The sequence below is a fragment of the Pseudomonas sp. LB3P81 genome, assembly GCF_054897965.1.
This window is the reverse complement of sequence record NZ_JBUBVG010000001.1, coordinates 1,030,717-1,088,387: the sequence shown is the minus strand read 5'-3', so window position 1 is coordinate 1,088,387 and position 57,671 is coordinate 1,030,717. Positions and strand designations below refer to the sequence as shown.

The 57,671-nt window shown below is 59.4% G+C and carries 47 protein-coding genes and 2 pseudogenes (2 of these 49 only partly in view); 24 read left to right on the top strand and 25 right to left on the bottom strand.

Annotated elements, in window-relative coordinates; genetic code table 11:
• Positions 1-324: the 3' portion of a tripartite tricarboxylate transporter TctB family protein gene (locus ACYZTL_RS04885; protein WP_461950829.1), read on the top strand. 171 nt of this gene lie to the left of the window's left edge; only the last 324 of its 495 coding nucleotides appear in the window; its start codon lies beyond the left edge, outside the window; it ends in the stop codon at positions 322-324.
• Between the two features lie 24 nt (positions 325-348).
• Positions 349-1,857 carry a tripartite tricarboxylate transporter permease gene (locus tag ACYZTL_RS04880; RefSeq protein WP_461950828.1) on the top strand — a complete coding sequence of 503 codons (1,509 nt, stop codon included), beginning with the start codon at positions 349-351 and terminating at the stop codon, positions 1,855-1,857.
• A gap of 58 nt (positions 1,858-1,915) precedes the next feature.
• Here ACYZTL_RS04880 and ACYZTL_RS04875 read toward each other — a convergent pair whose 3' ends face one another.
• Positions 1,916-2,275, bottom strand: a complete 360-nt coding sequence (locus ACYZTL_RS04875) for a type 1 fimbrial protein (RefSeq protein WP_461950827.1) — start codon at positions 2,273-2,275, stop codon at positions 1,916-1,918.
• A 431-nt stretch (positions 2,276-2,706) separates the two neighbouring features.
• On the opposite strand from ACYZTL_RS04875, the gene ACYZTL_RS04870 reads away from it, so the two are divergent.
• The gene (locus ACYZTL_RS04870) at positions 2,707-3,705 is read left to right on the top strand and encodes a bile acid:sodium symporter family protein (RefSeq protein ID WP_461950826.1); all 999 of its coding nucleotides are present in this window, start codon (positions 2,707-2,709) and stop codon (positions 3,703-3,705) included.
• Positions 3,706-3,712: 7 nt separating this feature from the next.
• Here ACYZTL_RS04870 and ACYZTL_RS04865 read toward each other — a convergent pair.
• Positions 3,713-3,838: pseudogene (locus tag ACYZTL_RS04865) on the bottom strand (hypothetical protein); the annotation flags it as partial.
• Between the two features lie 65 nt (positions 3,839-3,903).
• On the opposite strand from ACYZTL_RS04865, the gene ACYZTL_RS04860 reads away from it, so the two are divergent.
• Positions 3,904-4,464, top strand: coding sequence for a nucleotidyltransferase family protein (locus tag ACYZTL_RS04860; RefSeq protein WP_461950825.1), 561 nt, complete (start codon positions 3,904-3,906; stop codon positions 4,462-4,464).
• On the opposite strand, the gene ACYZTL_RS04855 is transcribed toward ACYZTL_RS04860, so the two are convergent.
• The 4 genes from ACYZTL_RS04855 to ACYZTL_RS04840 all read right to left on the bottom strand — a co-directional run bounded on the left by ACYZTL_RS04855 (position 4,382) and on the right by ACYZTL_RS04840 (position 6,693).
• On the bottom strand, positions 4,382-5,056 hold the full coding sequence (locus ACYZTL_RS04855; RefSeq protein ID WP_461950824.1) for a helix-turn-helix transcriptional regulator: 675 nt from the start codon (positions 5,054-5,056) through the stop codon (positions 4,382-4,384). The genes ACYZTL_RS04860 and ACYZTL_RS04855 overlap by 83 nt on opposite strands.
• A 19-nt stretch (positions 5,057-5,075) precedes the next feature.
• Entirely contained in the window at positions 5,076-5,705 is a 630-nt protein-coding gene (locus ACYZTL_RS04850; RefSeq protein WP_461950823.1) for a hypothetical protein, read from the bottom strand.
• A 223-nt stretch (positions 5,706-5,928) separates the two neighbouring features.
• Positions 5,929-6,369 (bottom strand): nuclear transport factor 2 family protein, encoded by a 441-nt coding sequence (locus ACYZTL_RS04845; RefSeq protein WP_461950822.1) that lies wholly within the window; start codon positions 6,367-6,369, stop codon positions 5,929-5,931.
• Between the two features lie 81 nt (positions 6,370-6,450).
• Positions 6,451-6,693 carry a hypothetical protein gene (locus ACYZTL_RS04840; RefSeq protein ID WP_461950821.1) on the bottom strand — a complete coding sequence of 81 codons (243 nt, stop codon included), beginning with the start codon at positions 6,691-6,693 and terminating at the stop codon, positions 6,451-6,453.
• On the opposite strand from ACYZTL_RS04840, the gene ACYZTL_RS04835 reads away from it, so the two are divergent.
• Complete coding sequence (locus tag ACYZTL_RS04835) at positions 6,670-7,299, top strand: DUF72 domain-containing protein (RefSeq protein WP_461950820.1); 630 nt, start codon at positions 6,670-6,672, stop codon at positions 7,297-7,299. The two genes, ACYZTL_RS04840 and ACYZTL_RS04835, sit on opposite strands and share 24 nt — an antisense overlap.
• Positions 7,300-7,527: 228 nt before the next feature.
• Here ACYZTL_RS04835 and ilvD read toward each other — a convergent pair whose 3' ends face one another.
• Complete coding sequence (gene ilvD / locus ACYZTL_RS04830) at positions 7,528-9,210, bottom strand: dihydroxy-acid dehydratase (protein WP_461950819.1); 1,683 nt, start codon at positions 9,208-9,210, stop codon at positions 7,528-7,530.
• Between the two features lie 386 nt (positions 9,211-9,596).
• Between ilvD and mqo the strand changes: the two genes are divergently transcribed.
• The 4 genes from mqo (at position 9,597) to dapF (ending at position 14,760) form a co-directional block, all read left to right on the top strand.
• Positions 9,597-11,243, top strand: a complete 1,647-nt coding sequence (gene mqo, locus ACYZTL_RS04825; RefSeq protein ID WP_461950818.1) for a malate dehydrogenase (quinone) — start codon at positions 9,597-9,599, stop codon at positions 11,241-11,243.
• Between the two features lie 250 nt (positions 11,244-11,493).
• A complete protein-coding gene (locus ACYZTL_RS04820) occupies positions 11,494-12,648 on the top strand; it encodes a hypothetical protein (RefSeq protein WP_461950817.1) in 1,155 nt (384 codons plus the stop codon).
• 39 nt (positions 12,649-12,687) lie between these two features.
• On the top strand, positions 12,688-13,806 hold the full coding sequence (locus ACYZTL_RS04815; protein ID WP_461950816.1) for a glycosyltransferase 61 family protein: 1,119 nt from the start codon (positions 12,688-12,690) through the stop codon (positions 13,804-13,806).
• 138 nt (positions 13,807-13,944) lie between these two features.
• Positions 13,945-14,760, top strand: coding sequence for a diaminopimelate epimerase (dapF, locus tag ACYZTL_RS04810; RefSeq protein WP_461950815.1), 816 nt, complete (start codon positions 13,945-13,947; stop codon positions 14,758-14,760).
• Positions 14,761-14,861: 101 nt separating this feature from the next.
• On the opposite strand, the gene ACYZTL_RS04805 is transcribed toward dapF, so the two are convergent.
• The 3 genes and pseudogenes from ACYZTL_RS04805 to ACYZTL_RS04795 all read right to left on the bottom strand — a co-directional run.
• Entirely contained in the window at positions 14,862-15,512 is a 651-nt protein-coding gene (locus ACYZTL_RS04805) for a hypothetical protein (protein WP_461950814.1), read from the bottom strand.
• 463 nt (positions 15,513-15,975) lie between these two features.
• Entirely contained in the window at positions 15,976-19,608 is a 3,633-nt protein-coding gene (locus ACYZTL_RS04800; protein ID WP_461950813.1) for a toxin VasX, read from the bottom strand.
• Between the two features lie 579 nt (positions 19,609-20,187).
• A pseudogene (locus ACYZTL_RS04795) lies at positions 20,188-20,409 on the bottom strand (type 1 glutamine amidotransferase domain-containing protein); the annotation flags it as partial.
• 162 nt (positions 20,410-20,571) lie between these two features.
• Between ACYZTL_RS04795 and ACYZTL_RS04790 the strand changes: the two are divergent.
• From ACYZTL_RS04790 to treS, 3 genes are all read left to right on the top strand, one after another.
• The gene (locus ACYZTL_RS04790) at positions 20,572-22,248 is read left to right on the top strand and encodes a methyl-accepting chemotaxis protein (RefSeq protein WP_461950812.1); all 1,677 of its coding nucleotides are present in this window, start codon (positions 20,572-20,574) and stop codon (positions 22,246-22,248) included.
• A 164-nt stretch (positions 22,249-22,412) separates the two neighbouring features.
• Complete coding sequence (locus tag ACYZTL_RS04785) at positions 22,413-23,540, top strand: GGDEF domain-containing protein (protein ID WP_461954259.1); 1,128 nt, start codon at positions 22,413-22,415, stop codon at positions 23,538-23,540.
• 128 nt (positions 23,541-23,668) lie between these two features.
• Positions 23,669-25,735, top strand: a complete 2,067-nt coding sequence (treS, locus tag ACYZTL_RS04780; RefSeq protein WP_461950811.1) for a maltose alpha-D-glucosyltransferase — start codon at positions 23,669-23,671, stop codon at positions 25,733-25,735.
• Between the two features lie 368 nt (positions 25,736-26,103).
• Here treS and katG read toward each other — a convergent pair whose 3' ends face one another.
• On the bottom strand, positions 26,104-28,359 hold the full coding sequence (gene katG, locus ACYZTL_RS04775) for a catalase/peroxidase HPI (protein ID WP_461950810.1): 2,256 nt from the start codon (positions 28,357-28,359) through the stop codon (positions 26,104-26,106).
• Positions 28,360-28,814: 455 nt separating this feature from the next.
• Here katG and mdeB point away from each other — a divergent pair, with 455 nt between their 5' ends.
• From mdeB to ACYZTL_RS04750, 5 genes are all read left to right on the top strand, one after another.
• Complete coding sequence (gene mdeB / locus ACYZTL_RS04770; protein ID WP_461950809.1) at positions 28,815-31,514, top strand: alpha-ketoglutarate dehydrogenase; 2,700 nt, start codon at positions 28,815-28,817, stop codon at positions 31,512-31,514.
• 102 nt (positions 31,515-31,616) lie between these two features.
• Positions 31,617-31,817, top strand: coding sequence for a YbdD/YjiX family protein (locus ACYZTL_RS04765; protein WP_461950808.1), 201 nt, complete (start codon positions 31,617-31,619; stop codon positions 31,815-31,817).
• 157 nt (positions 31,818-31,974) lie between these two features.
• Entirely contained in the window at positions 31,975-32,481 is a 507-nt protein-coding gene (locus tag ACYZTL_RS04760) for a GNAT family N-acetyltransferase (RefSeq protein WP_461950807.1), read from the top strand.
• A 183-nt stretch (positions 32,482-32,664) separates the two neighbouring features.
• The gene (locus tag ACYZTL_RS04755) at positions 32,665-33,885 is read left to right on the top strand and encodes a helix-turn-helix domain-containing protein (RefSeq protein WP_461950806.1); all 1,221 of its coding nucleotides are present in this window, start codon (positions 32,665-32,667) and stop codon (positions 33,883-33,885) included.
• Positions 33,886-33,920: 35 nt separating this feature from the next.
• On the top strand, positions 33,921-34,553 hold the full coding sequence (locus tag ACYZTL_RS04750) for a Vgb family protein (RefSeq protein ID WP_461950805.1): 633 nt from the start codon (positions 33,921-33,923) through the stop codon (positions 34,551-34,553).
• A 30-nt stretch (positions 34,554-34,583) separates the two neighbouring features.
• Here the strand turns inward: ACYZTL_RS04750 and ACYZTL_RS04745 are convergent, their stop codons facing one another.
• Positions 34,584-35,444: a CAP domain-containing protein gene (locus ACYZTL_RS04745; protein WP_461950804.1), complete on the bottom strand. Its 861-nt coding sequence runs from the start codon at positions 35,442-35,444 to the stop codon at positions 34,584-34,586.
• Between the two features lie 473 nt (positions 35,445-35,917).
• Positions 35,918-36,508: a helix-turn-helix domain-containing protein gene (locus ACYZTL_RS04740; protein ID WP_461954258.1), complete on the bottom strand. Its 591-nt coding sequence runs from the start codon at positions 36,506-36,508 to the stop codon at positions 35,918-35,920.
• A 488-nt stretch (positions 36,509-36,996) separates the two neighbouring features.
• Between ACYZTL_RS04740 and ACYZTL_RS04735 the strand changes: the two genes are divergently transcribed.
• Both ACYZTL_RS04735 and ACYZTL_RS04730 read left to right on the top strand, forming a co-directional pair.
• Positions 36,997-38,037, top strand: coding sequence for a GGDEF domain-containing protein (locus ACYZTL_RS04735; protein WP_461950803.1), 1,041 nt, complete (start codon positions 36,997-36,999; stop codon positions 38,035-38,037).
• Between the two features lie 188 nt (positions 38,038-38,225).
• Positions 38,226-38,555 (top strand): hypothetical protein, encoded by a 330-nt coding sequence (locus tag ACYZTL_RS04730; RefSeq protein WP_461950802.1) that lies wholly within the window; start codon positions 38,226-38,228, stop codon positions 38,553-38,555.
• A gap of 9 nt (positions 38,556-38,564) precedes the next feature.
• Here the strand turns inward: ACYZTL_RS04730 and ACYZTL_RS04725 are convergent, their stop codons facing one another.
• On the bottom strand, positions 38,565-39,353 hold the full coding sequence (locus ACYZTL_RS04725) for an alpha/beta hydrolase (protein WP_461950801.1): 789 nt from the start codon (positions 39,351-39,353) through the stop codon (positions 38,565-38,567).
• 922 nt (positions 39,354-40,275) lie between these two features.
• Between ACYZTL_RS04725 and ACYZTL_RS04720 the strand changes: the two genes are divergently transcribed.
• Complete coding sequence (locus tag ACYZTL_RS04720) at positions 40,276-41,220, top strand: aldo/keto reductase (RefSeq protein ID WP_461954257.1); 945 nt, start codon at positions 40,276-40,278, stop codon at positions 41,218-41,220.
• A gap of 11 nt (positions 41,221-41,231) precedes the next feature.
• Here ACYZTL_RS04720 and ACYZTL_RS04715 read toward each other — a convergent pair whose 3' ends face one another.
• From ACYZTL_RS04715 to ACYZTL_RS04680, 8 genes are all read right to left on the bottom strand, one after another.
• On the bottom strand, positions 41,232-42,035 hold the full coding sequence (locus tag ACYZTL_RS04715; RefSeq protein ID WP_461950800.1) for a 2OG-Fe(II) oxygenase: 804 nt from the start codon (positions 42,033-42,035) through the stop codon (positions 41,232-41,234).
• Between the two features lie 60 nt (positions 42,036-42,095).
• A complete protein-coding gene (locus ACYZTL_RS04710) occupies positions 42,096-42,923 on the bottom strand; it encodes a glycosyltransferase (RefSeq protein ID WP_461950799.1) in 828 nt (275 codons plus the stop codon).
• Positions 42,924-42,990: 67 nt separating this feature from the next.
• On the bottom strand, positions 42,991-43,878 hold the full coding sequence (gene yghX, locus ACYZTL_RS04705) for a YghX family hydrolase (protein WP_461950798.1): 888 nt from the start codon (positions 43,876-43,878) through the stop codon (positions 42,991-42,993).
• A gap of 156 nt (positions 43,879-44,034) precedes the next feature.
• Positions 44,035-44,436 carry a heme-binding protein gene (locus ACYZTL_RS04700; protein WP_461950797.1) on the bottom strand — a complete coding sequence of 134 codons (402 nt, stop codon included), beginning with the start codon at positions 44,434-44,436 and terminating at the stop codon, positions 44,035-44,037.
• Between the two features lie 20 nt (positions 44,437-44,456).
• Entirely contained in the window at positions 44,457-45,674 is a 1,218-nt protein-coding gene (gene glcF / locus ACYZTL_RS04695) for a glycolate oxidase subunit GlcF (protein WP_461950796.1), read from the bottom strand.
• Positions 45,675-45,677: 3 nt separating this feature from the next.
• A complete protein-coding gene (glcE, locus tag ACYZTL_RS04690; protein ID WP_461950795.1) occupies positions 45,678-46,742 on the bottom strand; it encodes a glycolate oxidase subunit GlcE in 1,065 nt (354 codons plus the stop codon).
• Complete coding sequence (gene glcD / locus ACYZTL_RS04685) at positions 46,742-48,241, bottom strand: glycolate oxidase subunit GlcD (protein ID WP_461950794.1); 1,500 nt, start codon at positions 48,239-48,241, stop codon at positions 46,742-46,744. The genes glcE and glcD overlap by 1 nt, the downstream gene beginning before the upstream one ends.
• Before the next feature lie 620 nt (positions 48,242-48,861).
• The gene (locus tag ACYZTL_RS04680; RefSeq protein WP_461950793.1) at positions 48,862-50,625 is read right to left on the bottom strand and encodes an L-lactate permease; all 1,764 of its coding nucleotides are present in this window, start codon (positions 50,623-50,625) and stop codon (positions 48,862-48,864) included.
• Between the two features lie 181 nt (positions 50,626-50,806).
• Between ACYZTL_RS04680 and ACYZTL_RS04675 the strand changes: the two genes are divergently transcribed.
• A complete protein-coding gene (locus ACYZTL_RS04675; protein ID WP_461950792.1) occupies positions 50,807-51,043 on the top strand; it encodes a hypothetical protein in 237 nt (78 codons plus the stop codon).
• A gap of 184 nt (positions 51,044-51,227) precedes the next feature.
• On the opposite strand, the gene ACYZTL_RS04670 is transcribed toward ACYZTL_RS04675, so the two are convergent.
• Positions 51,228-51,656: a nuclear transport factor 2 family protein gene (locus tag ACYZTL_RS04670; protein ID WP_461950791.1), complete on the bottom strand. Its 429-nt coding sequence runs from the start codon at positions 51,654-51,656 to the stop codon at positions 51,228-51,230.
• 893 nt (positions 51,657-52,549) lie between these two features.
• Between ACYZTL_RS04670 and ACYZTL_RS04665 the strand changes: the two genes are divergently transcribed.
• Complete coding sequence (locus ACYZTL_RS04665) at positions 52,550-53,650, top strand: polyamine ABC transporter substrate-binding protein (protein ID WP_461950790.1); 1,101 nt, start codon at positions 52,550-52,552, stop codon at positions 53,648-53,650.
• A 47-nt stretch (positions 53,651-53,697) separates the two neighbouring features.
• Here the strand turns inward: ACYZTL_RS04665 and ACYZTL_RS04660 are convergent, their stop codons facing one another.
• Entirely contained in the window at positions 53,698-54,627 is a 930-nt protein-coding gene (locus ACYZTL_RS04660; protein ID WP_461950789.1) for a LysR family transcriptional regulator, read from the bottom strand.
• 117 nt (positions 54,628-54,744) lie between these two features.
• On the opposite strand from ACYZTL_RS04660, the gene ACYZTL_RS04655 reads away from it, so the two are divergent.
• Together ACYZTL_RS04655 and ACYZTL_RS04650 are read left to right on the top strand one after the other, a co-directional pair.
• On the top strand, positions 54,745-55,494 hold the full coding sequence (locus ACYZTL_RS04655; RefSeq protein ID WP_461950788.1) for an SDR family oxidoreductase: 750 nt from the start codon (positions 54,745-54,747) through the stop codon (positions 55,492-55,494).
• A 32-nt stretch (positions 55,495-55,526) separates the two neighbouring features.
• On the top strand, positions 55,527-56,609 hold the full coding sequence (locus ACYZTL_RS04650) for an alkene reductase (protein WP_461950787.1): 1,083 nt from the start codon (positions 55,527-55,529) through the stop codon (positions 56,607-56,609).
• A 2-nt stretch (positions 56,610-56,611) separates the two neighbouring features.
• On the opposite strand, the gene ACYZTL_RS04645 is transcribed toward ACYZTL_RS04650, so the two are convergent.
• Positions 56,612-57,671, bottom strand: partial view of a cystathionine gamma-synthase gene (locus ACYZTL_RS04645; protein WP_461950786.1) — the 3' portion only. 119 nt of this gene lie beyond the right edge of the window; the window shows 1,060 of its 1,179 coding nt (coding positions 120-1,179); its start codon lies off the right edge, out of view — the gene reads right to left on this strand; the stop codon is at positions 56,612-56,614.

Sequence of the window (57,671 nt, the reverse complement as noted above, 5' to 3'; positions counted from 1 at the left end):
GGCGTAGTGCTGAGCTATCAAGCCGTCACCGGCGGCTTTCGTGAGCTGGCCGACCACGACGACGAGTCCGCCAAAGCATTGCCCGGCGGCAAGGCTGGTGTGGCCTGGGTGACGGCGGGGTTGATAGGCGTAGCCGCGCTCATCAATCTCATCGGGTTCGTCCTGGCGGCCGCGCTGTTGTTCGCCTGTTCGGCGCGGGGCTTTGGCAGTCGCCATCCACTGCGCGATCTCGCCATCGGCATTGCCCTGACGCTACCGATTTACTGGCTGTTCAATGCCGGGCTGGGGGTTTCCCTTCCGCCGCTTGTCAACGCCTGGATCTGATTCGGGCCGAAGGAGATCAACAGGGTGGACATTCTCGCAAGCCTGGCAATGGGTTTTTCCTCGGCCCTGACGCCGATCAATCTGATGTGGGGGTTCATTGGCTGCCTGCTCGGCACCGCCATCGGTGTCTTGCCGGGCATCGGGCCGGCGTTGACGGTGGCGCTGCTGTTGCCGGTCACCGCGAAGGTCGACCCTACCGGCGCGCTGATCATGTTCGCCGGTATCTATTACGGCGCTCAGTTTGGCGGCTCGACCACTTCCATTCTGCTCAATACCCCAGGGGAATCTTCCTCCATGGTGACGGCCCTGGAAGGCAACCTCATGGCGCGCAATGGCCGAGCGGGACCGGCGTTGGCCACGGCGGCCATCGGATCTTTTGTGGCCGGCACCATTGCCACGATTATGCTGACCTTGTTTGCGCCCATCGTGGCCAAACTGGCGCTCAATTTTGGTCCTGCGGAGTATTTCGCGATTCTGGTGCTGTCCTTCACAACAGTGTCTGCGGTGCTCGGTGCGTCGATGTTGCGCGGCTTTGCATCGCTGGGTATTGGCCTGACCATCGGTTTGATTGGCCTGGACTCGACCTCGGGTATTGCTCGCTACACCTTGGGCGTCCCGGAACTGGTCGATGGCATCGAAGTCGTGCTCGTGGCGGTCGGGTTATTTGCGGTGGGTGAGGCGTTGTACAGCCTGCTGTATCAGAAAGAAGAGACGACGGGCCGGCATCGCCTGACCTCCTTGTGGATGACGCGCGCCGACTGGAAACGCTCGGTTCCGGCGTGGCTCCGAGGAACGCTGATCGGATTTCCCTTCGGGTCGATTCCGGCCGGTGGCGCGGAAATTCCGACGTTTCTGTCTTATTCGACCGAGCGGAAACTCAGCAAATACCCGAAAGAATTCGCCGCCAGCAAAGGTGAAGGCGCCATCGAGGGTGTCGCCGGCCCTGAAGCGGCAAACAACGCGAGTGCGACCGGTTCCCTGGTGCCGTTGCTGACCCTCGGTATCCCGACGTCGGCCACGGCAGCCATCCTGTTGGCCGCGTTCCAGAATTACAACCTGCAACCGGGACCACTGCTGTTTGAAACCTCGGGGGAACTGGTCTGGACCCTGGTGGCGTCGCTGTACATCGGCAACGTCATCCTGCTGGTGTTGAACCTTCCGCTGGTGGGCCTCTGGGTGAAGTTGTTGCAAATCCCGCGGCCGTACTTGAACGCCGGGATCCTGGTGTTCGCCACCATCGGCGTGTACGGCATGCGCCACTCTTCCTTCGACCTGTTGCTGATGCTGGCGATCGGGTGGGGCGGGGTGTTGATGCGCCGGTTCGACTTCCCCGTCGCCCCGGTGATCGTGGGCATGCTGCTGGGGCCGATGGCGGAAAAACAACTGCGCAACGCGCTCTCGATCAGCCAGGGCGACTGGACGGTGTTTATCACGCAACCGATTTCCGCTGCGGTTCTCGCATTGACGCTGCTGGTGCTGATGGTGCCGCATCTGCTGCACGCCAGGGGCATCAAGCTGCATGAGGATGATTGAGCGGGGTGCGCTGGGCGTCTGCACCACTGCGGATAAATGACGAATAAGAGAGGGATCGTCAGGGCAGGGTCATCGTAATCAGGTAGTTCCCCGATCGCACGGGTGCACCAGAGCTGTCCACTATTTCGAATTGTTGGTCGTAATAGCGAGCCTCCCGCCCGCTGTCAGAGACCAGTTTGAGATTGGCCCTGGCGCTGATCGGGTCGATGCCATGCACATTTACCGTCGGTGTGCCGGCTGGCGTGGGGCAGGCATTCAACATTAATGTGGACGGTTTTCCCATTGCAGCGCTGCAGCCGCGTTCGACAATTGCGCCCTGAAACCGAATCGTGCCTTGTGCCATTGGTGGCGCCGCATGGCAGGCACTGTTCAACGTGAAGCAAAGGCTCATGGCGGCTGACAGATGCATAATCTTCATGCTTGCGCTCCTGTGGGGTGTAAGGATCAAGTCGTCCGCCGTCGGCGAAACTTGAGCTGTTGGGGGGGGGCCAGTCCACTTTAGAGGATAGATCGAGACCTGGTCTTGCGGATGTTCGCAGACCATTGTGGGAGCGAGCCTGCTCGCGAAAAATGTTCTGAGAACGCGTTCCTCCAGACAGCACGCGTTTCGTCCATCGCGAGCAGGCTCGCTCCCACAGGGGAATGCGTGCGCTTGAGATCATCAATAACCAAAGACAACCTCGTTCTTGTTCTTGATGCACCGAACGCAACGCAGTACGCCATCAAATGGATGCGTTCGCGTCAGTGTTATGTCCTTTAGCCGACATCTACTGGCTTATTAGCGTTAGTCGGCAATCGACAGGCACGATAGAGTCGACCCACGCCCCTCGCCACCACCGGATGACACCGATGACCCGCCCCCGTTTCTTGCCCGACAACTTCACTCTGACCCTGATCGGCGTGGTCGTGCTCGCCAGCCTGCTGCCCGTCAGCGGCCAGGTCGCAGTCGGTTTTGGCTGGCTGACCAACATCGCCATTGCCCTGCTTTTTTTCCTGCATGGCGCCAAACTGTCCCGTGAATCGATCATCGCCGGTGCCGGCCACTGGCGCCTGCATTTGCTGGTGTTCAGCCTGACTTTCATCCTGTTTCCGCTGATCGGCCTGGCGCTCAAACCCTTGCTCTCGCCGCTGATTGGCGACGATCTGTACATGGGCATGCTCTACCTCTGCGCACTGCCTGCAACGGTGCAGTCGGCGATTGCTTTCACGTCTTTGGCTCGCGGGAATATTCCGGCGGCGATTTGCAGCGCGGCAGCCTCCAGCCTGTTCGGGATTTTCCTCACGCCGTTGCTGGTGACGTTGCTGCTGAATGTGCACGGCGAGGGCGGTTCGACACTCGATGCGATTCTGAAGATCAGCGTGCAACTGTTGCTGCCGTTCATTGCCGGCCAGATCGCCCGGCGCTGGATCGGCGCCTGGTTGGCGCGCAACAAGAGCTGGCTGAAATTCGTCGACCAGGGCTCGATTCTATTGGTGGTGTACGGTGCGTTCAGCGAGGCGGTGATCGACGGCATCTGGCACCAGATTCCGCTTTGGGAGCTGGCCGGGTTGGTGGTGGTTTGCTGCATCGTGCTGGGGTTGGTCTTGTTCGCGTCCACCGTGCTGGGCAAGGCCTTCGGCTTCAATCAGGAAGACCGCATCACCATCCTGTTCTGTGGTTCGAAGAAAAGCCTGGCCACCGGCGTGCCGATGGCCCAGGTGTTGTTCGCCGGCAGCACCATTGGCGTGCTGATCCTGCCGTTGATGCTGTTCCACCAGATTCAACTGATGGTCTGTGCGGTGCTGGCGCAGCGCTATGCCAATCGCCCGGAAACGGTCGCCGAGCTGATGGCCCAAGTCGATCCGTGAAGACGGTTTATTGCCCGTCCACACGTCGAGGCAGCTTTAACGGATTGGTCTCACGCAATGCTTCAGGCAACAACGCATCCGGAAAGCACTGATAAGCCACCGGACGCAAGAAGCGTTCGGTGGCTGATACCCCAGTTTCGAGTGCAGCCGTTTGTTATTGTCTGCCCCCAGTGACTGGAGACCGCGCACGGAGCCCACATGACATTGACCGCCGAAACACTGATCGAAATCGCGATGACCAACCCGGCCAACGTCGAGATTGCCCGGCGCTTGCCTGCACTTGGGCTGAACCAGTGCATGCTGACAGCGGGCTGCCTGTTTCAGGCGGTCTGGAATCATCAGTCCGGCCGGTCTGCCGCGTGGGGCATCAAGGATTACGACGTTTTCTACTTTGACGAAGACGAATCGTGGGACGCCGAAAACGCCGTCATCCTGGCGGCGCGTTCGCTCTTTCACGACCTGGACGTGAGCATCGAAATCAAGAACCAGGCACGGGTTCACCGTTGGTACAAGCAGCGATTCGGCAAGGAGTATCCGAAGCTGACGTCGGCAAAGGACGGCATCGACCGGTACCTGATTGCGGGAACCTGCATCGGTCTGGAGGTGGCAACCGGCGAGGTGTATGCGCCTTACGGTTTGAGCGATGTCGAGGAAGGGCTGTTACGGATCAATCCGCTCAATCATCAGCCCGATTTATTTGTTCAGAAGGCCGAAAGTTATCGGGCTCGGTGGCCGTTTTTACGGTTGGTCGAAGTTTGAATCGGCAGACGTCACCGCCGCGCACCATGCATTCCGTGTGGTCGACTTCAGCGCCGCCCAGCGCGCCAATCAAGGCCAGGTCCAGTTCACAGACCACCGGATGAGCCGCCGCCAGTCGGTGAAAAACGCAATTGTGCGCGACGATTTCCTGGTCGCCGCTGGAGCGGAAGAACACCTCTGCCTGGTATCCCGCCTGATTCATGTGCTGCACGATCCTGGCTTCGTCGACCACCTGCGATTCACGATCCAGCGCCAGTTTTCGGCCCATGCTGCGCATCAGCATCGCCAGCGCTTCGGCACCGATGATATCGGCCACTTCATCGATCAGCACACTGGCCAGCATCTGGTACTGGCGAGGAAACTGCTCCTTGGCATGGTCGGTGAGCCGGAACAGTTGCTCTGGACGCCGACCCGTCGGCCGGGTTTCGCCCCGCAACACCAGGCCGTCACGCTCAAGCGCCGCCAGATGTTGGCGAATCGCGGTGCGCGTGACGGCCAGTTGTTCAGCCAACTCGTCAATGCTCATGCCGCTCGCGTGGTGCAACAGTGCATTGAGCAGGTCTTGCTGTGTTCGACCCAGTCCTTCCAGCATGGTGTGTCCTCGCCCGATGTCAGAACTTGTCTGGAAACTGCTTGACCAGTGCCGCCGTCAGCGCGTCGGCCAGTGCCAGGATATGGCTGAGCATCGTTTGCCAGGTGCGCGCTTCGCCCGCGTAATCGTGTGCGGCGAGTTCATCGATCTGGGCGACATGATGGCCCCCGTGAGCGGCGAGCATGGCAACCAACGTGTCTTCAGGCAAGTTGGGGTTGGCTTTGGCCAGGAAAGCGGCAATCGCCTTGGCATTGCTGGTCAGATCTGTGACGGCGGCGTGCTTGCCTTTTGCATCTTTGGCGACCGTGGCGTCGCTGTAGTGTTTCACCGCACCCCAGTGACCGGCCAGTAACTTGAGTAGCTGATCGGCTGCGGGTTGACCGTAAAGCGGGGCGATGCTGTTGGCGATTTTGGTCGCGTTGTCGACCACCTGATCTGCGGCGACTTTGGCTTGCTGTTTGTCCGCAGCCTGGTTGGCGATCGCGTAATTTCTGATCCAGAAAACATGTTCGACCCACAGGTCGCGCAAGGCCAGGCGTGTACTGAGCGCAGCGCTGTCAACAGGGGTAGCGGAGGCGGAGGGCGTTTGACTCCAGACGGGTTGAGCACAAAACGCCAAAAGCATTAAAGCCAGGATCTTGATATTCATCACGGCACCCTCTGAGAGTGGGATATTCGACAATATCAATTTAAGCATATAAATATGCTTTTATTAGGCGGCGGGCAAAGTCGCTGATCAACGGTCGTTTCTGGAACCCTGTAGGCGCTAGCTTGCTCGCGATGGACGTCAACGATCACGCGTGTTTTCTGAACAAACGCGGCGCTTACAAATCCTCGCGAGCAAGCTCGCCCCTACAACCTTTAAATGGAAATCAGAACTTGAACGCCTGACGCCCAACCAGCAGCCATTTGCCTTTCTGTTTTTGCCAGATCTGCAAGTTCTCGATTTCGGTTGGAATCACTTCAGTGCCTTTCAGCGCCTGTGCCGAGAAATGGTTGCGAACCAGGGCGACGTCACCGGACAGGGTGATGGTCTGGTTTTGCATCTCGAGGGTTTTGAGGGCGCTGCGGCCGGTTTCGATGTCGGCGATGTATTCCTGCTTGTTCTGGATTTTCCCGCTGGAATGCCCGTAGGTCAGGTTCTCGGCGGTCAGTGCGGTCAGTGCGGTCAGTTCGGGAATGTTCTTTTTCAGCATGGCTTGGGTCAGGTGGTCGACGGCCTGAGCCACATCTTTTTCAGCGGAGGACGGGGTGGCCGCGACGTAGCCGCTGAACAGGCACAGAAAACCAATCAGCACTTTCACTTTTTTCATGGGTGTTTCCTTGTTGTTGTTGTTGTTGTTGTTGTTGTTGTTGTTGTGGGTGATCGAGTGATGGAAATAAAACTTAATTCATCAGTCGTCGTACAACCTAGCGTGCGCTGAGGAAAAAACGAACTTGCGGGGCAGAGTTTTCTCGAAGTTAAGGAACCGGACCACGGGGCCGCCAAGATTGGCCGTATCCGCGAGGCCAGCGAGGATCGCCAGGCGTTTGAACAGCGCTTGCGCGAGTTCGACGGCGTAGGGCCCAAGACGGTCGAGATATTCATGCGCGATGCCGCCGGGGGTGCTCTGTTGAACGAGGTGAATCAGATCCACGTCGGCTGCGCCGGTTGGAACCTGCCTCGTGACCACTGGCCGTTGATTGCTGCCGACGGCACACACTTGCAGCGGTATGCGTCGCAACTGACGGCCGTTGAAATCAACAGCTCGTTTTATCGCCCGCATCGGCCACAAACCTATTTACGCTGGGCGCAGTCGGTGCCGGCTGCCTTTCGTTTTTCGGTAAAGATGCCCAAGCTCGTCACCCATGTTCAGCGCTTGCAGGGCTGTGAACGGTCGTTGCGCCAACGTTATGCCGGGCCGGTGGTGCTTGAACCCCGGCATGAAAGCTGGCTGGACGCCAACGCTTTGATGATCGAGCAGAAAATCGGCCGGGTCGCTGCCGATCCATCGCCCATTACCGGTGGCGACAGGCCGGGTGGTTGGCCGGGGATTCGTTACTGGCGCTGGCACGGTTCTCCGCGCATCTATCACAGTGATTACGAGCAAAGCCGACTGGAAGCGCTGACGCAGCAGGTGCGAAACGCGGAGCAGGCGGGCGCGGTCAGCTGGTGCATCTTTGAAATCACCGCCAGTGGTTTTGCGGTGGGTAATGCGCTGACTCTGCGAGCATTGCCGGGCCGCAATGAACGCATGTCGTAAAAGCACGAACCTATCGAAATAGCCTTCAATTACCCGTTGCTGCCGTTGATATCCTGTATCGGTTTCGCCTTTGAGGTAGGCGTAGAGTCAATTGATTTTTTGGTGGCTGTGAAGGCCTCTTCGCGAGCAAGCCCGCTCCCACATTCGACCGAGTTCTTCCAGACGAAACGCGATCTAATGTGGGAGCGGGCTTGCTCGCGAAGGCGATAGATCAAACACCACAGAAGGTTAAAGATATTTATCCGTAACAGCCCCCTCCGAAGCGCTGGACACAGTCTTCGCGTACTTGGCCAACACCCCGCGTTTGTACCTGGATTCAGGCCGAACCCAGCGAGTCTTGCGCTCGGCCAATAAAGCATCTGAAACGTCCACAGTGATCTGCCGGGTTTCGGCATCAATGGTGATTTTGTCACCGTCTTCGATCAACGCAATCGGCCCGCCATCAAAGGCTTCCGGCGTAATATGGCCCACCACGAATCCATGGGAGCCACCGGAAAAGCGGCCGTCGGTGATCAGCGCAACGTCCTTGCCCAAGCCTTTACCCATGACCGCCGACGTCGGCGAGAGCATTTCGCGCATGCCGGGGCCGCCCTTGGGGCCTTCGTAGCGGATCACGATCACGTCACCCGCTTTCACTTCACCGTTGAGAATGCCGGCCAGCGCACCTTCTTCACCGTGATAAACCCGTGCTGTGCCTTCGAAGCGCAGGCCTTCCTTGCCCGTGATCTTGGCCACCGCGCCGGTGGGCGAGAGGTTGCCGCGCAGCACCACCAGGTGTGAATCCTTTTTGATCGGCCGGTCGAAGGGCAGGATCACGTCCTGGCCTTCGGGGTAATCCGCCACGTTTTCGAGGTTTTCCGCGAGGGTCTTGCCGGTCACCGTCATTGCATCGCCATGCAGCATGCCGGCCGCGAGCATGCGCTTCATCAGTGGTTGAATGCCGCCGATGGCGACCAGTTCGCTCATCATGTATTGGCCGCTGGGGCGCAGGTCGGCCACCACCGGCGACACCTTGCCCAGTTCGACAAAATCATCCAGCGTCAGCTCGACATCCACCGCATGCGCCATCGCCAACAGATGCAGCACCGCATTGGTCGAGCCGGCGAGGGCGATCACCACGCGAATCGCATTTTCGAAGGCTTTGCGGGTCATGATGTCCCGCGGTTTGAGGTCCAGTTTCAGCAACTCCATGACCTGCTGGCCGGCACGGAAACTGTCCGAGGCCTTGTCGCTGCCGACGGCGTCCTGAGAGCTGGAACCGGGCAGGCTCATGCCCAGCGCTTCAATGGCCGAGGCCATGGTGTTGGCGGTGTACATCCCGCCGCAGGAACCGGGGCCGGGAATGGCCACTTCCTCGATCTGCTTGACCTGGATTTCGCTGATGTCACCGCGCGCATTCTGTCCCACGGCTTCGAACACGGAAATGATGTCGGTGTGGCCGGCGCCGGGCCGAATGGTCCCGCCATAGACGAAGATGGAAGGGCGGTTCAGCCGCGCCATGCCGATCAGGCAGCCCGGCATGTTCTTGTCGCAGCCGCCCACCGTCACCAGACCGTCAAAACCTTCACAACCAGCCACCACTTCGATGGAATCGGCAATCACCTCCCGCGACACCAATGAATACTTCATGCCCTCAGTGCCGTTGGCGATGCCGTCGGAAATGGTGATGGTGTTGAAAATGACGCCCTTGGCCCCGGCGGCATTCGCGCCTTTTTCGGCCTCGATTGCCAACTTGTCGATGTGCATGTTGCACGGCGTGACCATCGCCCAGGTCGAGGCGATGCCGATCTGCGGCTTCTTGAAGTCCTCGTCGGTGAAACCCACGGCCCGCAGCATCGAGCGACCGGGCGCGCGCTCCACGCCGTCGACCACTTGAGAGGAATATTTGCGCAGATCGTTTTTGTCGCTCATGACTGCTCCTCAGCGGATCGTCGAGAAAATCAGGATCAGTATAGTGGCCCCGGCGCGCGTGTTCGGACTATCAGGTCGGGAACAGACGCGCGGGTTTGCGATGTCGTGATATTCTTCGCCCCAACTTGGTTTGACCTATTCAGTTTGCGTGTCCTCGAGACGCGCCAGCAGAATCACTGTCGCTCAAGTAGCTGAAGCCAATAAAGATAAAAAGTCAGTTCAGTAGGGACATATAAACTGAGGTCGATGGAACACGTCGGCCTTGTGTGCCCACCCCTCCGGTTCTTATGTGCGAGCCCCCACGACATTTGCCTGAATGCCGTGTGATACAAGGGTTTCGTCGTGAGGATGGAAGGGCGGATGGCGTTTTATCAAAGGTGCTACAGATGTTTAAGAAAATGAACACAGCCCTGCTGGGGCTGGCTTTGTCGATGGGGATCACGTCCGTTCACGCGGAAGAGGCAAAGAAAGTCGATGTGTTGCTCATCGGCGGCGGCATCATGAGCGCGACCCTCGGTGTCTGGCTAAATGAGCTGGAACCTGGCATGTCGATGGAAATGGTCGAGCGCCTCGACGGCGTCGCCCAAGAAAGCTCCAACGGCTGGAACAACGCCGGTACTGGTCACTCCGCTCTGGCCGAGTTGAACTACACGCCGGAAGACGACAAGGGCAACGTTCAGATCCCGAAAGCGGTTGAAATCAACGAAGCATTCCAGATTTCCCGTCAGTTCTGGGCCTGGCAGGTTCAGCAGGGCGTGCTGAAAAACCCGCGTTCGTTCATCAACTCCACGCCGCACATGAGCTTTGTGTGGGGCGACGACAACATCAAGTTCCTGAAAAAACGCTACGAAGCCCTGCAGGCGAGCCCGCTGTTCGCCGGCATGCAGTACTCCGAAGACCCGGCTGTGATCAAGAAGTGGGTTCCGCTGATGATGGAAGGGCGTGACCCCAATCAGAAAATCGCGGCCACCTGGTCCCCGATCGGTACCGACGTGAACTTCGGCGAAATCACCCGCCAGTTCGTTGCGCACCTGCAAACCACCCCGAAATTCGACTTGAAACTGTCTAGCGAAGTGCAAGACATCACCAAGAACGAAGACGGCTCCTGGCGCGTCAGCTACAAAAACCTGAAAGACGGCACCCAAACCGAAACCGACGCCAAGTTCGTGTTCATCGGCGCGGGCGGCGGTGCACTGCACTTGCTGCAGAAGTCCGGCATTCCTGAAGCCAAGGAATACGCAGGCTTCCCGGTAGGCGGCTCGTTCCTCGTGACCGAGAACCCGACCATCGCCGAGCAACACCTGGCCAAGGCCTACGGCAAAGCCTCCGTTGGCGCACCGCCGATGTCGGTTCCGCACCTGGACACCCGTGTCCTGGACGGCAAGCGCGTCATCCTGTTTGGCCCATTCGCGACCTTCAGCACCAAGTTCCTCAAGGAAGGCTCGTACCTGGACTTGCTGACCACCACCACCACGCACAACGTGTGGCCAATGACCAAGGTCGGCATCAAGGAATACCCGCTGGTCGAGTACCTTGCAGGCCAACTGATGCTGTCTGACGAAGACCGCCTCAACGCTCTGAAAGAATACTTCCCGAACGCCAAGGCTGAAGACTGGCGCCTGTGGCAAGCCGGCCAGCGCGTGCAAATTATCAAGCGTGACGAAGCGGCCGGTGGCGTGCTGAAACTGGGTACCGAAATCGTTGCTTCCGCTGACGGCACCATCGCCGGTCTGCTGGGTGCTTCGCCGGGTGCCTCGACCGCTGCGCCGATCATGCTGACCGTGCTGCAGAAGGTGTTCAAGGACAAGGTTGCTTCGCCTGCCTGGCAGGAAAAGCTGCACCAGATCGTGCCGAGCTACGGCACTCAACTGAACGGCAGCCCTGCAAAAGTGGCTGAAGAGTGGGCTTACACCGCCAAGGTGCTGCAACTGACGCCGCCACCGGCAATCGGTCAGGTAGCGGCTCCGGCTGCTGCCCCGGCTGAAGCGCCTCAGGCGCCGAAGGCTAAAGCTGCGAGTGATATGGCTCTGTAATCAGGGTGTACTCGAAAAGCCCACTGAACCGGTAACGGTCAGTGGGCTTTTTTGTGGACGGGGTTTCAATCGGAAAGACCGGTATGCCGCCTTGCAAAGTCACGGCCTTCTATCTTTACTGTTACTCGATATCCAGCGAGTTGTCTCATTAAATATGTCTTCTATTTCAAGGTTTAAGCGCATTTATTGAAGTTCCGCCCGGATCTTTGTATCTGTTCTACCTAAGATAAAGCTCAAAGGATGACGAAAAATGAAAGATAACTTGGCGGCAGTTATCCGAAAACTCATTTCCCCTTCAATGCGGTATGAGATGAGACACGCTTCAAACTGGCTGCGAGACATCCTTGGGCGTGCGTGTGTCTGGCGTTGGGAAATTGCCAGGTTCAGGCTTCAGAAGGACAGTCCTTACGAGATCCTCTATATCGGCAGGAAACAGCAGCGGGAGATGGCCAAACTGCTCATCGGCGGGAAGGCCCAGGGCAATGCCCCTACGACCGAGGGCGAGCCGGAACCTGCCGCGTCGAATCATGTGGTAGTGGTCAGTGAGGTGCGGACCCCGGGGGCTTTGTCTGTCCCTTTGTATCTGAGTGCTGTTGTTCCGCTGGGGCGATCCATCGAGGACATCACCGCAAAATACGATGGTGAATTGCGTCGAAACATCCGCAAGAACCGACCGCTCTATCACATGAGACAGGCGCTGCTGGATGAGGAAATCGCCAAGGCCGACAGGGAAATGCTTCGGCCTTACGCCCAAGCAAGGCAAGGCATCCATGTTGCGCAATTTCCCACCGAGGAAGTGTTCAGGATAGCCAGGACAGTCGGGCGGCTGGACCTGATCATGCGGGATGACGAGGTGATTGGCTGTCACCTTGGCTGCGTTATAACGCGTGGCGGAAAGCGTTACTGGAGCACGCTGCGTTTCGGATACACCGAGGCGGTTTTTTCAGATGCCAAGCGACTGGGCGAGGTCAACGCGATTACCACCTTCATGGCGCTTGAATGGGCAATCGAAAATGGCTTCGATTATTACGATATCGGGCATTGCCTGGGACGGCCGGATGACGGACTGCTGAAATGGAAAAGAAGGCGCGGCGGTGACGTTGATTCCCTGGGAAACCACGCTTATATGTTTCTGCGGCTACCCAAGACAGGTGTAGCCAGATTCCTTTGGGAAACGCCGCTATTCGCTGCCGAAGGAAAGGAACTGACCCTTCACCTTGGCTTGCCGGAAGGGCCAAGCGATGAGGAGGCCGCCAGCCGCTATCATGAAATGGTATTTGGCGGGCTGCACAAGATTTATCTCTATTGCGCCAAGAATTCGGGCGAACAGTTTCTCGAAACCTTGCGCAGTCGCTACGCTAACTTACAGACCCCACCCGTTATGGAAAGGATTCCATCCAGCTGAGTATTTCAGGACGCTCTGCCCTGAATGGAGGACCTTTTCATGGAAAGCGATGTCTCGCAAATCATCACTTCGACCGCTGGCAGTCGAAGGAAATGGACGCTTGCCGCCTACCGGTACATGGCAAGAAAAAGACTCGCACGCGAGGCAGAGATCAACTTGAAAAGCCTGGCGGTGAAACGCTGGGACGTTGCGCCGGGTGGGGTATCGCATTCTCCTCCGGCTTTCTTCCTGTCCGGTCAAATGGAACGCGTGACGGGATGGGAGGCGAAGCGCTTTTATCCGTTCGAGCATCCCGCGCGCACAATGGAAGGGCTGGGTGACGTGGTACAAGGCCCGACACGGGGATACTTGCTCGAAGACGTCTGGCTGATCGATGGGGCGCTCTACAAGGACAATGCAAGTTTCTGGTTGTCTCTCAAGCCTGGCAGGTTTCCGCGCATTGTCGTGGAAAACGAGATCGACCGCGCGGCCATCTTTTGCACGCAAAATGGAAATACCTGGTTTGGTACGCGGTTGATGGAAGACTTCCCGACCTATTCATTGGCATGCGACGAAGGCGTCCCGGTGACCACCGCGCCCTCCGCCAGATTTCCCCTATCTGCCCAGACCCTCGCGTACGAAGACTGGCTTGGTATGAAGCCGGTCCGTTTGAACGGCGCGTTTTTTCATGAGCTCGTGCTATTCGACGATTTCAGCAACAACCAAAGCAGGCACCTGCGTTACCGTGCCATGGGTGAAAAGCTGCTGTCGCACGTGAGTCATGAGGAACACCCTGGCGTGTTCATTCTTCGCGGTAGCGCCGGTGACTTGCGCCTTTTGCGCAACGAACTCGAGATCGCCGAACATCTGCGCAAGACTCGGGGGTTTCGCGTACTCGATCCTCTGAAAACCGACGTCCCGACCATCGTGGCCGCCTGTGCCGGAGCGCAGACCGTGATCGGGGTCGAAGGCAGTCAGCTTGTACATGGTGTCAATGTACTGCGCCAGGGCGGTTCGTTGCTGGTCCTTCAGCCACCGAACCGTTTCGTCAGCTATTTCAAGTACCTGACGGATCGCGACCAGCAGAATTTTGGCTTTGTGGTCGGAACACCTGAGGGCGATGGCTTCAAAATCGATATTGAAGAGGTGGAGCGCACACTGGATCTGTTTCCGTCGTGATGGCGGCTTGGGAAAAGTCTGAAACAGGTTTGATATCAGCGGCCAGCGAACTTAACACCGCTTGAAAAAGTGCTGCGAATGGGGCTGTATTGCCTTCAAACGTCAATTCCCCATATGTCCCGTCGCCAGGATCTGTTCATGCCGCTGAGTTTTCACAAGATGCACGCCAATGGCGATGACTTCGTGATCGTGGACGCAAGAAACACCGTCAATCCAGTGACCAGTGCCATCGCTCGGCGAATGGGTGATCGCAACCGAGGCGTCGGATTCAATCAACTCGCGGTGCTGCTCGATTGCGATGACGCAGCAGCGCGCTTGGTGTTCTGGAACGCTGATGGCTCCCCGCTGGACGCTTGTGGCAGCGCAACGCGCGGTTCGGCGGACAGGCTGATGCGCGAATCAAACACGACTTCTGTCGCACTGCGGACCAACCGCGGTCTGCTGACGTGCGAACGAACTTCCACCGGTGCCATCTCGGTCAGCATGGGAGCGCCGCTTTACGGCTGGTCGGATATTCCTCTGGCACAGGAACTGGATTCGGCTGTCCTGCCCCTGGACGGTGGGCCAACAGCGTGCAGCATGGGCAATCCGCACTGCACCTATTTTGTGGATGACCTGACGGCGATTGATATCGCGACAATCGGGCCAACCATTGAAACCAACCCCTTGTTTCCCCTCAAAACGAACGTCCATTTCGTCCAGATCATTGACCGCAAGCATATTCGGTTGCGCATTTGGGAGCGCGGGGGCGGTATTCCGCTTGGTTCAGGTTCGTGCTGTTGTGGCGCGGCTGTTAACGGAATTCGTCGTGGTTTGTTGGACGATACTGTTGAGGTTGAATGTGATGGCGGAGTTGTGACGGTCCAATGGGATGGCGTGGGGCCGGTGTTTCTTACTGGGCCGGTGGCGGCAATTTTTTCGGGGACAATCGCGGATAGCTTGTTAAAGGGATAAGGCACTGTCGTCGGGATTACAAATCAATAGTGTCCGTTCTTGAGAGCTAATTGATTCGCCGCAGCCCCAAGTTGTGACGGTACGGGCGCTGGAAAAGCGACTCATGCGCGACGCTTATCCGTGGCATTCAAGCGCTGCACCTCGGCAAAGATTTCGGTGATCGGCCGTCGCGGCTGGCGTTTGTGCAAGGCGCGAACCTGCTCGCTCTGGCGCAGCAGTTCTTCACTCGGCTTGGCCCATTGTTCTTTCGGCAGCGGCTCGGACCATTCGCGCATTAAGTCGGGCATGGCCTGCGGGCCCATTTTCTGAAGGCGGCGGACTTCCCATTCGACCAGGTGGTTGGGAATCGTCCACAACGTCATGACGTGGTACAGGTACCAGAAAAATCCCGAGATCCGGTTGCGCTGGCCGTTGCGGATTTGCTGGTGCAGGCGCGCGCGGGCGTTGTGGAAGGTGTGCAGGCCTTCGTGAGGCGGGTCGTTGGGGCCTTGCAAGTCTTGCAGGTCCTGGATGGATTTGAGGTCGTGGATTTCGTACTCCATGTAGCCACGGATCGCTTCCCAGTGGCTGATGGCGATGGAGAGGCCGAAGCAGGGGAATTCGACGCTGGTCAGGGTTTCGCCGTGCTGGAAACCGATGCCCATGCCGTATTGGCGGTGGATGCCGTATTGGGTGGCGCCTTGGGCTTCGATGATCCAGGCCGAGAGGGATTCCCAGGGGACGAAGAGGGGATCGGTGGCGTCTTCGGGCATGAAGCACACTTCGCGGCGTTGGCGGTTGAAGCGGGTGGGGATGATGTTGAGGCGCTTTTTGTGGTTGTGGTGCCAGACGCCGAGGCCAATAAGTAGGGAGCAAACACCGGTTACTGCTGCATTTCCATATGACGCCAGAAAAACTCCTTCTATTGCGTGAGTAATGTCGTCCCACCCCATCCCGAATAAAAAAAACATGAAGCCGCCGATTAGTGGAAACAAGAATGCAATCATAAAAGTGCCGCTCAATGGCCCACCTAATATGACCTGCCATGAAAACACCTCTGGCGATCCCAATCCGAAGTCCATGAACACATCATTGAGTTCCCCGATATGAGGTCCATACGGCGGCATTGCTGTCGGCAAGGGCAACGGTGCGAGATAGGTGATCCTGCCGCTGGGAAACGGCTCGACATCACCGGCGTTGCGAGGCTGCTCGGGGAGCGGGGTGGGCATTGGGACATTACTCTTGGTGGGCATGGTCGGCCAACTCCAGCAGATGAGTTTCAACCAGCAACAACGGTGGATGTTCGCTGAGGGATTGAAGCGGCAGTACCGGGAAACGCCCTGTACTGCGCGGGTTGATTCGAATGATTTGGATCCGTGGCTCCCAGAGCCCGTTGGCGCTCAGGGTCTCGACACAGACCGTCAGCTCCAGCGTTTCAGACGCCGGGGTAAACTCGGTGTCAGGATTCACTGGGTATCGCAGGCACAGCACCAGCCGATCAGATTCTGCTTGCACGAGGCGCAGGCTGGCCGCCACCTCATCGCTGATGACGTCCTTGCGTTCTTGTGGCACACCTCGGCTGTGGAGGGGTACGGCAAGGCGCCGGGCACCGATCCCCAAACGGTGTATTGGTTTTCCATTCAACGGTGGCTGAAAGTTACTGAGATTGAACCTCGGCAGGACCAGATGAATGTCGCTGGGTTTGGCTTTCAGCAGCAAGTTTTTCAGCCACGAGTCGTGTTCGTTCGGACCCAGTTGTGCATACGGGGCGTTGAGCAAATAGTCCAGATAACGCTGATATTCATCCAGGGTATGGTCGCCACGCTTATCGGCATCCAGGCTCCATGGCGTGGTTCTCAGCCATTTGTCATGGGCGCTGATGTTGTAGCGGTTGTACAGCCAGGTGCCGCCCAGTTCTAGAACGGTGAACAACGCACCGGCCAGATTGAAGCGGAAAAACACCGTGGACAGCCTTGTGCCCGCCGCGGCCCAGGCAGCCGTTCGGGCTGCGGCACCCCGTGCCGTCAGTACTTTGAAAGTAGCGCGGACGGTATGATTCAGGCCATAGGCGTTAGCGGCCGCCATACCACCCGCACCCAATGTGGCGAGCGCTGCGCTGCTCTGTGCCGAGTGATTCCCACTGCGCGTCGCCTCTTGCCATTTCTCCTGTTGCGAATTGAGGCTGGACAACGAAGCTGTGAAACCTAAAACATACGTAAAGAAACCCAATCCAACATGCATCTTCCCCATCCGCACATGCACATTTTGCAAAGCATGGTGTTGAAGTCCGGCAACGAGTTCTGCGCTACGCGCCTTCAGAGCGGTATCCGCCAGACTTTGCGCCGCAGTGAATCCCGCAGCACCAGTAGCCGCCAGCGCATTGGCCAAGGGCATCCATACTCGCTTGTTCCTGGATTGGTTGGTCAGCTCCCTTACGACCGAAACCAAATTCACCCCCTGCACCAAAAACACCAACAACCCCATCCCCTCACTTCTAATCAACTTCCCATTCGGCACCGAGCTCACCCCAATCCGAATATCCTTCAACAAACTCCTTACCTCCAACTGCTGCGCCGGCGGAAACACCGCCGTCACTCCCGCCCGAGCCTGCGTCGCGCCGTACAGCCGCACCGACTGATCCGGCAGCTCCGCAATCGGGCTCAACGCCCCGGCCAATTGCCCTTCAAGCTGCGTCAACTGCCCGCGCACCCGCACGATCTCGCCCTGCAACTCCAGCGCCCGCGGCGTCTTGTGGCCCTGGCGGTTTTTGTTGTGGGTGAGCTGGTTGCGTTCGCGGGTCAGGGTTTTCAGGTAGTCGCGCTCGCTGAGCATGTCCTTGAGGTGGGTTTGCAGCGCCGCGTGTTCCGCCGGGCTGGCGACGGTGAAGGTCACGCCGGTGGTTTTTGCGGCGTCGAGGATCCGTGCCGATAAAGCCTTGGGCAGTTGCCGGAACAGTTCGTCGAGGTCGGGGATTTTCTCGCCCGCCAGGTCGAACCCTGCCAGCGCCCGGCTCAGGCCCAGATTCAGCGCGGGGCTGAGGCTGTGCTGGGCGGCGTCGGCGACGGCGCGGGTGGGGTCGGGTAAATCGTCGAGCGCTGGCAGGTGTGGTTGTTCGATTTTCTTCAACTCGGCCAACCAGTGCGGCAGGTTGTTGAACACACCCATGCCGGCGTTGAACAACGTGGTGTATTGCGCGGCGTTCTCAGGCTGAAGGCGCAGGGGCAAGGTGTAGAACAGCGGCCGGGTCAGTTCCGGGTGTTCCTCCAGATAACCGAGCAGGGTTTCGCTGGCGTGGTCGCTGCGGCAGATGTCTTTGAGGCAGGCGTATTCCGCGGTGAAGGCTTGGTGAAGTTGCTGTTGATCCTGCGCGTCGTAGTACCAGGCCGAACGGTGGAAGCGACCGCCACCCACCAGCATCGTGCGGTCGGCGGTGATGCGATCGAGCATCCGGTTCCAGCGGCCAAGGTCATCGCGATGCTGAGACAGCGCCGCGTCCATGGCCGGGCGGTCGATGAAATCATTGACCCCGCGTTTGCCACTGAAACGGGAACCTTCGAGCACGTCGATGATGCGTTTGTTTTGCTCTTGGGCGAGTTTGATCAGGGTATCGAGATGACGCTCGACGAAATCGTCGGGCGTACCCTCGAAATGTTGGCGCGTGTAGTAACGGCGGTCGGCCTGGTCACTGGCGCGGCTGTGGGCGGTGAAGTCGGGTGTCGCGCCTTGGTACTTGGCGAATTTGAACGCTTCGGCATGGGCTTCTTTGCGCAGTTGCTCCAGTTCCGGGGGCGCCGGCACACCCGAAGGCTCGACCTTGCCGCCCTTGTTCAGATAATCCAGCAAGGCTTGGCGGGTGTGTTCCCGATCCGGCTCGGGCAACTGTTCCAGATCGGCAAACAACGCCTGCACGGTCGGGTTGTCATCCGCCTTGGCCAGTTCGCCGATATCCTCGGCACTGAGCCGGCTCAGGGATTCGATGTAACAGGCCAGCAAGTAATCACGCTCGTTATTGTCGGCGTTGCTCCACTCATCGACCCAGCCGACCACGACGTCTTGATACTCGGCCAAATCGCGCAACACGCCGAGCTCATCCTGCACCACCAGAAACAGCGTGTCGTCCTGATAAGGCCCGCGTACCCGGCCGAGCAACTCGCCGATGTGCGCCTCGCGAAAGCGCCGAGGCTGCTCCCACAAATAGGGTTCACGTTCGTGCTCGGGGGCATCGCTGACCTGCACCGTTGGCAACAGAACGGCGTCCGGCGGCGACGTGGCTTCCAGCTCTTCGCGGTCGTGTGCGGCTTGCGCCTGTCCGGCCGGAACGGTCGCAATCTCCGCCAGCCACTCTTTGCCTTGTGCAACCGTCAGCAAATGCGCGCCACCGGTTTCGCAATCCACCGGGCCGAGATCGACAACCTGCATGAAGTGCTCGCGTTCCTCACGACTGTCGAGCACCTGGGCGCATTTCGCCGCCGTCCATTGCACTTCCGCAAAGTTCACGTACAGCGTGCTGCGCCTTGAAAACACCAGCGCCGGACGCTCTTCAATGGGCGTGCGCCGGTCGTCATCGACCTTGGCGCCCTTGTGCAGCAGGGCGCTGACCAGTCCGTCGAGTAGCTGATATTCGTGGAGATGGCCGGTAACGCTGTCGATGACGTACAACCAGCCATCGCGCAGTAAACGGACACCCAACGGTCGAGTGGTGAGGGCGTAGGGCAGCTTCAGTTTGGCACTCGGGTCGAGTGGCTTTTCCACCAGCCCATAGCGCAAGGGCAATAGCTGCACATGGGTGTTGCGTAGAGGGCAGGCACCGGGAGAGCCGATGGCGGTTTTCGAGGCAGCCGCTGCGGCGAGGATGGCAGGATGGGTCATGGGCGACCCGCCGAAGCGACTGGCGTGCAAGTGCTGAACATCCACATGTCCTTGTGTCTATTTCAAGACTCGGGACTTTGCGTGGATCTACCGATTGGTTGATGTCAGGCGATTCGATATTTGGCATAGGACGGGTCCGTTAAGTCGTAATCTGCGGTCAGGTGCAGACTGCCTTCGTCACAAGACGCCTGGTTGTAAGAGCGGTCTGTAGGGATGGGGGCGGGGAATCCGGTATCGCAGGCGCAAAGCGTAGGAAGTAACGACTCCATCAAGTCCGTTTCAACACACTTTCCCCCGCATCCTTGGGTAACCTGATCAAATCAACCAGCGCCAACAGCCCCAACACGGCCTCCCCGACAAGGGCAATTCGAAAGTCCCACAAAAAGCACGGCGACAATCAAGGCAAATGGCGTTTGCGGGGTAAACAGCGCGATCAGCCGGGTTTGCAGGCTGAGTTCCACCCCGGTTGTGACACTTGAATCTGGTGTGGCGGGTGACTTCACCGATGGGATCCTTTTTCGAGGTGTTTCAAACAGAAAACTTCGCGATGAGTTTTACCATCCCGAGTCCACTCAGTCTCTAGCTCCGGGATTTGAGGCGCTCGACGATCGCCTTGCCCACCACGTCCAGCGCTGAGCCTGAGTTTTGTCTGGTCACCAGTTCGCGGTCGATGATGACGTTGGCGCTCCACGGCGAAGTGTTGCTGCGATAGTCACCGCCCGCCTGTTCCAGCGCCGTTTGCGGATAGAACTTCATCGCGTCGCCCTTCAACAAGCCCTTGGCCAGGTCCTCTTCCTGATGACCGTGAATGTGTCGTCGGCGTAGGTCCAGCATTGGGTCGCAATGCCTCGTTACGCAGCGGCGGTTTCCTTGGCGAATAGCCTCAAAGAACGACTAAACATTCGTCTTACAGCGCCGATAAATGGAAGCGAATATACGTGCAGTTCTTGATCAGAGATTTTTATGAAATGGAAGATACGCAATAAGGTTCTAATGTTGTCGGTTGCTCCGGCGCTTGTTCTCGCATTGATCATTCAGTTGCTAGCCTTCTCTGAACAGCAGTCCCTTGGAGAAAGAAGCCTGGAAGAAACCCGACAGGCTTTGATCAAGACCCGTAAGGACGAACTGCTGCACTACCTTGATATTGCCTATAGCACCATCCAGCCGTTGTACGAAGGCTCTGACGCGATGAGCCCGGCAACACAGGAGGAAGCCAGGCGCAGGCTTCGCAATTTGCGTTATGGACAAGACGGTTACTTCTTTGGCTACAGTGACAGCGGCGACCGGATATTCCTTGCTGGTAAGGACGAAGGGAAAAACTTCTGGGACCTCAAAGACAGCAACGGTACTTACCTCGTTCGTGAGCTGACCGCCGCCGCCAGGCGTGGCGGTGATTTTGTGACGTACTACTTTCCCAAGCCGGGCGCAGACACCAAGCCTTACCCGAAGCTTTCATACAATCGCTACCTGGATAAGTGGCACTGGACTATCGGCACCGGTTTTTATGTTGATGGTCTCGATGCACTTATTACCGAGCAAACCCGCAGTCAGCAGCAAACTATGGACGCACTGCGCTGGAAGCAGTGGGGAATTATGGTTGCTTTGTTGTTGCTGCTAAGTCTCATCGTCGCCTATGTAACGCGTAGCATAGTCAGACCTCTGAACCTTCTGACGGGTAACTTGAAGGCCTTGGCCTCCGGAGAGGGCGACCTGACTATCCAGCTACCAGTGGACGGAAACGAGGAAACTGCGCAACTAGCCATAGCCTTTAATCGATTTGTCAGCAATATCCGTGACATGGTGCTCGACCTTGGACGCTGCGCTCAATTGCTGCAGGAACGCAATGAACAGCTCAAGCAAAGTGCCCAGCACGCCGCTGACGCCCTTGACCAGCAGACCCAGGATGCAGATCAGGTCGCTCATGCCATGGAACAGATGGCCCTGGCTACGGAAAACGTGGCGCAGTCGGCACAAAGCGCAGCTCAGGTAACACGCGATACAGACAACCAGGCTCAAGCCATGCACAACAATGTGGACGACACAATGAGTGCAATCGGTGGCCTGGCACACGACATCGGCAAGGCCGCGCAGGATATCCAGATATTGGGCCGAGATGTTGAGTCCATAGGTTCGATTCTCGATGTGATCCGGGGCATTGCCGACCAAACCAATCTACTGGCCCTCAACGCCGCTATAGAAGCTGCACGTGCTGGCGAGCAGGGACGCGGGTTCGCCGTGGTGGCTGATGAAGTACGGTCGCTAGCGCAGCGAACTCAGAAAAGTACCGCTGAAATACAGGACAAGATCAGCCAACTGCAACAAGGTGCGCGTGCCGCAGTGAGCACCATGCAGGACAGTCTTAGTGGTAGCGAGCGTGCGGTTAACAAAATTAATAGCACCGGTCAGATCCTTGTCGAGGTCAGCAATGCTGTGTCGGAGATCAACGGGATGAACAACCAGATCGCTACCGCAGCTGAAGAGCAGTCCAGCATCGGTGCCGAGGTGAACCAGAGCCTGTCAAAGATAAGCCGTCATATCAGCGAGACCCAAGCCATCACCACCCGCAACAACGAAATGTGTGTCGACCTGGATCAGCTATCCAGAGAGATTACTCTGCTGGTTAATCGCTTCCGGGTCTAAGTCGATCATAAGTATAAAGGTGGGTATTTCGTCCACTGACGGTAGGCCTCGCCACTCCTCCGGCATCCAGGCACTGATCTGTTTCTGCGAGGATGAATGTGCGAATGGCCATAAGCAATGTGCCACAATCGCCATCGTCGCAGCATGATGATCAGGCAGATGAAATGGATGGCGTTGGATTGCGGTACGAAACGGAAGAGTTGATCGTAAGGCAGGTGCACACAGACCGATTGCACCAGCTGTTCCGCCAGTCGGTTTCAGCGGTATTCGGCAGCTTTCTCGCGGTGCTGATGGTGTGCTGGCTGTGCTGGGACCGTTTTGATCACACAGTCATTGCGTGGTGGATAGCGTTGCAGGCGGCGTCGTCGTTGTTGCGGATTTCGATGTTCATCGCCTATTTCCGCAGTCCCGCCAACGAGCGCCCCCCTCAGCGCTGGGAGCGCACGTATTGGGGCACGCTCGTGTTGTCCGCCGGTATCTGGGGCGGCGGCGCGCTGGCGGTCATGCCGGCCGATGACCTGTTGGCCCAGGCCCTGGTCATGCTTTTTTGCGTCGGAATGTCTGTCAGTGCGGTGTCCTGTTACTCGGCCTATCGCTACATGACGGTCGTGTCCATTTCCCTGGTGTTGTTGCCTTGTACGATCTGGCTGTTGTTTCAATCCACATCCCTGCAGGTTGGTATGGGGGTGGCGGTTCTGGTGTTCGCTTCATTTGTATTCAGCGCGACGCGCAACCTGTCCGACGCACTGGAAACCGCCTTTCGTCTAACCCGTGAAATGGAGCAGGCGCACAGTGTTTCAACCCGTGCCGCCCAGACGGATGAGCTCACGGGCCTGAACAACCGCCGGGCTTTTTTCGAGCACGCCCAGCAACTGTATGGCCATTGCAAGAACAACCACTTGCCACTGTGCGCCGTGATGCTGGACATGGATCATTTCAAGCACATCAATGACACCTACGGGCATCAGGTCGGGGATCAGGTGCTGCGGCAAATGGGAACGGTCATCGGCAATTCGTTTCGCGAAACCGACGTTTACGGCCGGTTGGGCGGGGAGGAGTTTGCTGTTCTGCTGCCGGACACCTCGATTGAGGTCGCGCAGAACATTGCCGAGGAACTCATCCAGTCGATCGCCGGGCTGATGACCGGGCCGGTCTATCGTATCTCGGCCAGCTGCGGTGTCGCGTCGATGAATGCCGAGGATAACGATCTGCACAGTTTGATGAACAACGCGGACAAGGCGCTGTATCGAGCCAAGGCGCGCGGGCGTAATCAAGTCGCGGTTTCCGAGTAAGCCTGCAAGGCCGTCATAAAACAGCACGATGCAACGAATGCCACGTCAGGGCCTCATATAAAAACGAGCGGCGCTTTTGGTGCAGAAGGGCGGATGCCTTTTTTTCATGACGAGAGGTGATTGTTTCCATGACGGCGGCTGAGAAAAACCATGTGGACTGGCTGGTCGAACAATCGATGCTGCATGCCGCAAGACAACGGGCCAGGCTCTACTCGGGGCAAGGTCGATTGTGGCAACAGCCCTACGCGCATACCCGGCCACGCGACGCCTCGGCCCTCGCTTCGGTGTGGTTCACTGCGTACCCGGCGTCGATTATCACCCGTGAAAATGGCACGGTGCTCGAAGCCCTGGGTGACGAAACCTTATGGCACGCCTTGTCGAGAATCGGTATCCAGGGGATTCACAACGGCCCGCTGAAAAGGTCTGGCGGCCTCTCGGGCACCAAACACACGCCCACCATTGACGGCAACTTCGACCGCATCAGTTTCGACATCGATCCGCAGTTGGGCACCGAGGCCCAGCTTCAGGCACTGACGCGCATGGCCGCTGCGCACAATGCGGTCATCATCGACGATGTCATCCCGTCGCACACCGGCAAAGGCGCGGATTTTCGCCTGGCCGAGATGGCCTATGAAGACTATCCGGGGCTCTACCACATGGTGGAAATCCGCGAGGAGGACTGGCCGCTGCTGCCCGATGTCATCGAGGGGCGCGATGCGCAGAACCTCAGTCCGATGCAGGTCGACGTTCTACGCGACAAGCATTACATCGTCGGCCAGTTGCAACGGGTGATCTTCTTCGAGCCCGGGGTCAAGGAAACCGACTGGAGTGCGACCCCGATCGTCATGGGTGTCGACGGCAAGCCGCGACGCTGGGTTTACCTGCATTACTTCAAGGAGGGGCAACCGTCGCTGAACTGGCTGGACCCGACCTTCGCCGCACAGCAGATGATCATCGGCGACGCGCTGCACGCCATTGACGTCATGGGCGCGAAAATCCTGCGGCTGGACGCCAACGGTTTTCTCGGCGTTGAACGCAAGCTCGATGGCACCGCCTGGTCGGAAAGCCATCCCTTGTCGATCACCGGTAATCAGTTGCTGGCCGGGGCGATTCGCAAGGCGGGCGGTTTCAGTTTTCAGGAACTGAACCTGACCGTTGACGATATCGCCGCCATGTCCCACGGCGGGGCCGATCTTTCATATGACTTCATCACCCGACCCGCTTACCAGCACGCGTTGCTGATGGGCGATACCGAATTCCTGCGCTTGATGCTGCGTCAGATGCATACCTTGGGCATCGATCCGGGCTCGCTGATCCATGCGTTGCAGAACCATGACGAACTGACCCTCGAACTGGTGCATTTCTGGACCCTGCACGCCCATGACACCTTTCTTTATCAAGGGCAGACGTTCCCTGGAAACATCTTGCGCGAGCACATTCGCGAACAGATGTACGAACGCCTGGCCGGCGAGCACGCGCCGTATAACCTGAAATTTGTCACCAACGGCGTGTCCTGCACGACCGCCAGCATCATCACGGCGGCGCTGGGGATTCGCGACCTCGATGTCATTACCCCGGCGGATATTCAGCAGATACGCCAGATACATGTGCTGCTGGTGATGTACAACGCGATGCAGCCGGGCGTGTTCGCGTTGTCGGGTTGGGACCTCGTCGGCGCACTGCCGCTGCCGGCAGAGCAGGTCGCGCATCTGATGCTCGATGGCGATACCCGCTGGATTCATCGCGGCGCCTATGATCTGGTTGACCTCAATCCGCAAGCGCAGCTGTCGGACGGGCAGATGCCGCGCCCGAAAACGTTGTACGGCAGCCTGACCAGTCAACTGAAAGACCATGACTCGTTTGCCTCGCAGCTGAAGCGAATCCTTGCGGCGCGCCGTTCCTACGATATCGCCGCCAGTCGCCAGATTCTGGTCCCTGATGTCGAGCATCCGGGTTTGCTGATCATGGTCCACGAACTGCCGGCTGGCAAAGGCACCCAGATCACCGCACTGAACTTCGGCTCGACAGCGATCACCGAAACCCTACACCTGCCCAATATTGCCCCGGGACCGGTGGTCGACATCATCAATGAACGGGTCGAAGGCGATCTCACGCCTGAGGGGGAGTTCACGATTACGCTGGATGCTTATGAAGGGTTGGCACTGCGGGTGGTCAGCAGCTCACCGATGATCTAACCCTCTATTTTCGGTCGTGGGCCTTATGGATCAGCGAAGCGAAAAACGCGGAGGTCGGGCATGGTTTTCAGCTGACGCGCTGACAGCCTGGATTTGCTCTGATACGTATTTTTCTGCGCGATCTGCATCTGTTACGCACCTGGCCTGCGCCTCACAATGACAGCACGGTCCGCATTCGCTGTAGCGCTTGCACCGCACACTCATTCCGTAGGAGGCTCCATGGCCAAGATGTCCCTTTTCCTGGGTGGTTTTCTGGTGTTAACCCTTTTGATCGGTGCCTTGGCGACGATCTCTCCCGTTTAGTCCGTTTCTCCAGTCCGCAAAAAGCACAACGCCTCCACTTGGGAGGCGTTGCAGTTTTCACGATCTCACTTCAAATCAAACCGATCCAGATTCATCACCTTGGTCCACGCCGCCACGAAGTCTTTCACAAACTTCTCCTTCGAATCGCTACAGGCATAGACTTCAGCCAGCGCGCGCAACTGCGCATGCGAACCAAAGACCAGATCGACCCGCGTGCCGGTCCATTTCACTTCGCCGGTTTTGCGATCGCGTGCTTCGAACTCCTCGTTAGTCTCTGAGGTCGGTTTCCATTCCACGCCCATGTCCAGCAGGTTTTTGAAAAAGTCGTTGGTCAATGCCTCTGGCTGCTTCGTGAAGACGCCATGCTTGGTTTGTCCGACATTGGTGTTCAATACACGCAGGCCGCCAATCAGCGCGGTCAATTCTGGCGCACTGAGGGTCAGTTGTTGTGCCTTGTCGATCAGCAGATGCTCGGCCGATACGCGGTAGCGGGCTTTGAGGTAATTGCGGAAACCGTCGGCGATGGGTTCGAGGAAACCGAAGGATTCCACGTCGGTCTGTTCCTGCGAGGCATCCGTGCGCCCCGGTGTGAACGGCACCGTTACGCTGTGACCCGCATTTTTTGCGGCTTGTTCGACCCCGGCACCGCCGGCCAGCACGATCAGGTCCGCCAGCGAGATTTTCTTGCCGCTGTTGTTGAACTCGCTCTGGATGCTTTCGAGTTTCGCCAGCACGTTGGCCAGTTGCTCAGGCTGGTTGGCCTGCCAGGACTTCTGCGGCGCCAGGCGCAGGCGACCGCCGTTGGCGCCGCCGCGTTTGTCGGAGCCTCGGAAGGTCGAAGCCGCCGCCCAGGCCGTTGATACCAGCTGCGAGACGCTCAGGCCGGAAGCGAGGACTTTGCTCTTGAGCGCGGCCACGTCGCTGTCGTTTACCAAGGCATGGTCGATCTTCGGAATCGGGTCTTGCCAGAGCAGTTCTTCACTGGGCATTTCCGGGCCGAGGTAGCGGGAGAGGGGGCCCATGTCGCGGTGGATCAGCTTGAACCAGGCGCGGGCGAAGGCGTCGGCCAACTGGTCTGGATTGGCCAGGAAGCGCCGCGAAATCGGCTCATAGATCGGGTCGAATCGCAGCGACAGGTCGGTGGTCAGCATGGTCGGATTACGACGCTTGGACGGGTCGTGGGCATCCGGAATGATGCCGGCGCCGGCGCCGTTTTTCGGTATCCACTGGTGCGCACCTGCCGGACTTTTGCTCAGCTCCCACTCGAAGCCGAACAGGTTTTCCAGGTAGTTGTTGCTCCATTTCGTGGGCGTCGTGGTCCAGGTCACTTCCAGGCCGCTGGTGATGGTGTCAGGGCCCTTGCCGGTGCCGAAGCTGTTCTTCCAGCCCAAGCCTTGCGCTTCGAGGCCAGCGGCTTCGGGCTCGGCGCCGACATTGTCGGCCGGTCCGGCACCGTGAGTCTTGCCGAAGGCGTGGCCGCCGGCGATCAGTGCCACGGTTTCTTCATCATTCATCGCCATGCGGCCGAACGTTTCGCGAATGTCCAAGGCCGCAGCGACCGGGTCCGGGTTGCCTTCAGGGCCTTCCGGGTTCACGTAGATCAAGCCCATTTGCACCGCAGCGAGTGGATTTTCCAGATTGCGCCCCTGCTCGGTACGGCTGTCCTCATTCCTCCCGGGTTCGGCCACGAGTGGAACATCACCGGGTGCTTGCACGGGTTTTTGCGCTTTGTCGTAACGGACGTCGCCACCCAGCCATTTGTTTTCCGAACCCCAGTAAACGTCCTCATCCGGTTCCCAGACGTCGGCACGACCACCGGAAAAACCAAAGGTCTTGAAGCCCATGGATTCCAGCGCGACGTTGCCGGTCAGCACGATCAGGTCCGCCCAGGAAATGTTGCGGCCATACTTTTGCTTGATCGGCCACAGCAGCCGGCGCGCCTTGTCGAGGCTGACGTTGTCCGGCCAGCTGTTGAGCGGGGCGAAGCGCTGTTGACCGGAACCGGCACCGCCACGCCCGTCGCCGGTGCGGTACGTGCCGGCGGCGTGCCAGGCCATGCGAATGAACAGCGGCCCATAGTGACCGAAGTCCGCCGGCCACCAGTCTTGCGAATCGGTCATCAGTGCGGTCAGGTCTTGCTTGACCGCCGCAAAGTCGAGTTTTTTGAATGCTTCGGCATAGTTGAAGCCCTCGTCCATGGGGTCAGACAGGGACGAGTGCTGGTGCAGGATCTTCAGATTCAGCTGGTTCGGCCACCAATCGCGGTTGGTCGTGCCACCGCCAGCGGCGTGATTGAACGGGCATTTCGATTCATTTGCCATGTGCGAGCTACCTTTGGTCGTGTTCATCCGGCTATCGGGCCCGGAGCGGGCGTTAAATAGCGACGAGCGAGATCAAGACACAGGCTGCAGGGCCAGCAGTTGGATCAACTGATTGTGGTGACCACACGGGAATTCTGAACAGCGGCAATCAGGTTGCCTGCGCGGTGACCCACGGGTGGCCTAGTCAAGCTTCGGGCTCATTCCTGTCTCCTTTCCAGCGCTAATCCGGCCGGCTTATGACGCCAGCGCAGACTAAGGTTAGACCCGAGTCGGGAAGTCAGCTAATAGGTGGAGTGTTGCGCCTCGATAGGCAGAAGCTTTCAACGAAACCCTTGGGATGAAGCGCTTTTCGCGTCGAGCTGCGGTGTCGCGGCCGATATTGAGGACGTCAGCCTCGCCCGAGAGAGCCATTCGCACCACCTTGAAGTGTTGCCCGACACCTGCAGGAGTTGCCCATGAACCCGTCCGATATTCACGCCCAATTGCCGGGCCAGACAGCTGAAGAAGCACAGGAAATCGTTGAATGGCGTGATGCCTTGCTATCGGTCATCGCCCATGGCGGTGCCGGGCAGGCCAGGCAGATCATGGACATGCTGGTGACGCTGGCCAGCACTTCCGGGATGGGCTGGCGGCCGCGCCACGGCACGCCCTACATCAATACCATCAGCGTTGAACAGCAGCCGGTGTTTCCGGGTGATCTGGCGATGGAAGAACGCCTGGCCTCGATCATGCGCTGGAATGCGCTGGTCATGGTTGCCCGAGCCAATCAGGCCTATGGGGAGCTTGGCGGCCACATCGCCAGTTATGCGAGCGCCGCCGATTTGTTTGAAGTGGGCTTCAACCACTTCTTCAAGGCGCGTACCGAAACCAGTGGCGCAGATCTGGTGTTCTACCAGCCGCACTCGGCGCCTGGTGTCTATGCACGGGCTTTTCTGGAAGGTCGCCTCAAGGAAAAGGATCTGCAGCACTATCGGCAAGAAATCGGCGCGCTCGCCCAGGGCGCCCGGGGCCTGTCGAGTTATCCGCACCCGTGGTTGATGCCGGACTTCTGGCAGTTCCCGACCGGCTCGATGGGCATCGGCCCGATCAGCTCGATCTACCAGGCGCGCTTCATGCGTTATCTGCAACATCGCGGCCTGCAAGACACTGCCGGCCGCACCGTTTGGGGGGTGTTTGGCGACGGTGAAATGGATGAGCCGGAAAGCATGTCCGCCCTGACGCTGGCGGCGCGAGAAGGGCTGGATAATCTGGTGTGGGTGGTCAACTGCAACCTTCAACGGCTGGACGGTCCGGTGCGGGGCAACGGTCGCATCATTGATGAGTTGGAGGCGCTGTTTGGTGGTGCTGGCTGGAACGTCATCAAACTGGTCTGGGGCTCCGACTGGGATGGCCTGTTCGCCCAGGATCACGACGGCGCGCTGGTCAAGGCCTTGTCCGCCACGGTCGACGGCCAGTTCCAGACCTTTGCCGCAAAGGACGGGCGTTTCAACCGCGATCAGTTCTTCGGCCAGAACGAAGCACTGGCTCATCTGGCCGAGGGCCTGACCGATGAACAGATCGACCGCCTCAAGCGCGGCGGTCACGACGTCGAGAAGATTTTTGCCGCGTACCACAGCGCGATGCGCGAGGGCAGAAAGCCCACGGTGATTCTGGCGCAGACCAAGAAGGGCTTCGGCATGGGTGACGCCGGGCAGGGCAGGATGACCGTGCACCAGCAGAAGAAACTCGACAAGGACGCCTTGATCGCCTTCCGTAACCGTTTCAATTTGCCGCTGACCGATGAACAGGCGACCTCGCTGAGCTTCTTCAAACCTGCCGACGACAGCGCCGAAATGCGCTACCTGCATGAACGTCGCCGGGCATTGGGCGGCTACATGCCGTCGCGACCTGCAACGTCGGCGTCACTGGCCGTGCCCGACGTCCACAGCTACGCCGGGTTTGCCATCACCGCCGAAGGCAAGGAAATGTCCACCACCATGGCGTTCGTGCGGCTGCTCAGCGGTTTGCTTCGGGACAAGCAACTGGGCCCGCGCATCGTGCCGATTGTGGCCGATGAGGCGCGCACGTTCGGCATGGCCAGCCTGTTCAAGCAGATCGGTATCTATTCCAGCGTGGGCCAGCGTTATGAACCGGAGGACATCGGTTCGATCCTGAGTTATCGAGAGGCGCTCGATGGTCAGATTCTCGAAGAGGGCATCAGCGAGGCCGGCGCGATCAGTTCCTGGGTAGCGGCGGCGACCAGCTATTCGGTGCATGGCCTGCCGATGTTGCCGTTCTACATCTACTACTCGATGTTCGGCTTCCAGCGCATCGGCGATTTGATCTGGGCTGCGGCAGACCAGCGCGCGCGCGGGTTCCTGCTCGGCGCCACGGCGGGGCGCACGACGCTGGGCGGCGAAGGTCTGCAGCATCAGGACGGCAACAGCCACCTGATGGCGGCGATGGTGCCGAACTGCCGTGCCTACGATCCTGCGTTCGCCGGTGAGTTTGCGGTGATCCTCGATCACGGCATGCGCCAGATGCTGGAGCGTCAGGTCGACGAGTTCTATTACGTCACGCTGATGAACGAAAGCTACCCGCAGCCCAACCTTCCCGAAGGTGTCGAACAGGCCATTATCAAAGGCATGTACCGGTACGCCCGGCAAGAAGTCGAGGACGCCCGTGGCCGCGTCCAGTTGTTGGGTTCCGGCGCAATCCTGCTTGAAGTGATCGCGGCGGCCGAGTTGCTGGCCAGCGACTGGAACGTCGACAGCGAGGTGTGGAGCGTGACCAGCTTCACCGAACTGGCCCGCGATGCCCGTGAGATGGAGCGCTGGAATCGCCTGCATCCCGGTCAGCCTGCGCGGCGCAGCCACGTACAGGAATCGCTCAACGACTCGGCGCCAATCATTGCCTGCACCGATTACGTCCGCGCCTTGCCCCAGTTGATCGCGAGTTATCTGGAGGCGCGCTACACCGTGCTCGGCACCGATGGCTTCGGCCGCAGTGACACCCGCGGCCGGCTGCGCGCGTTTTTCGAAGTGGATCGCCATCAGATCGTCTTGAGTGCCCTGACGTCACTGGTTCAGGAAGGGTGCCTCGATGCCGGTGTGTGTGCCGAGGCGATTGCGCGCTACGCCATTGATGTTGACGCCATCGCGCCTTGGGAAGCTTGAAGGCGTGCCACTTGAGCATACAAATTCCCCGGTCGCGGACACATTGCAGATACATGAGCGCGGTTTCATGGGACCGTCCAACACCACAAAGAGGCTTTTGCCATGTTCCGCAAACTGCAGCTTGCCGCCAGGTTCCTCAGCCAGAGCACGCGCCTGATGGTGGGCGTTCCGGATTACGACAACTACGTCGCACAGATGGCGCTGAATCACCCCGGCGAGCCGGTCATGAGCTATTCAGCATTCTTTCGCGAACGTCAGGAAGCGCGCTACGGCAAACGCAGTTGCACGACGCGGTGCTGCTGAACGCCGGTTGATCGGCGGGCAACAAAAAGCCCCGTCCCCTTCGAGAGGGCGGGGCTTTTTGTGTTTTCAAGATCAGTAGGCCGTTCGCCTGCGGCCGCTTTTATCCGGAGCCTGCAATCAGTAATCTGTCACACCGACATTTGGATGGAGCCAAATCATGCCACTCACCCACCGCCCCGTACGCGCTGAAGATGTTCTGGCGATCTGCAACTTCCCGCAAACCCCAAAAGAACTGTTTTTCATGTTTCCGAAGGCGCAGTACCCGCTGACGGACGCCCAGCTGCTTGCATCGATTGCCCAACGTTCTGACTCAACGGTGGTTGAAGAGAACGGCTCTGTGATTGGTTTTGCGAACTTTTACAAGTTTGAGCGAGAAGGCGTGTGCGCGATTGGCAACGTGATCGTGTCCCCCAAGGCCCGGGGAAAAGGAGTGGCAAAATTTCTGGTGGAGACAATGGTGAGACTGGCGATTGACCGTCACCGGGCAAGTGAGGTGCAGCTTTCGTGCTTCAACGAAAACACGGCGGGGCTGTTGCTGTATCCGCAACTCGGGTTTGTGCCGTTTGAGATCGAAGAGCGGTTATCGCCGGACGGTCGCCGGGTAGCGCTGTTAAATATGAGGTTGCTCACCCCGGCCCAAACCATGGACATCCCATGCCCATAGGGCCTCATCGCAGGCAAGCCAGCTCCCACAGGTTTACGCGGTCCCCTGTGGGAGCTGGCTTGCCTGCGAAGGCGTCAGCACAAACGCCCCGGTTTCCCGATCAACCCCGGTCCTGGTGGAAAGTCGTGAACTAGACTGACTCCCACATTGAGCGGTGGGAGTGACCAGTGTGAGGCAACTCAGATGGACTCGTTGATCACCGCGGCCGCGCGGGCGCTGGCGGCGGGTGATCCGCTGGGCGCGCTGGACCGGATTGCGTTGCGCGACGATGCGCCAGCGCTCGCCTTGCGCGGCATCGCGATGGCGCAGCTCGGCGATCTGGTTCGGGCGAAGGCGCTGATCAAGAGTGCGGCACGTGGCTTCGGGCCAAAGGAGAAGTTGGCGCGGGCTCGGTGTGTGGTTGCCGAGGCGGAAATCGCGCTGGCATCGCGAGACCTGGGCTGGCCGGTGAAGGCGCTCGAGATGGCGCGGGTGACGCTTGAGGCGCACGGTGATCGGGTCAACGCGGCTCATGCGCGGTATCTGCAGATTCGGCGATTGTTGCTGATCGGCCGGCTCGATGAGGCCGACGTTCTGCTGGCCGCGCTTGATCCTGCGCCGATGCCACCGGCTCTGCGCGCTGCCCATGAACTGGTGGTGGCAGGCATCGCCATCCGACGCCTGCAATCGCAAACAGCTCAGCATGCACTGACAAGGGCCGAGCACGCTGCGCGTGAGGCAGGAATCCCGGCGCTCACTGCTGAAGTCGAAAACGCCTTCCTCGTTCTGAATACCCCGGTAGCGCGCCTGATTGTCCACGGCGAAGAGCGACCTTTGCTGCTGGAGGAAGTTGAAGCCTTGCTCGGTTCAACCTCGCTGGTGGTCGACGCGTGCCGGTATGTCGTGCGCGGCGCCGGCATGTCGGTGTCCCTCGCCACACGTCCCGTGTTGTTTACCCTCGCTCGCGCGCTGGCCGAAGCCTGGCCGGGCGACGTATCGAGGGAAATCTTGATCGCCCGGGCGTTCCGTTTGAAGCTTACTAATGAATCCCTCCGAGCACGGCTGCGCGTCGAAGTCGGGCGGCTGCGCGCGGCGCTGAAACCCTTGGCCGACGTCATCGCCACCGGACACGGGTTTGCTCTGGTGGCGCTGGTTTCATCCGACGTCGTGGTGCTGGCGCAACCGGTCGAAGAGAAGTATGCGGCGCTGTTTGCCTTCCTTGCCGACGGTGAGTCGTGGTCGAGCTCGGCCCTGGCGCTGGCGCTCGGCACCAGTCAGCGCACTGTGCAACGCACGCTCGACGTGCTGGCGGCGGCCGGCAAAGTGCAGTCATTCGGGCATGGACGCACGCGGCGCTGGATGACCCCGCCGGTGCCGGGTTTCGCGACGACCTTGTTACTCCCGGCGCCCCTGCCGAGTGACTAGGATGAACGCCACGAACCCCTGATGAGGAAATCGAGATGAAACATTCAACCGCAGAAATCCTCCGTGAATACGGCCCGTTCACCGGTGTCGACAGCGTGCATGGCGTGACCTGGGACGGTGAGCGCGTCTGGTTTGCCAGTGGCGAAAAACTCATCGCCCTCGACCCGCAAAGCGGCAAGACCCTGCGCTCGATCGATGTCACTGCGGATGCGGGTACGGCGTTCGATGGCCAGCACCTGTTCCAGATCGCCGCCGACCGTATCCAGAAAATCGACCCGCAGACCGGCAAGGTGCTCAACACCATCCCGGCACCGGGCGGCGGCAATGATTCCGGGCTGACGTGGGCTGAAGGCACCTTGTGGGTCGGCCAGTATCGCGATCGGAAAATTCACCAGATCGATCCCGAAACCGGAGCGATTTTGCGTACGATCGAGTCCAACCGCTTCGTCACCGGAGTGACCTGGGTTGACGGGCAGCTATGGCATGGGACGTGGGAAGGGGAAGAAAGCGAGTTACGCCGCGTTGATTCCATAACCGGGGAAGTACTGCAAAGCGTCAAGATGCCGACCGGAGTCGGCGTGTCGGGACTTGAATCCGATGGCGGCGATCAGTTCTTCTGCGGCGGCGGTGGCAGCGGGAAGGTGAGGGCGGTGCGACGGCCTGCATGACGCATCATGATATTCGCTGTGTTACCGGCCTCAAGGCGCTCCAAACAACATCGTCCAGTAAACCCCTTCGTCACTGCGCGAGTCCGTCGCGTAGGCGGCTCCCACTTGGGTGAACAGCGGGCTCATCAAGTTGGCGCAATGTCCGGGGCTGGCGAGCCAGCCTGCCATTGCCTTGCTCGGTGAGCCTTGGCCCGCGGCGATGTTTTCGCCGATCTGGCGGCCACGGAATCCCGCAGCTCTCGCACGGTCGGAGGGAGTATCTCCGTCGGGATCGCGGTGTGCGAAGTAATTTCCGTAGGCCATTGCCTTGCTGTGGCCCTGCGCCGCTGCCCCGAGGCTGGCATTCCAGGCGAGTGGGCGGGCGGCGGCAAAGCGCTGGCGACCGCAGAGGCGCGGTTTTGCCCGCGCGGCGTTGACCTGGGCGAGCAACGCCTGGCTGACGGCTCGCGCGTCGTTCATTTGGCTGTCCAGCACCGGCCGCGCCAACACCACTTGCCATTCGTTGCGGCTGCGGCTGACGCCGATATCGGCGTATTGGCTATCCAGCAATGCCATGCAGTAGTCGCTCTGCAGCAGGTCGAAGGCCTCTTCGGCATCTTGCGCGCCGACCACGCGCAGGGTACGCACGGCCACTGCTTGATAGCCGGAAGCTTTCAACCGGTCCCGCAAGCCGCCGCCGTAGCCGATCGGCAAGGCCAGATTGGATTTCAGCATCAGCGGTGACAAACGTTGGGCGGGACGCCGCTCGCAGCGCTGTGGGTGTGCACGGTAATCGTTGATGGCTTCCACCAGTTGCCGTTCCGCGCCGGCGTGGGCGGGGCTGGTGGTAAAAGAAAGTAGGGTAAACAGGCATAGCGAAGTCAAGCGCAAGGCGTGGGCGGTTTGGCGCATGGAGGGACAGCTCTGAAGAGATGACAACGGTTAGGGGAGGAATTGGCGCCGCTGTAAGACTGGGGAGCTGAAACAAGGTTCACGGCGCAGGAGGGCATATTTACCGGCGACGCCATGCGTCCGACGGACGTACCTTCACCGCTACATCTTCAGGTGCGAGGATTGCCAGCGATGGCGATAGCACAAATGTCTTCTCGGGCAAGCCTGCTCTAATGCCAGACAGTTAAGAGAATTTGTAGGAGCGAGCTTGCTCGCGATGGACTTCAGGACGACGCGTGTATCCAGAAAATACGCGTTATCGTTGGCGTCCATCGCGAGCAAGCTCGCTCCTACATAGAGTCAGCTTTCGCTTAACTGATCGGCATTGGGGCTTGCTCGCGAAAGCGGTGTGTCAGGCAACAACAATGTGACTGACACCCCCTCTTCGTCGGAACGCCGCCCGGACCAAGCCCGCTCCCACATTAGGTTGTCGTTTAGTCCAAGCGTTCCGGGTGGGTCACTACCAGGTAAGCCACTGCCTCACTGTCCGCCGGGTTGCGATAGCGGTGGGGCTGGTCGGCATAAAACAGAATCGAATCGCCGGTTGAAAGCAGGTAGCGCTCATCGTTGACGCTGATTTCGAGCACGCCCTGTGACACCACCAGATTCTCCTGCACGCCAGGGCCGTGCCCCTCGGATACGTCCTCACCCAACGGACTCAGACGCAGTTCGTAAAACTCCGATTGGCGCGCCACGTCAAACGGAAACAGCGCCCGGCTGACGAAGGCACCGCTGGCACTGACCAGGCGTTTGCTCTGGTTCGCCGACAACACCGCCACACCTTCGAACGCCCGATGCTCCAGAAAGGCGGCCACCGACACCTTCAAGCCTTTGGCAATTTTGCATAGCACTTTGATCGACGGCACGCTGCGCCCGGATTCAATCTGCGCCAGCATCGCCCGACTCACACCGCATTGCCGCGCCAGGGCGTCGAGGGACAGATGACGCTTGCCCCGCAAACGCTGCAGGTTTTGCGCGACCCGCTCGCAGATCGGATCCTCCTCCAGCGCCTCCAGACTGTTCAGGTCCAGCACGGGTTCGTCGGCGCTTGCCAGAAAACGCGAAGGTTCACGGAGGTTCACGCCTGACGGGTCCCTGTCGAATCAGCAGGCTGTACCCAGTGAAAGGCCTGTAAACCGGCGTTTCGAGCGTACATCTCCCACATGGCCCGCGCCCGTTACTGAGCCTGTTTGCGTTTGTGGTGGCTGACGAAATCGATGACGTTGGCAGTTGGGTTCATAGGGCACTTCACTGTCGTGATGAATGACGGAATGGCTTGAGACTACGCGGATATTTTTATAACGATAAATACTGATATTGTATTTATTAATTCCTTTTGGTTATTTTTGATTTCATCATTCAGGCGTATTGCGACAGGCGAATGGAAAGCGCTCGGTGGTGCGGGTAGCTGAGTAACCGCTCTGCTCTGCACATCGGGATAGCCCTTTGCTACGCGTCTGGTTATGCTCGTATCGTTTTGCATTTTCCAATCAATAACGACCACGGTGATGTCATGAGCCCAATAGAGACGCGTGCGACTGCCCTGGCGCTGTATCCGGAAGATTCCCGCGAGGCCGCGGCGCTGCTCAAGCAAGCCATCCCGCTGATGGTCCGTCATAACATCCCGCCCAATCCCGTGCATTACGCGCTCTGGTACACCTACAGCAAAGGCCTGGACCCCGAGCTCAACCGGCACCTGGACCGGGTGGTCAAGGATTTCGATTGTTTCCCGCCGGAATCCGCCACCCGGCTGTTTCGCGACTACATCATTCGCGACGAACTGACGGAGGCCCGCGCCGGGCAGCAACAGGCAATCAATCTGGTGGACGACATGCAGCGCGACGTGTCGCGCAGCGTCGAGGGCAATCTCAACTTTCAAAGCAGTCTGGGACGATGCCTGGAGATGCTTGAGTTGCCCGCCAGCGAGCGTTTGCCGGATATTTTGAGTGAGCTGCAACAGAGCACACAGCTCATGCAGAACCAGCAGGAGCGATTCCTCTCCCAACTGCACTCGGCCCAGAGCGAAATCAAAAGCCTGCGCAGCAAACTTGAACGTGCACAACTGGCGGCGACTCTCGACGGCCTGACCGAACTGCTCAACCGCAGCGCCTTCACCCGTTTGGCCGAGCAGGCGCTGAGCCATACCGACCAGGGCGTGGCGCTGCTCATGCTGGATATCGATCACTTCAAGCAATTCAATGATCAGTACGGTCACCCGTTGGGCGACCGGGTCCTGCAACATGTCGGGCAGGTACTGCGCAGCTCGCTGCCACCCCACGCCACGGCGGCGCGTTACGGCGGTGAGGAGTTCTGCGTGGTTCTGGAACACTGCGTTGACCTGGCCAGTGCCAGGGGGGTTGCTGAGCAACTGCGGGTGAAAATCCAGTCGTTGCGGATCAAGGCGCGTGTTGACGGCACAGTGCTCGATACGATCACGGCGTCCTTTGGCGTGGCCTTCGCGCAACCCGGTGAGAGTCTGGACAGCCTGGTGACCCGCGCCGATGACGCGCTTTACCAGGCTAAGCGCAATGGGCGTAACCGGGTGCATAGCTAGTCGTTGAAACGCATTTTCAAGCCGCAGGCCCGATCCATCGGCGCTGATCGACGCGCTGGGCGGCGTTATCGGACTCAAGCTGGTCACGGGAAACCGAGAAGGTTTGCAGTAAGGCATTTTGCTGGCCCCGAAGCCCGAAAGTTACAGACAGAATCACTTTACTTTCAGGTGGTTAGGGCTGGCTTTAAATGCGCAATGTATGGATCGCACTGATTTCGTTGGGCCTGGCTGGCATCGCCGTCTCGGCCCAGGCCAAAGAGCTTCAAACCAATGACCGGTATATGTGCAGTTGGGGTGCGGGCACCGCAGCACGAGCCCAGGAACTCAAACTGGCGGGCGTTTCGCTGTACGCCGCCCGCCAGAAATTACAGTCCTACAAGTTCAGCAAGCCGTGGATGCGCATGACGGCGATGGGTATTACCGAGCAAACCTACGACAGCCCGTCGCGGATCAAACCCGCGGCACTGCGGCAGAGTTTCTACGAAGATTGCGTGCGCTTTAAGTTGGCGCGCAAATGATCGAGTGAGCTACAACCCGTCCTCCATCAGCTTCAGGTATTCGGGACTGTCGGAGATCGAGTTGTGCCCCACGCCCGGAAGGACCTTCAGGGTGGCCACACCTTTGGCGAAATGTTCGTAGAGTTGCTCGGTGCTTGAGCGCGGGATGACTTCGTCCTGTCCGGCCGCCAGCAGCAGCGTCGGTATCGAGATATGCGCAGCGTATTTCCACGATTCGAACTTGTCTTGCAGCAGCCACTTCACCGGGAAAATCGGGTATTGGCGGACGGCGAGGTCCTCAAGGCTGTTGTAGGGTGTGATGAGGATCAGCCGCGCGGCCGGGCGCTGGCTGGCTAGGCGCACGGCGACGCCCGAACCGAGGCTGCGGCCAACCACTGCAATGTGCGGATGTGTGTCGTAGACCTTGTCGAACAAGGTCATGGCATCGCGGGAAATTGCCTCTTCTGATGGCGACCCGGTGCTACCGCCGAAACCCCGGTAGTGCAGTAAATAGAGCGCGTGGTCGGGGAACGCCTGGGAGAACTCCGGCAGGTTTCGCGAAACGTCCTCGGCATTTCCACCAAAATAAATCAATGCATTTGGCCCGTCGTGCGGTCTGACGGTGACTTGCACCTGTGCGTCCGCCACCGATAGCGTGAGCAGCGTTTCAGGCGCCCCGATCGCGGCGGGTTGTGGGAAGTAGATCAGGGCGCGCTGGAACACGAACAGCGCGACACACAGCGCCAGGTACAACGCGGCAATGATGAGGACGAGATACATCAGGGGGCGCGACATTCGGCTAACGTTAGTGGAGGGCATTGACTGCTCTGGGCCTGACGACCGTGACGGCTTGATCGCTGTCAGAGTGTAGTTGAACGGCAGCGGTGCGCCTGGCTTTGCGGATGGTCTTGGTATTTTTGTGGGAGCGACGGTGCGACGAATCGACTTGCTCGCGATAGCGGTGTATCAGGAGGCGAGTTTTTTATGGTGTGCATATCCGTTGCTGCGGTAACGGCCACTTATGGTTCCGCTTTTACAGCGGGTCACTTGGAAAAGCGCCAAGTAACCAAGCGCTTTTGCCCCTTTCGTTCGGTGCCTCGCCTAGGCTCGGCATGCCCTCGCTCCGGTCCTGCTCCGTGGGCCCGCCGCGATCGGCCATCCATGGCCGTGCGCGGCTAACCCGGCATCCATGCCGGGTTGCCCACTGCGCAGAACCTGCGCTAGGCCTCTCGAGGGGGCGGGCACCGCAACAGCACCGCGAGGCGGCCTGCCAGCCGACCTGGTTTCAGGTGTACGCGTTCCCCTGTGGGAGCCTGCGATGGGCGCCAACGATAACGCGGGCTGTCTGAATGAACGCGGTGTCCGGTCGTTTTTCGCGAGCAAGCCCGCTCCCAATATGAATTGGCGTGCGCTTTGGCTTTTCACCACTCAACAGGTCGAGCGTTAGCTCGCCTGCAGCTTTTGATCTTGATGCACCGCCCCCTCGAGGGCATGCCGAGCCACCGCGAGGCACCGAACGAAAGGGGCAGAAGCGGCGTTTTTCAAGGTAGTTGTCGCGCCAACTGTTTTGCTATGCCGCTGCTCACCAGCGCCTGCGACCTTGTTGTATTTCGAGCCGGGACGAATTGTCGCCGGCAGCTATTCTGTTGTAGCGAGCAGAAGTATGGCCGTGCTGGTGATCGTGCCGTTTGCCGAGCAGCAAGTGCAAAAGGCCAACAGCCAGCAATGGAAGGACAAATCCATGAGCCACACTGATGGATACACGCGTCGACAAATACTCACGCTGGCTGCCGGTGCTTCGGCGGTGCTCACTTTAGATCCGGCCTTTGCAGCCACCGCGCCGTCGAAGGAAACAGGAGGCAAGAACATGCTGACCCGCACCATTCCTTCCAGCAACGAGCCATTGCCCATTGTCGGCGTGGGCACCTATCGCGGCTTTGATGTCGCGCCTGCCGATCCGGCCTACAAAAACCAGCCCGCCGTCCTCAGTGCGTTGTTCGAAAAGGGCGGGACGGTGATCGACAGCTCGCCCATGTATGGCCGCGCCGAGCAGACCACCGGTGAACTGCTGTCGATCCACAAACCGCGCTCACCGGCGTTTCTGGCCACCAAGGTGTGGACCTGTGGCCGCGAAGAAGGCATCGCGCAGATGGAGCAGTCCTTCAAACTGCTGCAGACCGACCGGATCGACCTGATGCAGATTCACAACCTGCTGGACTGGAAAACCCATTTACCAACCCTGCGCCAATGGAAGGAAGAAGGGCGCATTCGCTACATCGGCATCACCCATTACACGGCGTCGGCGTATGACGAAGTGGAAGCGGTGCTGAAAGCCGAACCGCTGGATTTCTTGCAGATCAACTATGCGCTGGACGATCGCGGCGTCGAGAAACGCATCCTGCCACTGTGTCGCGAACGCGGCGTGGCAGTGATCTGCAACCGACCGTTTGGCGGCGGTGATTTGCTTGCCCGGTTGAAGGGCAAGCCGCTGCCGGGTTGGGCCTCGCAAGTGGGCGTCATCAGTTGGCCGCAACTGGCGCTCAAGTTTTTGCTGGCGCATTCGGCGGTGACCTGCGTCATTCCCGGCACGGGCAACCCGCGCTACATGGCGGAAAATGCCGGTGCGGGGTTCGGTCCGATGCTGACCGGCGCGCAGCGTGAGCAGTTGATAGACAGGGTGGGGTAGAGCCGCGACTGTCAGTTCTTTTTCCTGATGATTTTGTTGAGGTAGTACTTGAGGCTCAAACGATCCTTGGGCCTTGGCTTGTAATGGGTCTTGTTCCTTTGTGTGGGATCAGCCGCCACGGTAGCTGCGGTGTAGTAATAAAGCGCGATGGACCGGCGCGTGATGTGGTCCGGGGTCGTTAAAGGCTCCGGGTGGCCGTGGTTGCTGTCTTTGTCGGTGTTGAAAATGACACAGCGGTTGTAAATCGGCAGGACTTTTTTAAGGCAGGTTTTCATCTCGACATCCCATAGTTCCAGGTTGCCGCCATACGCCTCTTGCCAATCCTTGTTCAAGTAAATAATGGCATTCAGTCTGCGCTCGATATTCAGCTTCTTGTTGAGCCTGAAATCCGAATGCACACCCAGAAAGCCGCCCTTTTTCGTTTCATGCAGTCCGCCGCCGGTAAAGTAGGGGTCGGGTATCAAGCCGTCGATGCCGGTGAGTTTTTCAAGAAATTGCAACATGGGCGCCGAGTTGAAGGCGTTGAAAATCGTCTTCAAATAAGGATCGCATTCGTTGGGGCTGATTTGCCGTTTGTGTTGCCCCTTGTAGCCGCGTTCGTAGAGCATTTCGTTGCTGGTCGGCTCGACGGGAAAGTGCGAGCAGATACTGGCAACCAGCTCTTGCGGCAAGAAGTCGTCGATGACGATGTGCGGGAAGGGGGTGGCTTTATTGTAATTATCCGCCAGTGACTGTCCCAACGAGGTGGCGGCCTGTTGGTCGAAATCAAGCTCCGGGGTAACGGCGATGGGCAGTGTCTGCGTGATGGGTGTCATTAACGCTCCAATAAATTATTCATAACGACCTGGTGATACCTTCCGGCAGCGTCGTGCGCATTACTTCCTTTGTGATGACGAGACGTGACCGACGTCGTTGTTCAAGCGCTTGAGGATGTCGTTGTACATCTTCGTACGTCTATGCGTTGTTGCGTAGCCGCCAGCGGCCGCGACGGTGCCGGCCTGAATATGGTCGAGGTAGCTGAATATCTGGCGTGGCGACAGCAGTTCAACAACATAGCCCAATTCGGTCATGCGCTCCTGAAGGGTATAACCGGGTACGCGATCATCCATCAGGAAGTGCATGCCGTGCTGTTTCATCAGCTTGCAGTTCCATAAGGTACAGAAGCTTTTCAAATACACTTCCCTGTAGGGCTTTGGCTCTCTGGAGCGTAATCCAAGGGACAGTTTCAGGCGTCTGACATGGTGTTTTACCAATCGTGAGCTAAAACGCCAGAGGGTTCTCGTTGTGCCGCGGTTGAGCTGCTCTACACAACCGACGGCGACGACCTTCGGGTCTTTGATGCATTTGTTCAACATCATCGAAAATACATTTTTGTCGAAAATAAACGTATCCGTGTGCAGTAGAAACAAATAGTCGGTTTCAACGCGTTCCAGCGCCATGTCGAGTGCTTTGCCATGCGCTATATGGCCGTGCTCTGGTCCGGGAGCGGTTCGCTCGATCAGATTGATCCAGTCCAGAGTCCGCAGATACTCGGTGCTTTCATCGGCGGAATCGTTGTCTACCACCCAGATCGGGATGTTGCTGCCGCCCAGGTGCTGACGCAACAAGTCCAGGCAAATTCTGGTGATTTCGATGGTTTTGTAATTGACCAGAACAATGCTGAAGGGTGGAGTCTTTGCCAGTAAAAAATCAGTGTCATTCATGGGACTCGACTCCTTGTAAAGGTGTGGGAGCAGCTATAAAAATTAATATTCACTCCTCGCGCCCACGCTAAACCAGATAACGCCGAAACCACCCCAGTGTTCTGTCCCAGGCCAGTTTCGCCGAGGCATCGTCGTATCGAGGCGTGGAGTCGTTGTGGAAACCGTGATTGGCGCCTGGGTAGATGTAGGCTTCATAAGTCTTGCCTGCCGCCTTTAAAGCTTGCTCATAGGCCGGCCATCCTTCGTTGATGCGCGTATCCAGTTCACCGTAATGTAGCATCAACGGTGCCTCGATTCGGGCGACATCCTTCGCCTCTGCCTGCCGGCCATAAAAGGACACGGCGGCGCCCAGTTCCGGATAGGCAACGGCCGCAGCATTGACCACGCCACCACCGTAACAGAAGCCGGTGATCCCGACTTTTGCGTTGGTAACATCGTGTTTCATCAGCCACTCGATGGCGGCGAAAAAGTCATTCATGAGTTTTTCCGGGTCAACGGTGGCCTGCAACTCCCGACCTTTGTCATCGTTGCCGGGATAGCCGCCCACCGAGGTCAGTCCATCGGGAGCGAGAGCGATGAAACCGGCCTTGGCCAACCGCCGTGCGACATCCTCGATGTACGGGTTGAGCCCGCGGTTTTCATGCACGACCACTACTGCCGCCACCTTGCCGGTGGCTTTGGCCGGACGCACCAGATAACCGCGAACCGGTCCGTTGCCTTTGGGGGAGGGGTAGGTGATGTACTCGGCGATGATGTCCGGGTCGGTGAATTCCACCTGTTCGGCGAGTGCATAGTTTGGACTCAGAGCGGCAAGCAAGGCGCTGGCCGTCAAACCGCCCAGGGTGAACAACGCCGCACGGTCCAGGAATTCGCGCCGGTTGATCTTGCCGTGGGCATAGTAGTCGTAGAGTTCGAGCAGCTCCGGGGCAAAGTCTTTCGCAGTGAGACGGATCATCGGTGCGCTTCCTGTTGGGCGTTGGTCGATTCCTGTTAGTTAAGCGTATGAAGAGGATTATTGTAGGAGCCAGGCTTGCCGGCGAAGGCAATTTCACGGGCGCCTTCGCCGGCAAGCCTGGCTCCCACGGGTTTGGCGTATGCTCCTACTCGCGAATCAGTGCAAACACTGCGCCCCAACCCTTGCCACTTGCGCATCATGCTCGGCTTTTACGCCGGACACCCCGACCGCGCCGACCACCTGATCGTCGACGATGATCGGCACGCCACCTTCCAGGGATGTCAGCAACGGCGCCGACAAAAACGCAAAGCGACCACCGTTGACCATCTCTTCATAACCTTTGGACTCACGCCGACCCAGCGCCGAGGTGCGGGCCTTTTCGGTGGCGATGTAGGCGCTGATGGGCGCGCAACCGTCGAGGCGTTCGAGGGCGAGGGGATGGCCGCCGTCGTCGACGATCACGATGGTCACGGCCCATTGGTTGTTCTGTGCTTCGGTGCGTGCGGCCGCGAGGATCTGGCTGACTTCGGCCTGGCTCAGGACGGCTTTGCTTTTCATGGGGATTCTCCGGTGGTCGGTCAGGGCAGCGCGGCTTCGACCAGTTCGATCCAGTGCCGGACCGGGGTTCGGCCGGCACCGTCGAGGTGGGACTGACAGCCGATATTGGCCGTGACAATAACGTCGGGGTGTCCGCTTTCCAACGCGTTCAGCTTGTTATCGCGCAGTTGCCGGGACAGTTCGGGTTGGGTGATCGAATAGGTGCCCGCCGAACCGCAACACAAGTGGCTGTCAGGCACGGCCGTGAGGTTGAAACCGAGGCGAATCAGCAGCGCTTCCACCGCGCCGCCGAGTTTTTGCGCGTGTTGCAAGGTGCAGGGGCAATGGAAGGCCAGGCGCTGGTCGCCGTGAACGCCGAGTGTTTCCAGCGGTTCGTCGCGCAACACTTCCACCAGATCCCTGGCCAGCGCGCTGACCCTTTTCGCCTTCTCGGCATAGGCCGGATCGCGTTCGAGTAAATGGCCATAGTCCTTGATGAAGGCGCCACAGCCACTGGCGGTTTGCACGATGGCTTCGGCGCCGTTCTCGATACTCGGCCACCACGCATCGATGTTGCGCCGGGCGCGGTCGAGTCCGGCAGCCTGTGCGTCGAGGTGATAATCCACGGCGCCACAGCACCCCGCCTCACTGGACGAGGTGACACTGATGCCCAACCGGTCCAGCACCCGCGCAGCCGCTGCATTGGTGTTGGGCGACAGGCTCGGCTGCACGCAGCCTTCAAGCATCAGCACCTGGCGGGCGTGGCGGGTGACGGGGCGAGGCCGGGAGAGATAAACATGACGAGGCAACTTGGCCTGCAAGGTGTTGGGCAGTAGCGCCCGAAAAACCTGACCGCTGCTGACCAGCGCTTTGAACAGTCCCGGATTGGGCACGACGCTGCGCAATCCTTCGCGCAACAGGCGTTGGTCGAGGGAACGCGGCACCGCCGCATCGACTACCGCACGGCCAATGTCGAGCAAGTTGTGATAATCGACGCCGGAGGGGCAAGTGGTTTCACAATTGCGGCAGGACAGGCAGCGGTCCAGATGCTGCTGGGTTTTCTGTGTGACCTCGTTACCTTCCAGTACCTGTTTGATCAGGTAGATGCGGCCCCGCGGCCCATCCAGTTCATCGCCGAGCAATTGATAAGTCGGGCAGGTGGCATTGCAGAATCCGCAGTGCACACAGGTGCGCAGGATGCTTTCGGCTTCTTCGGCGCGGGGCAGGTTCCGGGCGGTTTCGCTCAGTGTCGTCTGCATGGTTCAAAGCTCCGCGTACAGGCGTGCGGGGTTGAAGATGCCCCGTGGATCGAGTTGTAGCTTTAGGCTGCGGTGGTAGCGCATCAACGCGGCCGGTAACGGCTGGAACGGGCTGTCGATCAGGCCATGGCTGTAGCAGGTCACGTGACCGCCAACCTCTTCGACGACCTTGCGAATGAACGCCGCTTCAGCGTCAGACTTGAGCCAGCGCTGGGCACCGCCCCAGTCGATCAATTGCCGGCCGGGCAGGGACAACCGCGCCGTGTTGTGCGGTACGGACAAGCGCCAAAGCGGCTGACCCTCATCGAAGAAGCTCAGCCGATGTTCGTTGAGATCCGTCCAGTAAGCAGCGTCCAACAACTCGCCACCCAACCGGTCGTGGGCCGCCGCCACGGAACCTTCGCCACCTTCCAGCCGCAAGTGCAGTCGCTCGCCGTCGTGGCACGCGGCGCTGATCGGCAGCGGCTGCTGACCCCATTCCGCGAGGCGCAGCAAGGCGCGTTCGCTGTTCATTTCCAGGCTGATGCTCAGGCACTGCCGTGGTTTGGGCAGCACCTTGAGCGAGACTTCGGTGATCACGCCAAGGGAACCGAAGCTGCCAGCCATCAGACGCGAAAGGTCGTATCCGGCGACGTTCTTCATCACTTCGCCGCCAAAGCGCAAATGCTTGCCATGCCCGGTGATGACCCGTGTGCCGAGGACGAAGTCGCGCACCGAGCCTGACCACGGTCGCCGTGGTCCCGACAACCCGCAAGCGATCATCCCGCCGACCGTGGCGTCGTCGCCGAAGGAGGGCGGCTCGCAGGGCAACATCTGCTGCGCCTCGTCCAGCACTTGTGTCAACTCTGACAAAGGCGTACCGCAGCGGGCGGTGATCACCAGTTCGGTCGGGTCATAGCTGACGATGCCACGGTGCGCGCGCGTGTCGAGGACTTCACCCGCGACGATACGGCCCAGAAACGCCTTGCTGTTGGAACCCTGAATGCGCAGCGGCGTGGCGTTTTCCAGCGCCTGGTTGACCTGCTCCAGCAGCACGGCGCTGTCATCGATATCCCGTTCACTGCGCATCAGAAACGCTCCAGCTCAGGGAAGGGCAGCTGACCCATGTGCACGTGCATGGCGCCAAACTCGGCGCAGCGGTGCAGGGTCGGAATGTTCTTGCCCGGATTGAGCAAACCACTCGGATCGAACGCGGCTTTGACGGCATGGAACACGGTCAGCTCATCGCTGTTGAACTGCGCGCACATCTGATTGATTTTCTCGCGGCCCACGCCGTGTTCGCCGGTGATGCTGCCGCCGACCTTCACGCACAATTCGAGAATCTTGCCGCCCAGGGTTTCGGCGCGGTCGAGCTCGCCGGGTTGATTGGCGTCGAACAGAATCAGCGGGTGCATGTTGCCGTCGCCGGCGTGGAAAACGTTGGCGACGCGCAAGTCATACTCGGCGGACAACGCCGCAATCGCGCGCAGTACGCCGGGCAACTCTCGGCGCGGGATCGTGCCATCCATACAGTAATAATCCGGCGAAAGGCGACCCACGGCCGGGAAGGCATTCTTGCGCCCGGCCCAGAAACGCACGCGCTCCGCTTCATCTTTGGCCTGACGCACTTCGGTAGCGCCCGCGTTTTCCAGCACCTGGCGCACGCGGTCGCAGTCGTCGTGCACATCGGCTTCGACGCCGTCGAGTTCGCACAGCAGAATGGCTTCGGCATCCACCGGATAGCCGGCGTGGATAAAGTCTTCGGCGGCGCGAATCGCCAGGTTGTCCATCATTTCCAGGCCACCGGGAATGATGCCGGCGGCGATGATGTCACCGACTGCGCGACCGGCCTTTTCGACGGAATCGAACGCCGCCAGCAGCACCTTGGCGGTCTGCGGTTTGGGCAGCAGTTTGACCGTGACTTCGGTGATCACCCCGAGCATGCCTTCGGATCCGGTGAACAGCGCCAGCAGGTCGAAACCGGGCGAGTCGAGGGCATCGGAGCCCAACGTCAGGTGTTCGCCGTCGACGGTCAGAATGTCGACCTTGAGCAGGTTGTGCACGGTCAGACCGTACTTCAGGCAATGCACGCCGCCGGCGTTTTCAGCGACATTGCCGCCGATGGAACAGGCGATTTGCGAAGACGGGTCCGGCGCGTAGTACAGGCCGAACGGCGCGGCTGCCTGGGAAATCGCCAGGTTGCGCACGCCCGGCTGGACCCGTGCAGTGCGGGCGGCGGGGTCGATGTGCAGGATGTTGTTGAAACGCGCCATCACCAGCAGCACGCCTTTTTCCAGCGGCAATGCGCCGCCGGACAAACCGGTGCCGGCGCCACGGGCAACTACCGGGACCTGTAACTTATGACAGAGTCGCAGCACGCCTTGCACCTCGTCGAGATGGCGGGGCAGCACCACCAGCAGGGGCGTGGTGCGATAAGCCGAGAGTCCGTCGCATTCGTACGGCTTGAGCTCTTCCTGCTGATGCAGCACTTCCAGGCCTGGCAAGCGGGTTTGCAGGGCCCGTAGCAGTGCGGACTTGTCGACGTCGGGTAGCACACCGTCAACGCGTTCATCGTAGAGAATGTTCATGGTCGTTTTACGATACTCCGTTCATGAAAGCCCGGGCAGTGGGTTGTATCCCTTCGGTTTGTTGTTCAAGCGTATGGGTGTATATCCATTGTTTTGGTGATGGCTGCTGGCGGTTTCGCTTTTACAGCGAGTTACTTGGAAAAGCGCCAAGTAACCAAGCGCTTCTGCCCCTTTCGTTCGGTGGCTCGCTAAGGCTCGCCATGCCCTCGCTCCGGTCCTGCTCCGTGGGCCCGCCGCGATCGGCCATCCATGGCCGTGCGCGGCTAACCCGGCATCCATGCCGGGTTGCCCACTGCGCAGAACCTCCACTCGGCCTCTCGAGGGGGCGGGCACCGCAACAGCAAAAGCGAGGCGGCCTGCTAGCCGACCTGATTTTGGGTGGACGCATTCCCCCTGTGGGAGCTGGCTTGCCTGCGATGGTCGTTAACGATTACGCGTGCTGCCCGGATGCCCGCGTTGCTTGGATGTTTTTTCGCGAGCAAGCTCGCTCCCACAGGTACTCCCCCTTGCCGGTGCCGGTGCCGTTGCTTTGGCTTTTGCGGTACACGCCCCCTCGCGAGGGCATGCCCGGGGGAAACCGCCAGCCGCCATCACCGAAGAAACGGATATGCCCACTTCGCTCAATGCCCGCCCACGACCATATGACTGAACGGCGCCACATACGCCTGCAACGTCACCAGCCCACCCACCAGAATCGCCAGAATAATGGAGTGGAAGAACACATAACGCAGGATTTCCCCTTCATGGCCGTACCAGCGCGTGGCGGTGGAAGCCACCACGATCGACTGGGCGTCGACCATCTTGCCCATGACCCCACCGGAACTGTTAGCCGCGGCCATCAAAACCGGGCTAAGACCCAACTGCTCGGCAGTCACGCGTTGCAGGCCGCCAAACAGCACGTTGGACGCCGTGTCCGAGCCAGTCAGCGCCACGCCGAGCCAGCCGAGCAGGGTGCCGAACATGGGATAGAAAATCCCTGTCGCCGCGAAGGCCAGGCCCATAGTGGCGTCCAGTCCCGAGTAACGGGTGAGGAAACCGAGCGCGAGCATCGCGACGATGGTAATCAGCGAGTAACGCACCACCCAAATCGTGCGCAGGTACTGCTTGATCAGTTGCGGAATGGAATAGCCCATCAACAGCCCGCCAAGTATCGCCGCCAGCAAGATGCCGCTGCCGGTGCTGGTGAGCCAGGTGAACTTGTAGACCGCGTCCTCGGTTTTAGGCGCAGGCACCACCGGCGGGACCTTTTCGATTTGCTGATGGATCGTGCCGAAGGTGACGACCGGGGCAAAGATCGGGTTCGCTTCGCGCAGCGGTTTGCCTTGGGGGTCGAGTTTGGCCGAGTGGGTGACGGGATCAATCGCCGGGCGGGTATCGAACAGGTTTTTGAAGCTTTGGGTGCCCCAGGCGAAAACGAACACCGTGAGGATGATCCACGGCATCCACGCGCGCATCACAGCCGGTTTGGCATCGCTGGAAAAAATCGCGCTGGCGACGGGTTTTTCATCATGCTCATCGGCAATTTTCGAGTTGTCGACGCGCCCGGACAGTGCGGCGGAGGTGTGCACAGTGGCGGGTTTCCACACCCTGAGGAAACCGGTCAGGCAGGCCATGGAAATCAGCGCGGCAATCACGTCCACCAGCATCGGCCCGTGATAGTTGGACACCAGGAATTGCGGCACGGCAAAACTGACTCCGGTGACCAGGATGGCCGGCCAGATTTCCAGCATCTTGCGCCAGCCGGCGAAGGCCCAGATCAACCAGAACGGCACGATCACCGAGAAAAACGGCAACTGCCGACCGACCATCATCGACAGCTCCATTTCATCCAGTCCGGTGACCTTGGCCAGCGTAATGATCGGCGTACCCAGGGCGCCGAACGCCACCGGCGCGGTGTTAGCGATCAATGCCAGGCCGGACGCGGCCAGCGGCGAGAAGCCCAGACCGATCAGAATCGCCCCGGTCACCGCCACCGGTGTACCGAAACCGGCAGCGCCTTCGAAAAAGGCGCCGAAGCAGAAGGCGATCAGCAACAATTGCAGGCGACGGTCATCGGTAATGCGCGTCAGCGAGTCTTGCAGTACTTTGAACGAGCCGTTCTCGGTGGTCAGTCGGTGCAGGAAGATGATGTTGAGCACAATCCAGCCAATCGGCAGCAAGCCGTTGGCAGCACCGTAAAGGGCGGCCGAGCCCGCCATGTTCGCCGGCATGCCGAAGGCGAAGATCGCGATGACCAGCGCCGAGGCGAGGGCGAACAACGCCGCCAGATGTGCTTTGATGTGAAAGAACGCCAGGGCTGCCAGCATCACCACGACCGGCACTGCGGCCATGATGGTTGAAATGACCGGGTTACCGAACGGATCGTAGATTTGCTGCCAGACCATGTTCCACCTCTGCGTTTCTTTGTTGGAAGTGCAGACCCCGAGGGGGCGGTGGCTTGTAGTATAGGTGGCATTGCGCCGCTGTCTTGCGCCCCGTAAATCGTGCTTTTCGGCGGTTTTGTTGAACTAAAAACAAGGGCTGCGGTACGCGTTAACCGACTTCACTACCCGGAGGAACGCAACGATGACTGAACGCCATTTGCTCCACACGGAAACGCTGTCGAACGGATGCAGCATCAAGGTCAAGGCCGAGATTCTGCGGGACGGTTCGTTGGGAATGTTCATAGGTGTCTACCGACCTGATGGCACGGCCATTGAGGAAAACGACCATCCAGCGTTGCATTTTCTCGACATGGAGGCGGCGATGGAGTGGGGGGTCGAGAAAGCCAAGGACATTGGCAACGGGCAGAGGACGTTGTAGGGCCTGGCGTTGGATTTGCGGTGTGGCCTTCGTCGGAACGCCGCCCGGAGCAAGCCCGCTCCCACAGGGGGAATGCATTTCAACTGTGGGAGCGGGCTTGCTCGCGAATGCGGTGCAACATTCAACATTGATACTGGCTGGCACACCGCTTTCGCGAGCAGTCAGGTCGGTAACCCAATAGTTGTCAGGCCTTGCTGGCAGCCAGATAAGCACCGAGGCGGCGGCCCATTTCTTCGCCTAGGGCCTGCAAGCCACTCAATGGGCGGACCATGACTTCGAACTCAACGATTTTGCCTTGCTCGTCGAAGCGGATCATGTCGATGCCCTTGAGCTCTTTTCCGCCGACCTTGGCGCTGAACTCCAGAACGACACTCAAGCCGTCCGCGGTCGACAATTCGCGGTGATAAGTGAAATCTTCAAAGACGTTAAACACCGTGCTCAGAATCATCGTGACCACCTTTGCGCCCGGGTATGGCGTGTGCGCCATCGGTGAGCGGAACACCGCTTGCGGGTCCAGCAATTCGGGCAGGGCTTGCAAGTTACCCTGGCGGATCATGTCGTGCCATTGAGTCAGGGAGGCTGCGGCGTTGGGGTGCAGTTTCAGTTCCGACATGTTCAACTCCTGTTTTGTTGTTGTTCTGAAAGCGGTGCCAATGACTGTATCTCAATGGGTCTGAAGCGCTGCTTATGGCGGTGCATTCAAACGATCAATGGCTGATGCGCATTTGCAGCCAGATAGAGACGGCCGTTCAGGTATTCAGGGAGTGCCGCTTCGGGTCAGTTATTTTCTTTGCTTCTTGTGGTACTCCGATGGGGACCAAATCGATCTAAAAATCCCGAACCGCACCGGCGACGATGTACTACGCTTGAAAATGTAGGTGAAGACGCAGACTGATGCGCAAGCGGATGGCAAGGACACGTGGGGCGCGTTCCGAAGGGTACACGGTTAGAAAGATCTCCGCGCTGAGATCCAGCCCTTATGCCGTGTGAAGCAGAAGAGCACAAAACTGTTCTGTGAGAGTCCTGATAAACCTTGTAAGCCGGAGACCAGCGCCGGCCACCTACTCGAACACCAAAGCCCGCCTTGTGCGGGCTTTGTCGTTTTCGCCCCATCTCCCGAAAGAACACCACTATTCCCTGTGGGAGCGGCGGTGCGGCGATCCGACTTGCTCGCGAAGAGGCTGTGTCAGTCGACATCAATCTTGAATGACACACCGCATTCGCGAGCAAGCCCGCTCCCACAGTGGTTCCGCGTTGCTGAAGATCCTTCTACATCCCATCAACCGGATCTGCCGGGACACCGATATTGGCCATTTCGATCTCCTTTTGGCCGACCTCGCACTATGAACTGTCCAGTTCGTCAGCAAGAATCGGAGCAGCGCTGCTGTTCCAGCACGCTCGCGATACCAAAATCAGAATCCCGTTTTCCTTGCCCTTGGCAATTTTCAAGGCCTGCCGTGTACAGAACATAAAAACCAACGAGCGACACACTTGGGGAATTCATTCATGGTCACGATGAAACGCATACTGGGCGCCACCGTGTGTGGGCTGACGCTGCTGGCCAGCGCCGTGCACGCCGAACAGCGGGAACTGCGGGTGTACAACTGGGCGGATTACATCCTGCCGTCCGTGCCCAAGGACTTCGCCGAGAAAAGCGACATCAAAGTGACCTGGGACACCTTCGATACCAACGAGTCGCTGGAAGCCAAACTGCTCACCGGCAACTCGGGATACGACCTGGTGGTGCCGTCAAACCAGTTCATCGAAACCCAGATCAAGGCCGGTGTGTTCCAGAAGCTCGACAAATCCAGGCTGCCGAACTGGAAGCATCAGGACCCGGCACTGCTCGCGTTGCTGGACAAGAACGACCCCGGCAATCAATACGGCGTGCCCTACATGTACGGCACCGTGCTGATCGGCTTCAACCCGACCAAGGTCAAGGCCGCGCTGGGCGAGAATGCGCCGGTGGACAGTTGGGATCTGGTGTTCAAACCGGAGAACATGGAGAAGCTCAAATCCTGCGGCGTCGCCATGCTCGACTCACCATCGGAAATCCTGCCGCTGGCGTTGCACTACCTGGGATTGGACCCTAACAGCCAGAACCCGGACGACTACGAAAAAGCCAAAGCGTTGATGCTGAAGATTCGCCCTTACGTCACCTACTTCAACTCCGCCAAGTACATGACTGACATCGCCAACGGCGATATCTGCGTCGCCATTGGCTACTCCGGCAGCTTCTACCAGTTCGGCAATCGCGCCAAAGAGGCGGGCAACGGCGTAGTGGTCGATTGGCGCCTGCCGAAGGAAGGCGCGCCGATCTGGTTTGACACCTTTGCGATTCCCAAAAGCGCGAAGAATGTCGAGGAAGCCCACGAGTTTCTCAACACCTTGCTGGACCCGACCGTCATCGCGCCGATCAGTGATTTCCTCGGCTACCCCAACGCCAACAAGGACTCGCTTGCGCTGATCAACAAAGAGATCACCGGCAACCCAAACCTGACGCCGACCAGCGAAGCGTTGAAAGCGCTTTATGTGGTGCAACCGTTGCCGCAAAAGCTTGAGCGGGTTCGTACGCGGGTGTGGACCAGCATCAAATCCGACAAGTGAAGCGTGCGCCCACACCTGTGGCGTGATGGTGTGGGCGCGGTACATTTCTAGCGGAAGCCGTTCCTGATCACTTCGTCCCAGGCAGTGGGCGAGGGGAACAACTCCAGCAGAAACTCCACGAAGACTTTCACGTTCGGGCTGCCCCGACGACTTTCCGGCCAGAGTGCTGTAATGGTGGCACGGTCGAGCGCGAACTGCGGCAACACCGGAATCAGTTCACCGCGTTTGACATAGGGAGCGGCTACGTAATTGGGCGATATGCCGACCCCTCCGCCCGCGGCCAGCACGGCTGCCACGGCATCACTGACATCTACCACAATCGTCGCGTCCGGCGTAATTTCCGCAGTGCGCTCGCCTGCCTGGTAGGGCCAGCGCAGCATCTGTCCCGAACTTTGGTAGCGAAAATTCACGCAGTCATGCTGCATGAGATCCTCAGGCTCGCGTGGGGTGCCTCGCCTGGCCAGATAGTCCGGTGAGGCGAAAGCGCCGATTCGATGGGGGGCGAGAGGACGGGAAATAAGGCGCGAATCAGCCAGGTTGCCGACCCGGAGCGCGACGTCGATGCCTTGCTCGATGATGTCGGAGAATTGATCGCCCAGGCGCAAGTCGATGCCGAGTTTTGGGTAACGCTCGCGAAATCGGGGCAGCGCCGGGGCCAGAATATTCAGCCCGATGGGCAACGGCGCCGTGACTTTCAATGTGCCTGACGGTTCGGCGCGGGATGCCACTGCGGCCTGATCGATGTCCTCGACCTCGCGCAGAATGCGCAACGCCCTTTCGTAGAGATCCCGCCCCTCAGGCGTCAGCGTCAACGAGCGCGTGGTGCGACTGAACAGCTTGAGGCCGAAATGTTCTTCAAGCCGTTGCACGCTTTTACTCACCGCCGAGGGCGAGACGGATAACGCGCGCGCAGCTGCGGTATAGCTTCCCAGAGAAGCCGCGCGGGCAAACGCAATCAGGCCAGTCAGCCTGTCCAAACCTATTTGTTCCTTCATGGCACTAGTAAAGCGACTTCCGCCCCAATTATCAACCGGCACCCAAGGCTTTAGTCTCTCCCCATCAACGCCGCATCGGCGTTTCAAGGAGACAACATCATGAGCCAGGTCCACTTCACCCCAACACTGCCAGCCCTACTCGATGGCCGCACCGTGGTCATTTTTGGTGGGACATCCGGCATCGGCCTGTCGGCAGCCATTCAAGCCAAAGCCGCAGGCGCCAGCGTGATTGTGATCGGCTCGGATGCCCGTCGTGCGCAGCAGGCGGCCAGCGACAACGGTCTTGAAGGATGGCGCGCTGCTGACGTGACCCAAAGCGAGGCCATTTACGCCGCGCTGGCGGATATTCCGCAGGTCGATCATCTGGTGTTGCTGGCGGGAACCTTTGTCGCGGGCACCTCCCTCGGTGCCGATATCAATTACCTGCGCCGGGCATTCGAGGAGCGGATGTGGGCCTCGGTGCACGCGATTCGCGCACTGGGTGATCGCCTGTCGAAGGATGGTTCGATCACGTTCATTTCCGGTTCATTGTCCGATCGGCCAAATGCCTACGGCACCGCGGTGCTGGCCGCCGCCTCTGCCGCGATGGAAGCACTGGCCCGCGGCCTCGCGCTGGAGCTGGCGCCAATCCGCGTAAACACCTTGTCCCCCGGCCCGATCAACACGCCGATTTTGAGCAAAGCCCTGGGTGAAAACCGCGACGGTTTCGTCGCCGCTCTGGAGCAGTCCTTGCCCCTGCATCGTCTGGGTACCGCAACCGAAGCGGGTGCGGCGGTGATGTTCCTGATCACCAACACCTTCATGAATGGCGCCACGCTGAACATCGATGGCGGCGCACGCCTGGTCTGATCCCGACTCTTCTACCTCGAAAGGAACCCATTATGACCACGCTTTTTAACCCCCTGCGCCTGGGCGCGATTGACGCGCCCCAACGTATCTTCATGGCGCCGATGACCCGTGCACGGGGCACCCAGGACCATTTGCCCACCGCGATCATGATTGACTATTACGCCCAGCGTGCCAGCGCCGGCCTGATCATCAGCGAGGCCATCGGCATCAGCCAGCAAGGGCTTGGCTGGCCCTACGCGACCGGGATCTGGTCGGCGGAACAAGTTGCCGGTTGGCGCCTGGTCACTGACGCCGTGCATGCGGCGGGAGGGCGGATCATCGCCCAGCTCTGGCACATGGGGCGTGTCGTTCACCCAAGTTTTCTTCAGGGCGCTCAGCCGATATCTGCGTCGATCACCACGGCGCCGGGCCACGCCCATACGTACGCCGGCAAACAAGCGTATACCCAGGCGCGGGCGTTGCCGCTGGATGAAATTCCGGCGCTGCTGGAGGACTTTCGCCACGCCGCACGCAACGCCATGGAAGCCGGTTTCGACGGCGTGCAGATTCACGCCGCCAATGGCTACCTGATCGATCAGTTTCTGCGCGACAGCGGTAACTTTCGCACCGACGAGTACGGCGGCTCGATCGAGAATCGAATCCGTTTGCTGAAAGAAGTCACGCAAGCCGTGGTCGATACCGTCGGCGCCGATCGAACCGGCGTGCGTCTGACCCCGAGCAGCTATGATCAGGGCGTGCGGGATAGCGATCCGGAACCGTTGTTTGTACGCGCTGGCGAGGTGTTGTCTGAGATTGGCATCGCGCACCTGGAGCTTCGCGAACCGCCAATGGACGGCACGTTCGGCAAGGGCGAGCGCGAAGCCATCGCGCCGTTGATTCGCCAGGCCTTCAACGGCGTGCTGATCCTCAACTCGGACTACGACATCGTCCGGGCCGAGGCCGCGTTGGCCAGTGGATTGGCCGATGCCATTGCCTTTGGTCGGCCGTTTATCGCCAACCCGGATTTGCCGATTCGCTTGGCGCAGCGTCGCCCCCTGGATGAAGACACGATGGTCAACTGGTTCACCCAAGGGCCTGAGGGGTACATCGACTACCCCGGCATCGAAGCGCGCTGAGTTCAGATGTTCCGCAGCGCCTGTGCCAGGTCAGCGCGCAAATCCTCGACATCCTCGACCCCCACGGACAAACGCACCAACCCATCGCCGATGCCGAGCTGCGCTCGGGTTTCAGCGGGGATGGTGGCGTGGGTCATGATCGCCGGATGCTCGATCAGGCTTTCCACGCCGCCCAGGCTCTCGGCGAGGGCGAAGATGCTCACACTCTCGAGGAAACGCTTGGCGCCGGCCAGGTCAGTCTTCAGATCCACAGAAATCATCCCGCCGAAACCGCGCATCTGCCGTTTCGCCAATTCATGCTGGGGGTGTGAAGGCAGGCCCGGATAGTAGACGCGCGCTACATGCGGCTGACGCTCTAGCCACTGCCCCAGTTCCAGCGCGTTGCTGCAGTGACGTTCCATGCGCAGTGCCAGTGTCTTCACGCCGCGCAGGGTCAGAAACGCGTCGAACGGCCCGGCGATCGCGCCCACCGAGTTCTGCAGAAAACCCAGACGCTCCGCCAGTTCCGGGTTCTGCCCAACCACCGCGATGCCGCCGATCACGTCGGAGTGGCCGTTGAGGTACTTGGTCGTCGAGTGCAGCACGATGTCGAAACCCAGCTCCAGCGGACGCTGGATCCACGGGCTGGCAAAGGTGTTGTCGGCCACGCAAATGATGCCGCGCGCGCGGCAAATGCGTGCGACGGCGGTGAGGTCCGTGAGGCTCAGCAACGGATTGCTCGGCGTCTCGACCCAGACCATCCGCGTGTCGTCCTGCAGCGACGCTTCGAAGGCCGCGAGGTCCGTCAGGTCGACGAAACTGAAGCGATGCCCGGCGCTGCGTTTGCGCACCTTGTCGAACAGCCGGAAGGTGCCGCCGTACAGGTCATTGCCGGAGACGATGTGCGAGCCGGCGTCGAGCAGTTCGAGCACGGTGGAGATCGCCGCCAGCCCGGAGGCGAACGCGAAGGCCTGGGTGCCGCTTTCAAGGTCGGCGACGCATCGTTCCAGCGCGAAGCGCGTCGGGTTGTGCGAACGGCCGTAGTCGAAGCCTTTGTGCACGCCAGGGCTCTGTTGCATGTAG

Excerpts from the sequence above, each read along its gene's own strand:
- ACYZTL_RS04875 (WP_461950827.1), bottom strand. The coding sequence starts at position 2,275 with ATGAAGATTATGCATCTGTCAGCCGCCATGAGCCTTTGCTTCACGTTG.
- ACYZTL_RS04870 (WP_461950826.1), top strand. The coding sequence starts at position 2,707 with ATGACCCGCCCCCGTTTCTTGCCCGACAACTTCACTCTGACCCTGATC.
- ACYZTL_RS04860 (WP_461950825.1), top strand. The coding sequence starts at position 3,904 with ATGACATTGACCGCCGAAACACTGATCGAAATCGCGATGACCAACCCG.
- ACYZTL_RS04855 (WP_461950824.1), bottom strand. The coding sequence starts at position 5,056 with ATGCTGGAAGGACTGGGTCGAACACAGCAAGACCTGCTCAATGCACTG.
- ACYZTL_RS04850 (WP_461950823.1), bottom strand. The coding sequence starts at position 5,705 with ATGAATATCAAGATCCTGGCTTTAATGCTTTTGGCGTTTTGTGCTCAA.
- ACYZTL_RS04845 (WP_461950822.1), bottom strand. The coding sequence starts at position 6,369 with ATGAAAAAAGTGAAAGTGCTGATTGGTTTTCTGTGCCTGTTCAGCGGC.
- ilvD (WP_461950819.1), bottom strand. The coding sequence starts at position 9,210 with ATGAGCGACAAAAACGATCTGCGCAAATATTCCTCTCAAGTGGTCGAC.
- mqo (WP_461950818.1), top strand. The coding sequence starts at position 9,597 with ATGTTTAAGAAAATGAACACAGCCCTGCTGGGGCTGGCTTTGTCGATG.
- ACYZTL_RS04820 (WP_461950817.1), top strand. The coding sequence starts at position 11,494 with ATGAAAGATAACTTGGCGGCAGTTATCCGAAAACTCATTTCCCCTTCA.
- ACYZTL_RS04815 (WP_461950816.1), top strand. The coding sequence starts at position 12,688 with ATGGAAAGCGATGTCTCGCAAATCATCACTTCGACCGCTGGCAGTCGA.
- dapF (WP_461950815.1), top strand. The coding sequence starts at position 13,945 with ATGCCGCTGAGTTTTCACAAGATGCACGCCAATGGCGATGACTTCGTG.
- ACYZTL_RS04805 (WP_461950814.1), bottom strand. The coding sequence starts at position 15,512 with ATGCCCGAAGACGCCACCGATCCCCTCTTCGTCCCCTGGGAATCCCTC.
- ACYZTL_RS04800 (WP_461950813.1), bottom strand. The coding sequence starts at position 19,608 with ATGACCCATCCTGCCATCCTCGCCGCAGCGGCTGCCTCGAAAACCGCC.
- ACYZTL_RS04790 (WP_461950812.1), top strand. The coding sequence starts at position 20,572 with ATGAAATGGAAGATACGCAATAAGGTTCTAATGTTGTCGGTTGCTCCG.
- ACYZTL_RS04785 (WP_461954259.1), top strand. The coding sequence starts at position 22,413 with ATGGATGGCGTTGGATTGCGGTACGAAACGGAAGAGTTGATCGTAAGG.
- treS (WP_461950811.1), top strand. The coding sequence starts at position 23,669 with ATGACGGCGGCTGAGAAAAACCATGTGGACTGGCTGGTCGAACAATCG.
- katG (WP_461950810.1), bottom strand. The coding sequence starts at position 28,359 with ATGGCAAATGAATCGAAATGCCCGTTCAATCACGCCGCTGGCGGTGGC.
- mdeB (WP_461950809.1), top strand. The coding sequence starts at position 28,815 with ATGAACCCGTCCGATATTCACGCCCAATTGCCGGGCCAGACAGCTGAA.
- ACYZTL_RS04765 (WP_461950808.1), top strand. The coding sequence starts at position 31,617 with ATGTTCCGCAAACTGCAGCTTGCCGCCAGGTTCCTCAGCCAGAGCACG.
- ACYZTL_RS04760 (WP_461950807.1), top strand. The coding sequence starts at position 31,975 with ATGCCACTCACCCACCGCCCCGTACGCGCTGAAGATGTTCTGGCGATC.
- ACYZTL_RS04755 (WP_461950806.1), top strand. The coding sequence starts at position 32,665 with ATGGACTCGTTGATCACCGCGGCCGCGCGGGCGCTGGCGGCGGGTGAT.
- ACYZTL_RS04750 (WP_461950805.1), top strand. The coding sequence starts at position 33,921 with ATGAAACATTCAACCGCAGAAATCCTCCGTGAATACGGCCCGTTCACC.
- ACYZTL_RS04745 (WP_461950804.1), bottom strand. The coding sequence starts at position 35,444 with ATGCGCCAAACCGCCCACGCCTTGCGCTTGACTTCGCTATGCCTGTTT.
- ACYZTL_RS04735 (WP_461950803.1), top strand. The coding sequence starts at position 36,997 with ATGAGCCCAATAGAGACGCGTGCGACTGCCCTGGCGCTGTATCCGGAA.
- ACYZTL_RS04730 (WP_461950802.1), top strand. The coding sequence starts at position 38,226 with ATGCGCAATGTATGGATCGCACTGATTTCGTTGGGCCTGGCTGGCATC.
- ACYZTL_RS04725 (WP_461950801.1), bottom strand. The coding sequence starts at position 39,353 with ATGCCCTCCACTAACGTTAGCCGAATGTCGCGCCCCCTGATGTATCTC.
- ACYZTL_RS04720 (WP_461954257.1), top strand. The coding sequence starts at position 40,276 with ATGAGCCACACTGATGGATACACGCGTCGACAAATACTCACGCTGGCT.
- ACYZTL_RS04715 (WP_461950800.1), bottom strand. The coding sequence starts at position 42,035 with ATGACACCCATCACGCAGACACTGCCCATCGCCGTTACCCCGGAGCTT.
- ACYZTL_RS04710 (WP_461950799.1), bottom strand. The coding sequence starts at position 42,923 with ATGAATGACACTGATTTTTTACTGGCAAAGACTCCACCCTTCAGCATT.
- yghX (WP_461950798.1), bottom strand. The coding sequence starts at position 43,878 with ATGATCCGTCTCACTGCGAAAGACTTTGCCCCGGAGCTGCTCGAACTC.
- ACYZTL_RS04700 (WP_461950797.1), bottom strand. The coding sequence starts at position 44,436 with ATGAAAAGCAAAGCCGTCCTGAGCCAGGCCGAAGTCAGCCAGATCCTC.
- glcF (WP_461950796.1), bottom strand. The coding sequence starts at position 45,674 with ATGCAGACGACACTGAGCGAAACCGCCCGGAACCTGCCCCGCGCCGAA.
- glcE (WP_461950795.1), bottom strand. The coding sequence starts at position 46,742 with ATGCGCAGTGAACGGGATATCGATGACAGCGCCGTGCTGCTGGAGCAG.
- glcD (WP_461950794.1), bottom strand. The coding sequence starts at position 48,241 with ATGAACATTCTCTACGATGAACGCGTTGACGGTGTGCTACCCGACGTC.
- ACYZTL_RS04680 (WP_461950793.1), bottom strand. The coding sequence starts at position 50,625 with ATGGTCTGGCAGCAAATCTACGATCCGTTCGGTAACCCGGTCATTTCA.
- ACYZTL_RS04675 (WP_461950792.1), top strand. The coding sequence starts at position 50,807 with ATGACTGAACGCCATTTGCTCCACACGGAAACGCTGTCGAACGGATGC.
- ACYZTL_RS04670 (WP_461950791.1), bottom strand. The coding sequence starts at position 51,656 with ATGTCGGAACTGAAACTGCACCCCAACGCCGCAGCCTCCCTGACTCAA.
- ACYZTL_RS04665 (WP_461950790.1), top strand. The coding sequence starts at position 52,550 with ATGGTCACGATGAAACGCATACTGGGCGCCACCGTGTGTGGGCTGACG.
- ACYZTL_RS04655 (WP_461950788.1), top strand. The coding sequence starts at position 54,745 with ATGAGCCAGGTCCACTTCACCCCAACACTGCCAGCCCTACTCGATGGC.
- ACYZTL_RS04650 (WP_461950787.1), top strand. The coding sequence starts at position 55,527 with ATGACCACGCTTTTTAACCCCCTGCGCCTGGGCGCGATTGACGCGCCC.